Source organism: Paenibacillus sp. R14(2021) (assembly GCF_019431355.1).
GTDB lineage: Bacteria > Bacillota > Bacilli > Paenibacillales > Paenibacillaceae > Paenibacillus_Z.
In genome coordinates this window covers 3144937-3192500 of record NZ_CP080269.1, presented here as the reverse complement: position 1 = coordinate 3192500, position 47564 = coordinate 3144937, and the positions used below count along the sequence as shown (strand labels likewise).

The 47564-nt window shown below is 56.7% G+C and carries 40 protein-coding genes and 1 rRNA gene (2 of these 41 only partly in view); 32 read left to right on the top strand and 9 right to left on the bottom strand.

Annotation, left to right across the window (positions count from 1 at the left end):
- The 9 genes from KXU80_RS14880 to KXU80_RS14840 all read left to right on the top strand — a co-directional run.
- Positions 1–2753: ribosomal RNA gene (locus tag KXU80_RS14880) — 23S ribosomal RNA — on the top strand; it begins 175 nt to the left of the window's first position.
- Positions 2754–3071: 318 nt separating this feature from the next.
- On the top strand, positions 3072–3998 hold the full coding sequence (locus KXU80_RS14875) for an ABC transporter permease (RefSeq protein ID WP_219834054.1): 927 nt from the start codon (positions 3072–3074) through the stop codon (positions 3996–3998).
- 266 nt (positions 3999–4264) lie between these two features.
- Entirely contained in the window at positions 4265–5149 is an 885-nt protein-coding gene (locus KXU80_RS14870; RefSeq protein WP_219834053.1) for a carbohydrate ABC transporter permease, read from the top strand.
- A gap of 57 nt (positions 5150–5206) precedes the next feature.
- Positions 5207–6808, top strand: a complete 1602-nt coding sequence (locus KXU80_RS14865) for an extracellular solute-binding protein (protein ID WP_219834052.1) — start codon at positions 5207–5209, stop codon at positions 6806–6808.
- A 119-nt stretch (positions 6809–6927) separates the two neighbouring features.
- Positions 6928–7383, top strand: a complete 456-nt coding sequence (locus KXU80_RS14860; RefSeq protein ID WP_219834051.1) for a hypothetical protein — start codon at positions 6928–6930, stop codon at positions 7381–7383.
- Positions 7384–7443: 60 nt separating this feature from the next.
- Positions 7444–7584 (top strand): S-layer homology domain-containing protein, encoded by a 141-nt coding sequence (locus KXU80_RS14855; protein ID WP_219834050.1) that lies wholly within the window; start codon positions 7444–7446, stop codon positions 7582–7584.
- 72 nt (positions 7585–7656) lie between these two features.
- Positions 7657–8913, top strand: coding sequence for an enolase C-terminal domain-like protein (locus KXU80_RS14850; RefSeq protein ID WP_258171019.1), 1257 nt, complete (start codon positions 7657–7659; stop codon positions 8911–8913).
- A 34-nt stretch (positions 8914–8947) separates the two neighbouring features.
- Complete coding sequence (locus KXU80_RS14845; protein WP_219834049.1) at positions 8948–9793, top strand: NAD-dependent epimerase/dehydratase family protein; 846 nt, start codon at positions 8948–8950, stop codon at positions 9791–9793.
- 199 nt (positions 9794–9992) lie between these two features.
- Entirely contained in the window at positions 9993–10604 is a 612-nt protein-coding gene (locus KXU80_RS14840; protein ID WP_219834048.1) for a transglutaminase-like domain-containing protein, read from the top strand.
- Between the two features lie 247 nt (positions 10605–10851).
- On the opposite strand, the gene KXU80_RS14835 is transcribed toward KXU80_RS14840, so the two are convergent.
- Positions 10852–11808, bottom strand: a complete 957-nt coding sequence (locus KXU80_RS14835; RefSeq protein ID WP_258171018.1) for an alpha/beta fold hydrolase — start codon at positions 11806–11808, stop codon at positions 10852–10854.
- Between the two features lie 304 nt (positions 11809–12112).
- Here KXU80_RS14835 and trxB point away from each other — a divergent pair, with 304 nt between their 5' ends.
- The 10 genes from trxB to KXU80_RS14785 all read left to right on the top strand — a co-directional run bounded on the left by trxB (position 12113) and on the right by KXU80_RS14785 (position 20667).
- Positions 12113–13039 carry a thioredoxin-disulfide reductase gene (gene trxB / locus KXU80_RS14830; protein WP_219839055.1) on the top strand — a complete coding sequence of 309 codons (927 nt, stop codon included), beginning with the start codon at positions 12113–12115 and terminating at the stop codon, positions 13037–13039.
- A gap of 55 nt (positions 13040–13094) precedes the next feature.
- Positions 13095–13616, top strand: a complete 522-nt coding sequence (gene tpx / locus KXU80_RS14825) for a thiol peroxidase (RefSeq protein WP_219834047.1) — start codon at positions 13095–13097, stop codon at positions 13614–13616.
- Between the two features lie 32 nt (positions 13617–13648).
- On the top strand, positions 13649–13834 hold the full coding sequence (locus KXU80_RS14820; protein WP_219839279.1) for a hypothetical protein: 186 nt from the start codon (positions 13649–13651) through the stop codon (positions 13832–13834).
- Positions 13821–14279: a MarR family winged helix-turn-helix transcriptional regulator gene (locus tag KXU80_RS14815; RefSeq protein ID WP_219834046.1), complete on the top strand. Its 459-nt coding sequence runs from the start codon at positions 13821–13823 to the stop codon at positions 14277–14279. Before KXU80_RS14820 ends, KXU80_RS14815 begins: the two co-directional genes overlap by 14 nt.
- Positions 14280–14523: 244 nt before the next feature.
- The gene (locus tag KXU80_RS14810) at positions 14524–15096 is read left to right on the top strand and encodes a dienelactone hydrolase family protein (RefSeq protein ID WP_219834045.1); all 573 of its coding nucleotides are present in this window, start codon (positions 14524–14526) and stop codon (positions 15094–15096) included.
- A 120-nt stretch (positions 15097–15216) separates the two neighbouring features.
- A complete protein-coding gene (locus tag KXU80_RS14805; protein WP_219834044.1) occupies positions 15217–16155 on the top strand; it encodes a hypothetical protein in 939 nt (312 codons plus the stop codon).
- Between the two features lie 22 nt (positions 16156–16177).
- Positions 16178–19099 carry an excinuclease ABC subunit UvrA gene (gene uvrA / locus KXU80_RS14800; RefSeq protein ID WP_219834043.1) on the top strand — a complete coding sequence of 974 codons (2922 nt, stop codon included), beginning with the start codon at positions 16178–16180 and terminating at the stop codon, positions 19097–19099.
- A gap of 86 nt (positions 19100–19185) precedes the next feature.
- Entirely contained in the window at positions 19186–19890 is a 705-nt protein-coding gene (locus KXU80_RS14795; protein WP_219834042.1) for a hypothetical protein, read from the top strand.
- A 2-nt stretch (positions 19891–19892) separates the two neighbouring features.
- A complete protein-coding gene (locus tag KXU80_RS14790; RefSeq protein ID WP_219834041.1) occupies positions 19893–20438 on the top strand; it encodes an RNA polymerase sigma factor in 546 nt (181 codons plus the stop codon).
- Positions 20431–20667 carry a hypothetical protein gene (locus KXU80_RS14785; protein WP_219834040.1) on the top strand — a complete coding sequence of 79 codons (237 nt, stop codon included), beginning with the start codon at positions 20431–20433 and terminating at the stop codon, positions 20665–20667. Before KXU80_RS14790 ends, KXU80_RS14785 begins: the two co-directional genes overlap by 8 nt.
- 187 nt (positions 20668–20854) lie before the next feature.
- Here KXU80_RS14785 and pepT read toward each other — a convergent pair whose 3' ends face one another.
- Entirely contained in the window at positions 20855–22090 is a 1236-nt protein-coding gene (gene pepT, locus KXU80_RS14780; protein WP_219834039.1) for a peptidase T, read from the bottom strand.
- A 120-nt stretch (positions 22091–22210) separates the two neighbouring features.
- On the opposite strand from pepT, the gene KXU80_RS14775 reads away from it, so the two are divergent.
- The 3 genes from KXU80_RS14775 to pepD all read left to right on the top strand — a co-directional run bounded on the left by KXU80_RS14775 (position 22211) and on the right by pepD (position 27484).
- Positions 22211–23941, top strand: a complete 1731-nt coding sequence (locus KXU80_RS14775) for an ABC transporter ATP-binding protein (RefSeq protein ID WP_219834038.1) — start codon at positions 22211–22213, stop codon at positions 23939–23941.
- A gap of 49 nt (positions 23942–23990) precedes the next feature.
- A complete protein-coding gene (locus KXU80_RS14770; protein WP_258171461.1) occupies positions 23991–25811 on the top strand; it encodes an ABC transporter ATP-binding protein in 1821 nt (606 codons plus the stop codon).
- Between the two features lie 188 nt (positions 25812–25999).
- Complete coding sequence (gene pepD / locus KXU80_RS14765) at positions 26000–27484, top strand: beta-Ala-His dipeptidase (RefSeq protein WP_219834036.1); 1485 nt, start codon at positions 26000–26002, stop codon at positions 27482–27484.
- Positions 27485–27637: 153 nt separating this feature from the next.
- On the opposite strand, the gene KXU80_RS14760 is transcribed toward pepD, so the two are convergent.
- The 3 genes from KXU80_RS14760 to KXU80_RS14750 all read right to left on the bottom strand — a co-directional run bounded on the left by KXU80_RS14760 (position 27638) and on the right by KXU80_RS14750 (position 31427).
- Positions 27638–28552 carry an amidoligase family protein gene (locus KXU80_RS14760; RefSeq protein ID WP_219834035.1) on the bottom strand — a complete coding sequence of 305 codons (915 nt, stop codon included), beginning with the start codon at positions 28550–28552 and terminating at the stop codon, positions 27638–27640.
- A 265-nt stretch (positions 28553–28817) separates the two neighbouring features.
- Positions 28818–30188, bottom strand: a complete 1371-nt coding sequence (locus KXU80_RS14755) for a glycine--tRNA ligase (RefSeq protein ID WP_374987789.1) — start codon at positions 30186–30188, stop codon at positions 28818–28820.
- Between the two features lie 438 nt (positions 30189–30626).
- Positions 30627–31427, bottom strand: a complete 801-nt coding sequence (locus KXU80_RS14750) for an AraC family transcriptional regulator (RefSeq protein WP_219834034.1) — start codon at positions 31425–31427, stop codon at positions 30627–30629.
- Between the two features lie 269 nt (positions 31428–31696).
- On the opposite strand from KXU80_RS14750, the gene KXU80_RS14745 reads away from it, so the two are divergent.
- From KXU80_RS14745 to KXU80_RS14735, 3 genes are read left to right on the top strand one after another with little or no spacing between them, the layout of a single operon-like run.
- Entirely contained in the window at positions 31697–32737 is a 1041-nt protein-coding gene (locus KXU80_RS14745) for an alcohol dehydrogenase catalytic domain-containing protein (protein WP_219834033.1), read from the top strand.
- A gap of 58 nt (positions 32738–32795) precedes the next feature.
- A complete protein-coding gene (locus KXU80_RS14740) occupies positions 32796–33794 on the top strand; it encodes a Gfo/Idh/MocA family protein (protein WP_219834032.1) in 999 nt (332 codons plus the stop codon).
- Positions 33795–33834: 40 nt separating this feature from the next.
- On the top strand, positions 33835–34017 hold the full coding sequence (locus KXU80_RS14735; protein WP_219834031.1) for a hypothetical protein: 183 nt from the start codon (positions 33835–33837) through the stop codon (positions 34015–34017).
- Positions 34018–34218: 201 nt separating this feature from the next.
- On the opposite strand, the gene KXU80_RS14730 is transcribed toward KXU80_RS14735, so the two are convergent.
- The gene (locus KXU80_RS14730; protein WP_219834030.1) at positions 34219–35121 is read right to left on the bottom strand and encodes an ArsR/SmtB family transcription factor; all 903 of its coding nucleotides are present in this window, start codon (positions 35119–35121) and stop codon (positions 34219–34221) included.
- Positions 35122–35288: 167 nt separating this feature from the next.
- Here KXU80_RS14730 and KXU80_RS14725 point away from each other — a divergent pair, with 167 nt between their 5' ends.
- Positions 35289–37052: a glycoside hydrolase family 2 protein gene (locus KXU80_RS14725; protein ID WP_219834029.1), complete on the top strand. Its 1764-nt coding sequence runs from the start codon at positions 35289–35291 to the stop codon at positions 37050–37052.
- A gap of 69 nt (positions 37053–37121) precedes the next feature.
- Here KXU80_RS14725 and KXU80_RS14720 read toward each other — a convergent pair whose 3' ends face one another.
- Complete coding sequence (locus KXU80_RS14720; RefSeq protein ID WP_258171017.1) at positions 37122–37763, bottom strand: peptide-methionine (S)-S-oxide reductase MsrA; 642 nt, start codon at positions 37761–37763, stop codon at positions 37122–37124.
- A 304-nt stretch (positions 37764–38067) separates the two neighbouring features.
- Between KXU80_RS14720 and KXU80_RS14715 the strand changes: the two genes are divergently transcribed.
- The 6 genes from KXU80_RS14715 (at position 38068) to KXU80_RS14690 (ending at position 46065) form a co-directional block, all read left to right on the top strand.
- On the top strand, positions 38068–38688 hold the full coding sequence (locus KXU80_RS14715) for a GNAT family N-acetyltransferase (protein ID WP_258171460.1): 621 nt from the start codon (positions 38068–38070) through the stop codon (positions 38686–38688).
- A 468-nt stretch (positions 38689–39156) separates the two neighbouring features.
- Positions 39157–40506 (top strand): 3-phosphoshikimate 1-carboxyvinyltransferase, encoded by a 1350-nt coding sequence (gene aroA, locus KXU80_RS14710; RefSeq protein ID WP_219834027.1) that lies wholly within the window; start codon positions 39157–39159, stop codon positions 40504–40506.
- Positions 40503–42092, top strand: coding sequence for an AMP-binding protein (locus KXU80_RS14705; protein WP_219834026.1), 1590 nt, complete (start codon positions 40503–40505; stop codon positions 42090–42092). The genes aroA and KXU80_RS14705 overlap by 4 nt, the downstream gene beginning before the upstream one ends.
- A gap of 31 nt (positions 42093–42123) precedes the next feature.
- Positions 42124–43257 carry an acyl-CoA dehydrogenase family protein gene (locus tag KXU80_RS14700; protein ID WP_219834025.1) on the top strand — a complete coding sequence of 378 codons (1134 nt, stop codon included), beginning with the start codon at positions 42124–42126 and terminating at the stop codon, positions 43255–43257.
- An 8-nt stretch (positions 43258–43265) separates the two neighbouring features.
- A complete protein-coding gene (locus KXU80_RS14695) occupies positions 43266–45248 on the top strand; it encodes an oxidoreductase (RefSeq protein WP_219834024.1) in 1983 nt (660 codons plus the stop codon).
- Positions 45249–45282: 34 nt separating this feature from the next.
- Positions 45283–46065 carry an SDR family NAD(P)-dependent oxidoreductase gene (locus KXU80_RS14690; protein WP_219834023.1) on the top strand — a complete coding sequence of 261 codons (783 nt, stop codon included), beginning with the start codon at positions 45283–45285 and terminating at the stop codon, positions 46063–46065.
- Positions 46066–46336: 271 nt separating this feature from the next.
- On the opposite strand, the gene KXU80_RS14685 is transcribed toward KXU80_RS14690, so the two are convergent.
- On the bottom strand, positions 46337–47167 hold the full coding sequence (locus KXU80_RS14685; protein ID WP_219834022.1) for a sugar phosphate isomerase/epimerase family protein: 831 nt from the start codon (positions 47165–47167) through the stop codon (positions 46337–46339).
- A 54-nt stretch (positions 47168–47221) separates the two neighbouring features.
- On the bottom strand, positions 47222–47564 hold the 3' end of the coding sequence (locus KXU80_RS14680) for a ParB/RepB/Spo0J family partition protein (RefSeq protein ID WP_219834021.1). It continues 893 nt past the right edge of the window; the window shows 343 of its 1236 coding nt (coding positions 894–1236); its start codon lies beyond the right edge, outside the window — the gene reads right to left on this strand; its stop codon occupies positions 47222–47224.

The window sequence follows — 47564 nt, the reverse complement described above, 5'->3', positions numbered from 1 at the left end:
TGGAGGCACACCAGGGGAACTGAAACATCTAAGTACCCTGAGGAAGAGAAAACAATAGTGATTCCGTCAGTAGCGGCGAGCGAACGCGGATTAGCCCAAACCAAGGAGCTTGCTCCTTGGGGTTGTAGGACGTCTCACATGGAGTTACAAAGGTGTTGGCTAGACGAAGAGGTCTGGAAAGGCCCGCTATAAGAGGTAAAAGCCCTGTAGTCTAAAGTCAATACTCTCCGAGACGGATCCTGAGTACCGCGAGACACGTGAAACCTCGTGGGAATCCGGCAGGACCATCTGCCAAGGCTAAATACTCCCTAGCGACCGATAGCGAAGCAGTACCGTGAGGGAAAGGTGAAAAGCACCGCGGAAGCGGAGTGAAACAGAACCTGAAACCGTGCGCTTACAAGAAGTCAGAGCCCTCTATATGGGTGATGGCGTGCCTTTTGTAGAATGAACCGGCGAGTTACGTTCCCATGCAAGGTTAAGGTGAAGAGCCGGAGCCGCAGCGAAAGCGAGTCTGAATAGGGCGAATGAGTATGTGGACGTAGACCCGAAACCGTGTGATCTACCCCTGTCCAGGGTGAAGGTGCGGTAACACGCACTGGAGGCCCGAACCCACGCATGTTGAAAAATGCGGGGATGAGGTGGGGGTAGCGGAGAAATTCCAATCGAACTCGGAGATAGCTGGTTCTCCCCGAAATAGCTTTAGGGCTAGCCTCGGAATTTAGAGTCGTGGAGGTAGAGCACTGATTGGGTGCGGGGCCCGCCAAGGGTTACCAAGTCCAGTCAAACTCCGAATGCCATGTACTTATATCCGGGAGTCAGACAGTGAGTGCTAAGATCCATTGTCAAGAGGGAAACAGCCCAGACCATCAGCTAAGGTCCCCAAGTGTGTGTTAAGTGGGAAAGGATGTGGAGTTGCAAAGACAACCAGGATGTTGGCTTAGAAGCAGCCACCATTTAAAGAGTGCGTAATAGCTCACTGGTCGAGTGACTCTGCGCCGAAAATGTAACGGGGCTAAACACACCACCGAAGCTATGGCTTGCAACTTATGTTGCAGGGGTAGGGGAGCGTTGAATGTACGTTGAAGTCAGACCGTAAGGACTGGTGGAGCGCATTCAAGTGAGAATGCCGGTATGAGTAACGAAAAGACAAGTGAGAATCTTGTCCGCCGTAAGACTAAGGTTTCCTGAGGAAGGCTCGTCCGCTCAGGGTAAGTCGGGACCTAAGGCGAGGCCGAAAGGCGTAGTCGAAGGACAACAGGTTGATATTCCTGTACCACCGTAAGCCGTTACGAGCAATGGGGTGACGCAGAAGGATAGTGACGCGGGCTGATGGATGCCCGTCCAAGCAGTGAGGCTGATGTGTAGGCAAATCCGCACATCGATAAGGCTGGGCTGTGATGGGGAGCGAAAATTGCAGTAGCGAAGGTCATGAGTTCAGGCTGCCAAGAAAAGCCTCTAGCCAGGTGAAGGTGCCCGTACCGCAAACCGACACAGGTAGTCGAGCAGAGTATGCTAAGGCGCTCGGAAGAACTCTCGTTAAGGAACTCGGCAAAATGACCCCGTAACTTCGGGAGAAGGGGTGCCTCGGTAGGGTGAATAGCCCGAGGGGGCCGCAGTGAAAAGGCCCAAGCGACTGTTTAGCAAAAACACAGGTCTGTGCGAAGCCGTAAGGCGAAGTATACGGGCTGACGCCTGCCCGGTGCTGGAAGGTTAAGGGGAGTGGTTAGCCGCAAGGCGAAGCTATGAACCGAAGCCCCAGTAAACGGCGGCCGTAACTATAACGGTCCTAAGGTAGCGAAATTCCTTGTCAGGTAAATTCTGACCCGCACGAATGGCGTAACGACTTGGGCGCTGTCTCAACGAGAGATCCGGTGAAATTTTAATACCTGTGAAGATGCAGGTTACCCGCGACAAGACGGAAAGACCCCATGGAGCTTTACTGCAGCTTGATATTGGACTTTGGTACGATCTGTACAGGATAGGTGGGAGCCTAAGAAGCCGGAGCGCCAGCTTCGGTGGAGGCAACGTTGGGATACCACCCTGATCGTATCGGAGTTCTAACCTGGTACCGTAATCCGGTACAGGGACCGTGTCAGGTGGGCAGTTTGACTGGGGCGGTCGCCTCCTAAAATGTAACGGAGGCGCCCAAAGGTTCCCTCAGAATGGTTGGAAATCATTCGCAGCGTGCAAAGGCATAAGGGAGCTTGACTGCGAGACCTACAAGTCGAGCAGGGACGAAAGTCGGGCTTAGTGATCCGGTGGTACCGAATGGAAGGGCCATCGCTCAACGGATAAAAGCTACCCTGGGGATAACAGGCTTATCTCCCCCAAGAGTCCACATCGACGGGGAGGTTTGGCACCTCGATGTCGGCTCATCGCATCCTGGGGCTGAAGTAGGTCCCAAGGGTTGGGCTGTTCGCCCATTAAAGCGGTACGCGAGCTGGGTTCAGAACGTCGTGAGACAGTTCGGTCCCTATCTGTCGTGGGCGTAGGAAATTTGAGAGGAGCTGTCCTTAGTACGAGAGGACCGGGATGGACGCACCGCTGGTGTACCAGTTGTTCCGCCAGGAGCACCGCTGGGTAGCCAAGTGCGGACGGGATAAGCGCTGAAAGCATCTAAGCGTGAAGCCCCCCTCAAGATGAGATTTCCCAATTCGTAAGACCCCTGGTAGACGACCAGGTTGATAGGTTCGAGGTGGAAGTGCAGCAATGCATGCAGCTGACGAATACTAATCGGTCGAGGGCTTATCCTATTGAACCCTGTTAAGGGGTTCACTTCGGAAACCAACGTTAACATCTTCGTTCAGCTAAGTAATGACCTTCGCAAAGGTTCGTATCCAGTTTTCAGGATGCAATTTTATAATACCCAAAAAACACTCACTTTGTGGGTGTTTTTTTGTTTTCCTCGATTTACATACTGCATCGGTTATTTACACCTCGAATTGAAGCCATTTTCCACCTCTCCCCGGAACACGCCAATCGCATACTGCAAAGGATAAGATCCGCTCATAGAATCGCCTAAACTGCTCCCTTATGATTAGAGTATCACGCAAGAGAAGGGAATAAGGCCCATGAAACGAAACGGAGTTATCCACGAGCTCGTGCGCAACCGTCAGCTACTGCTTATGTTTCTTCCCGTTGCCACGCTGCTCTTCCTCTTCAATTACCTGCCATTGTCGGGGTTGATCATTCCGTTCAAGAACTTCGACTTCACCAAAGGCATCTTCGGGAGTGATTGGATGCATCCTCTCCTGAACAATTTTGACTATATTTTGTCGTCGGATGCGGCGTTCCGTGCAGTGCGCAACACAATTTTGCTCAATGCGCTTTTCATTGGCGTCGGACTAATTTTTGAAGTAGGCTTCGCGCTCATGCTCAATGAACTGAGGAACAAATACTTCAAGCGGATTACGCAATCCCTGACCTTTCTGCCTTTCTTCATCTCCTGGATCGTAGTCGGCGTGTTCACGTATAATCTGCTCAACTTCGAGAACGGCGCGTTGAACCGCCTGTTGGAATGGTTCGGGCTGCAGAGCGTCGACTTCTACAGCAAAGCGAGCTGGTGGCCGCTCATCCTGACGATCGCGGTTCGCTGGAAGGTCACGGGTTATGGAACGATCGTTTATCTGGCAGCACTCACCTCTGTCGACAACTCGTACTATGAAGCCGCTTCGATCGACGGCGCCTCCCGCTGGCAGCAGATGAGGTACATCAGCATTCCCATGCTGAAGCCAACGGTCATGATCCTGACGCTGCTTGCGATCGGACGCATCATGAATGCAGATTTCGGGATGTTCTATGCCATGGTTGGCGATGCCTCGCTGCTGTTCCCGACGACGGACGTCATCGACACCTTGGTCTACCGCAGCCTCCGCAAATCCGGCGATATCGGCATGGCCTCCGCAGCGGGCTTTCTGCAATCAATCGTCGCGTTCGTGCTTATCCTCGCGAGCAATTACGCCGCCCGCAAAATCGACAAGGATTCGGCGATTTTTTAAGCTTTGCTAAAAACCGTGGCCTGCGCCGGCATGGGTTTCCAATCGGCGGTGTTGTAGTCGGATTTCTTTATCAAATTGTTAAGTGGTAGAAATCCAACTACAAAGGCGGACGCTTAAGGCGGTTGGTTTGCGTTCACTGTCGTGAGACAGGGAATGCAGCATTCGCTAACTTCGGAAGCATAAGCTTCGCTTATCCGACTCTATACCGCACTCCGGCCACTTGCTTCGCTAACCTTTTGCAATCCCACACAAGGAGGTATCGCCCGATGGTTGCCAAACGATTTTCCATCAGCCAAGCGATTATTATGCTTGTCATCTCGCTCTTCAGCTTGGCCTGTCTGTTCCCGTTCCTAATGGTCATCTCGGGCTCGCTCAGCATCGAGAACGACATCGTGAACTACGGGTACTCGCTTATTCCAAGGCATATTACGTTCGATTCGTACCGCATCCTGTTCCTCGGCTCCAACCGGATCGTCGACGCCTATGGCATCAGTATCCTTGTTACTGTCGTCGGCACGCTGCTTTCCTTGCTCGTTAATAGCATGGGGGCGTACGTCATGGCGCGGCGTTCGTTTAAATACCGCAACATTTTGTCCATCTACGTCATCCTGACGATGCTGTTCAGCGGCGGCCTCGTGCCCTGGTACATCATCTGCGTCCGGTATCTGGAGCTGAAGGATACGATCTGGGCAATGATCCTGCCGCCTCTCGCGAATGCGTTCAATATGTTTCTGATCCGCAACTTCATGCAGTCGATCCCGGAGGACATTTACGAATCCGCCAAAATGGACGGTGCCGGTGAATTCCGCATTTTTTACCGGCTCATAACTCCGCTGTCCGTACCGGTTCTCGCGACCATTGGCTTGTTCGTGGCACTGTCGTACTGGAACGACTGGTTTCTCGGCCTCATGTTCATCGACAAGCAGGATCTGCAACCGCTGCAGCTGCTCTTGCGGACGCTCGTTTCGAACGTCGATTTCCTGCGCAACTCCAGCAACGCCGCGGCGATGCAGCGCATTATGCCACAGATTCCGTCCGAATCGATGAAGATGGCGCTGACTGTCGTTACGATCGGTCCAATCGTCTTCTTGTACCCTTTTCTGCAGCGGTATTTCGTCAAGGGGCTTATGGTAGGCGCGGTCAAAGGCTGACTATACCAGCTTCGGCTGTATAGCGATATAATCAAAATCATTAGGGGAGAGGATTACATGAGGAAGCGCAAAGCAAGGGTTCCATTACTGCTAGCGGTCTTGATGCTGTTCGCGGTGCTGCTTGCGGCATGCGGAGGCAATAACGGCGGTAACGGCAATGGGGAGAACACCGGTAACAAAGGCACGACGGGCAATACTGGCAGCACCGGTAATACCGGCACGTCCGGCGACAACGGCGGCAATGCCGGTAAGCAGGAGGACGAGGTGACGCTGAAGTTCTATTTCGGAGGCGACAAGAAGGCGGCAACCGACGAGGTGTGGACCGCGATCAGCGATTACGTGAAGAGCAAGGGCCTGAACGTCAAATTTAATATCAACTTCATTCCTTTTACCGATTTCAAGGATAAGATGCTCGTCATGGCAGCTTCCGGAGACAGCTGGGACATGAACTTCGACGGCGATTGGCTGTCCTACAAACAAATGGCGGCGAAAGGCTCCTACATGGCGCTAAACGATCTGCTGCCGCAATACGCACCAAACCTGTACAAGAAATACGAGGAACAAGGCACGCTGTCCGCAGCTACGGTGAACGGTCAAATTGTCGGCCTGCCTTGGACGATGAAGATGAACCAGCGGCTGTTCGCTGGCTGGCGCTCCGATCTCGCGGATAAAGCAGGTATCACGATCGCTCCCGATTCCATCAATACGATCGAGGACGTTGACGGCCTGCTCCGTCAATTGAAGAAAGCGTATCCAAACGAGAAGCTGTCCCGTTCCACGCCGCTCGCCATCTACATGATCCGCGATGAATGGGTCGACCTGAACTTCCACGGTCTCGGCTTCTATCTGAACGATCCGAAGGTCACCGTACAGCCGGTCGAGCAGCAGCCGTTCTACCTGGAAGCGGTCAAGAAGGCTAAAGTCTGGTACGACGACAAGCTGATCAACCGCGACGCAATGATTGACAAGGAAGACGGCGCCGCTGAGTGGCGCAACAGCAAGACGCTCCTGACGCTGACGTCGCATGAATGGGCGAACGCGGATCCGGGCTTCTCCGATCCGTCCTTTAAGCAGCAAATGTCCCTGCTCTACCCGGACAAGAAACAGGTGAACCGTACGGCGCTTGCGAACGTTGTTTCGATTAACCGCAACTCCAAGCATGCCGACCGCGTCCTGCGCTTCATGGACATGATCGAGACCGACCAGAAGCTGTACGATCTCGTGCAGTACGGTATCGAAGGGAAAACGTATAAACTCGACGGGGAAACGGCCGTTTATCCGGACGGCATGAACACCACGACGAGCAACTACATGGAGTGGGGCGGGCAATGGGCGTTCTGGAAGCCGCAATTCATGCGTCCGACATCGACGTATCCGAAGGATTTCTGGGTGCATGAAGCCGAGTTTGCCGCGGAGCCTGTGAATGTGAATTCTCCGATCGACGGTCTGTTCATCGCCGAGGACACGATGAAGAACGAGCTCGCCAAGCGTGACCAAGCATCCGACGAGACGAGCAAGCCGATGGAATTCGGCATCGTGAAGGATCCCGACAAGGAAGTAGCCGCGTACACCGAGAAGCAGAAGGGCAATGGCCTGGATAAAATCCTGTCCGAAACGCAAAAACAAATCGATGCGTACTTGGCATCGCAAACGAAGTAAGTAAAATCCGCATAAGCCAGCCAGAGAGTAAGCCGCCCCGCCGACAGCATGTTTCGGAATCCAGCCGGATAGGGGGCGGCTTTGCTGTCTATTTTTCTAAATCGAGGAGGGTTATCCTTTTGAATTCTAATCGAATACGGAATCGGTTTCGTACGTGGGCAGCCTGTACGCTTGCTTTGTCATTGCTGTTTATGGGTGTGCAGTGGGGGCCGGCCCCAGTATCCGCGGATGCTGGAGATCCGGCGAATGTCAGCATCGAACTCGGCGCGGCTCCGGTCGAGAACGGGATTACGGCTTGGGCGGGAGACGGATCGACCGGCCTGCAGACGGGCGAGTTGGACGGACGCGGCTACTGGCGGACGAATAAATCACAGGACGAGACCGCGCGCATCCTCTATTTCTATTTCAACCTAGATGACGGCTTTACCGAGAACATCGCGAACTACGACGTGGATGTCGCGGTCGATTACTATGATGCGGGCGGCGGCAAAATGGTGCTGCAATACGATGCCACAGGAGCGAATACCAGCTTCAAGGACGCCCCGCTCTACACGTACGGAGATACGGGCACTTGAGGCAAGGCACTTTCGTCCGGGCATACCGATGAACTTGCCAGCTTCAAGGATGCTGCAGACGTGGCGGACTATGCCCGTTCCAGTGTCGAAGCGCTGGTTGCGGCTGCATTGCTGCAAGGCAGCAATGGGCAGCTTAACCCGCGGGGCAGCTTGACCCGCGCCGAAAGCGCCGTTCTGCTTTATCGGCTTTATTTGAATTAGCCGGACCGGCAATCCCGCCTCCTCATTACGCAAATCAAGTGCCTCCCGTTCTTCCGGACGGGGGGCCATCCTATGATCAAACGAGAGAAGGAGCGTGCTTCGCGCATGGCGAAAATCACGGGCATTAGGTGCATCCGCACGAGGAAGAACGGGACATGGACGGTCGTGAAGGTGCTGACGGATCAGGACGGCCTATACGGCATCGGCACTGCGAACGACCTATACAATCCCGAGGCGGTCGTGCAGGTGATCGATCAACTGCTTGCTCCGCAGCTGATCGGTCGGGATACCGGCAATATCGAGGACATGTGGCAGACCATGCAGCTCAGCTCGTACTGGCGGAACGGCTCGATTCTCCAGACGGCGATCGGCGGCATCGACGTCGCCCTATGGGACATCAAGGGCAAGGAGGCAGGGCTGCCGATCTACCAGCTGTTCGGCGGGGCGTGTCGGGCGGCCGTGCCTTGTTATGGGCATGCAGGCGGTCATGATATCGCCGAGTTGAAGGAAGACGTGCATCGCTATCGCGAGGAAGGCTATACCGTAATTCGAGCGCAGCTCGGCGGCTACGGGGGCGGGGGGTTCATTCCCCGCGAGCAGGCGAACGTGCCCCAAGGCGCTTGGGCACAAGGCGCGGTGTTCGACGAGCACGCGTATTTGCAGGCGATTCCGGCCATGTTCGAGCAACTGCGGCTGGAGTTCGGGAGCGGGGTGCAGTTTACGCACGACGTCCACGAGCATCTCTCGCCAATGGGCGCGGTCCGGCTCGCCAAGCAGCTCGAGCCATACGACCTTTTCTTCCTCGAGGACGCGCTTCCGCCCGAGCATGTCGGCTGGTACCGCCAGCTGCGGCAGCAGAGTGCAACGCCGCAGGCTGTAGGCGAGCTGTTCACGAATCCACAGGAGTGGACGCCGCTCATCGCGGAGCGGCTTATTGATTTTATCCGTGTCCGGGTATCCAAGGTTGGCGGCATCAGCGCGGCCCGCAAAATCGCGTCGCTCGCGGAGGCATTCGGCGTCCGCACCGCATGGCAGGAGGGCGGGGAGAACGACCCGATTAACCAAGCAGCGGCCGTACATCTGGACATGGCCGTGTGGAATTTCGGCATCCAGGAGATCAATCATTTCAGGCCGGAAGAGCGGGAGGTGTTCCCGGGTCTTGTGGAGAGGAAAGGCGGGTATCTCTATGTCTCCGGCAAGCCAGGACTCGGCATCGATTTCGATGAAGAGAAGGCTTTGCTGCTACCGGGCGAAGACTGGAAACGCACAAGCTACCATCAGCCGTATAAGCTCGACCGCAAAGCGGACGGGACGCTCGTCCGGCCTTAAGCGGCGGGCGAATTACAGGAGGAGGAGAATGATCATGCAAACGATTGCGGTAACCGGGGGCGGCGGCAAGCTTGGTCAGTATGTCGTCAAGGCGCTCGTTCGGCAGCAGTACAACGTCGTCTTGCTTGACCGGAGTCATGCCGCCGGCCTGCCCTGCCGGCAAATCATCGTGGATACGAGCGATCTTGGCCAGTTGGCGAGCGCGCTTCAGGGTGCGGACGCCGTGATCCATCTGGCGGCGGTGCCATCGCCGACCGGATTTCCTGTGCCTGCGATTTTCGCCAACAACGTCATGGGTAGCTACAATGTGCTTGAAGCGGCGTCACTGCTCGGCATCCGGCGGGTCGTGATGGGTTCGAGCACGTCGTGCTACGGGTTTGCTTGGGCGATCAAGCCGTTCGCGCCGCATTACCTGCCGATCGACGAAGATCATCCGCAGCTTACGCAGGAGGGCTATGGGTTTTCGAAGACGGTGGGTGAACTGACGGCGGCGATGTTTCATCGGAGGAACGGAATGTCGGTCGTGAGCCTGCGCTTCTCGCTGATTGCGGCGCCCGCGGAGTACGCGAGGCTGCGGCGCGGCCTCGGCAAGCCGGATGAATTCGCCAAAATCCTGTGGAGCTACGTCGACATCAGGGATGCCGCTGACGCTTGCATAGCCTCGCTGCACGCGGACGTGAACGGCGCTGTGGCGCTGAATATAACCGGAGATGATACGCTGAGCGAACTTCCGACGGTGGAGCTGCTGCGTGCGTGCTATCCCGAGGTGAAGGATTTACGGCAGGATTTTGATGGCCGGGAGCCGCTTTTCAGCAATAGCTTGGCGAAGAAGATGCTGGGTTGGCATCCGCAGCACAGGTGGGCGGATGAGTTAACATAAGAATGAGTTGGATTTAGAAGAGGCGGCCATTCAATAAAGGGGCTGCCTCTTCTGTCTATTTGTAAAAGTATGGTAGAATGAAGGCGTTATATAGGGTCTAACTTACATTTCAGTAGAGCAGCCGAATGCTAGGCGTACTAAAGGTCAAGAGGCCGCCCCGTCACTAGAGTAGAGTACCGCCGGAAGCGAGGATAGTCAAATGAGTGTTATTTGCGAGTCGAAGCATTTAGCTGATTACTTAATTGAGACAGAAGACATCGATTTTAATCATCCCGAAATCCTGGATTTGACTTCGAAACTGATCGCTTCATCATCTGATCAAGTGGACTTTGTTAGAAGGGCCTATGCCTATATTCGTGATGAAATAAACCATTCCTGGGATATCCAGAGCTCAAGAATAACGTGCAGCGCATCCGAAACCTTGATTTATCGAGAGGGTATTTGTTATGCAAAAGCTAATTTACTGTGTGCAGTGCTTAGGAAAGCGGGTATTCCAACTGGTTTTTGTTATCAGCGATTAACGATTGGAGATACGCCCGACACGGGATATTGTATTCATGCACTAAATGCGGTTTATCTATCAAGTCATAAGAAATGGTATCGTTTAGACGCTCGAGGCAACAAAACAGGGATCGATGCTGCATTTTCGTTGGAAGGTGAAAGACTCGCCTTTCAAGTCCGCAAAGAATACGATGAGGTTGATTATCCCACCATTTATAAGGAGCCAAATCCGAAGACAATCGAAGCATTGAAACAAAACACGGATTGCATCAAGATGTATCTGTCCGGTTTGCCTGATGACATCATGTAGCTGCTATTCCGCAAATTTTGTTGGTGGCTGGGAATAGAATAGGAGAGGAAACCAAGGGGTCAATCACTCATCTTTGATAGGGATGGAACACCGCGGGCTAGATATTGAACAAGTAGAATTGCTATTGGCGCAGCTGGCGATGTTTGGGTACGCTCAGAAATAAACAAAAGAAACGACTCCTTTCGAAGAGTCGTTTCTTTTTGTGTTTCCAGATTTATAACAGCCCTTTGCCATAGGCACGTCGATCTTATGGCTCCACAAACTTGACGATTTCATCGTTGAACCGATCTTTTTCTTCATAGAAGAGGCCGTGTCCGCTGTTTTGGAACGGAACGAGCGTCGAGTTCCGAACCCCTTTATGCAGCTCCTCCGCGATGGCGAACGGAACCGCTTTGTCGTGAACGCCGTGCAGAATGAGCGTAGGCACGTTGATGTTTTTCAGGCCGGCGCGCAGATCCGCTGCCGCGACCGATTGAATGCTTTCGATCGTCGCGCGGGGATCCGAGGACTGGCCCATTTGATCGAACCACGCTCGGAATGCCGGGCTCGGCTGCTTGTAGAAGAAGTCGTCGCCGAAGCTTTTCAACATGTTCGGGCGATCCGCTTTCAGGTTGGCCACGATCGCATCGATATCCTTTTGCGTAATGCCGTACGGATAGCCTTCCCGCTGGCTCCAGCTGGGCGAAGCGGCTCCGAACAGCATCAGCTTGGAAACCGCGTGCCCTTTATGTCGGATCATATAGTTCGTCGCCACCGTGCCGCCCATTGAGAATCCAGCGAGCGTCACGTCTTTCAATTCCAGCTTGTCGATGACCTGGCGCACGTCGTCCGCGAAGGTGTCCATATCGTAGCCGTCGTAAGGATGATCGGATTTGCCGAAACCGCGCAGGTCGATCCCGATGAAGCGAATCCCCTTTTTCGGAAGCTCGGTTTGCTGGTATTCGTACATCTCATGATTGGCCGGCCAGCCGTGGATGAAGACGACCGGTTTGCCTTCGCCGACGTCTTCGACATACAGCTTCACGTTGTTCCCGACTGTTACGTAGTGGCCGTTGCTCGTGTTCACGACGCCGGACGAATAATGCTGCGCTTCCGCGATACTCGGTTTCGTAAGGCTCGTTCCGATTCCCGTTCCTGTACCGATAAGCGCGACCGCCAGCGATAGCGTCAATAGTTTTTTGCTTTTCAAGTTTTTCATCATCATGTATTCCTCCTCTGGATTGTGGGTGTTGCGAACCTGATTTCACCATCTTTTTCCGTGGTGAGTTTTGGTTCGCTTGTATCTCTATATTATTTGTACACAAATTGTTTGTCAACAAACTAATTAGGTTATTTTATTTCTTCTATATATGCGTGCAAAAGCGGACTAACGAAAGAAGGTTCGTTAGTCGCATTTAATTTGTTTAAAATTAATTTGTTGACAAACTAAATTAGAGTGGATATGATTGGTTCATAAGGTTTGTGTACAAATTATTAGTGGGCAAACGAAACTGAAGGAGGAAAAAATGATGCATCATCAAACGGTCATTATTGGAACGGGTCCTGCGGGATTAACGGCGGCGATCTACTTGGCTCGGGCGAACCTGTCTCCGCTCATTATTGAAGGATCGCAGCCGGGCGGACAACTGACGACAACGACGGAAGTCGAGAATTTCCCTGGTTTTCCGGAGGGGATCACGGGGCCGGAGCTCATGGAGAATATGCGAAAGCAAGCCGAGCGATTCGGTGCACGCATTCAATCCGGGTACATAACCCGCATGGATTTATCCAAGCGTCCGTTCACATTGTACTTGGAAGGCGGCGACGAAATAACGGCGGACGCGGTGATCCTGTCGACCGGTGCTTCCGCGAAAATGGTCGGCATTCCCGGAGAAGCCGAAAATATCGGACGAGGGGTCAGCACTTGCGCGACCTGCGACGGATTTTTCTTCCGAAACAAGAAGATCATCGTTATCGGCGGCGGCGACACCGCGATGGAGGAGGCGCAGTTCTTGACGAGATTCGCTTCCGAGGTCCGCCTCGTGCATCGCAGAGAGGAGCTTAGAGCTTCTCAAATCATGCAAGACCGTGCGCGCAGAAACGCGAAAATCGAGTGGAGCCTTAACGCTTCTCCGCTGGAAGTGATGTCCGGGGACAAAGGGGTGACCGGTCTCAAAGTTCGCAACAATGCGACGGGGGAGGAAGAAGTGCTGGAAACCGACGGGATCTTCCTTGCAATCGGCCATCGTCCGAACACCGGATTTCTAGGCGGCCAGATCCAAACCGACGCGCTCGGCTACGTGGAAGTCGTTCCAGGTACTTCCCGTACGAACGTTCCCGGCGTATTCGCTTGCGGTGACGTCATGGATTCGATTTACCGTCAGGCGATCACATCGGCTGGCAGCGGCTGCAAAGCGGCTTTGGATTGCGAAAGCTTCTTGTTCGAACATCAGTAACTAGCACGCACAACACCAATCAAACAAACTAAATCATTTTATGGAGGTAATTCTAATGACACAAGAACGTACAGGTAAAGCAACAGTAGGCGGACACCCAATCACGCTGGTAGGCCCGGAACTGAAAGTCGGAGACCAAGCCCCCGCATTCACCATCAACAAGGATCTCATGACCGAAGTGAGTCTTTCCGATTACAAGGGCAAAATCAAGCTCATTTCCGTCGTACCTTCGCTCGATACTGACGTGTGCGACGCGCAAACGCGCCGTTTCAATCAAGAGGCGTCGAAGCTGGGCGATGGCGTGGTCGTATTGACGATTTCGGTCGACTTGCCATTCGCACAGAGCCGGTTTTGCGCGACCGCGGGCATTGAACGCGTCGTCACCTTGTCGGATTATAAACACCGTTCCTTCGGCGAGGCGTATGGCGTGTTGATTAAAGAACTGCAGCTGGATCAACGCGCGATCTTTATCGTCGATGCTGACGATACGATCCGTTACGTCGAATATCTGAGCGAGCTGTCGGATCATCCGAATTACGACGCTGCTCTGGCAGCCTTGAGCGAGCTCGCGAAGTAAGCGATCCTTCGACCTAACCGGAGCAGGAGCGAATGAAGCGTGAAGGTGATGGTAATCCCCTTGATCAGCGCATGATCAAGGGGATTAAATCTTTATTTTGCCATATTTCCGTCTTGCGGCTCCGCGATGCATTGTTTTTTAAGAAAAGGGACTGTAATATGAAGTGCGATGGGTTGTCGAAGAAACGTTTAGGAGGGATGTTCGATGAAAAACGATAACCAGGGACCTCATATACCGTTGGATGCTCATCTGTGTTTTTCGTTATATGCGTGCTCGAGAGCGATTTTCCGAATGTATCGGCCGTTGCTCGACGATTTGGACTTAACCTATCCTCAATACCTGGTGCTGCTTGCGCTATGGGAGCATGAGACGATGTCGGTCAAAGATTTGGGCGACCAGTTGGTCTTGGACTCCGGCACGCTGACTCCGATGCTGAAACGAATGGAAGCCGCGGGACTTGTCCGGCGGGAGCGTTCGAAGGAAGACGAGCGGGTCCTGCATATCCGGATCACCGACAAAGGGATTTCGCTCAAAGATCAATCGACGTGCGTTCCGCTGTCGCTTCTTGAGGCTAGCGGGATGACCGAAGAGGAAATCGGCGTGCTGAACGGGGCGATTAAGAAGCTGCTTCATCAGGTCAACGAAAAATCCATAGGAAAATAACATCCCCTCACGGAAGATCGTGCAAACAGGGTTCATGCTAGCATGAATTCGGCATTGTCGACCGGAGGGGATTTGTTTTGGTGCTTGGGAGAAGCGCGAATCTATTTATCCATTTTGTGCTATTCATGGAAATGATATAGTAGAACAGTCTCCGAGTTCAGACCTGTGCTGCAGCTATATTCCCTGAGAGCGAGCACATTGCAGCAATCCATAAATTCTAGCACTACATAGGAGGCGTACAAAGATGGCCGAAATTCTACTGCTTCACCACGCACTGGGACTGACTGAAGGCATGCACGATTTCGCCGGCAAGCTTAGGGAAGCCGGGCATACGGTCCACCTGCCCGACCTTTTCGAAGGCTGCGTGTTTGACACAGTCGAGGACGGCCTGGCTTACGCCCAATCGGTTGGATTCGAAGCGATCATCGAACGCGGTGTACGCGCGGCGAGCGCGCTTCCGCAAGAGATCGTCTATGCTGGGTTTTCGCTAGGGGTATTGGCGGCACAGAAGCTTGCCCAGACCCGCGAAGACACCCGCGGCGCGCTGTTCTTCTACTCCTGCGTCCCGACGTCGATGTTTGGATCCCCATGGCCGGTAGACCTGCCGGTGCAGATTCATGGCATGGACGCAGATCCCTATTTCGTTGGTGAAGGCGACATTGAGGCGGCGCGCGAGATCGTGGCGTCGGCGAAGCATGCCGAGCTCTTCTTGTACCCGGGCGATCAGCACTACTTCGCCGACAGCAGCTTGTCGTCGTATGACGCCGAGGCGACGGCGCTGCTGCTCAAGCGCGTGCTCGCATTCCTTGCCAAGTAACGTTTCAAGTGAAATTCAGAGTCCTAGTCCGTTCCAGCGGGCAGGACCCTGCAATCATTTAGCGAATACATCTTGATACAGATTGTTCCATTTCTATGCGGCAAATAGGAGTGATAGTTGATGAGCATGGAGAACTCCGCAGTCAACGCCATGTACAGGGAAGCAATGCACGCGTTCGTGGAGAAGGCGCGGAACGATGACCAGATCATCGCCGCCATTTTGCTGGGCAGCCTTTCGTACGACCAGGTGTGGGAGAAATCCGATATCGACATGAAGCTGATTGTACATGATCAGAAGCTGGTCAAGCGCGATATGTGTTTTTCTGAGAACGGTATCACGATTAACACAAGCATCCAAACCCGCGATGAATTCAAGCGTTGGGTAGAGAAATCAGTGTCCACCTCGTTCAGTCATTCCTATCTGCTTCGGGGGACGCTGCTGTTCACGAAGGATAAGTCGCTGGAGGATTATTTCGAAAATATCAGCTACATCGGCGAGCGTGACCGGCAGCTTCAGCTCCTGCAGCTGGGCTGTTTTGCGCTTGCCGGCCTCGCCAAAGCGGAGAAGTGGCTGTACGTCAAGAAAGACGAGCTGTACAGCGCGTTTTGGATGATCAAAATGATCGATACGCTGGCGCAAATTGAAGTGATTCGCAATGGCGAAGTACCGATGCGCGAAGCGGTGCAGCAGGCGATGGCGTTCAATTCGGATTTCTTTCGGAACGTATATACCGGGCTGGTCGGTGGCGCGGCAGACAAAACGAAGGTTGAAGCAGCGCTCGTACGCATCGTTCAGTTCGTGCAGGAGCGGGAGCTGGAGTTGTTCCGTCCGATCATCGATTACTTGAAGCAGGAGCAGGATATCCGCTCGATCTCCGAAATGGCGGAGAAGCTGGGAACGATCATCAGGTTCGATGCGGGGACACTCGAGATGGCGTGCAGCTGGCTTGTTAACCGCGGTTATCTGCTGCTGTTCCCTGCCCAAGCGAAGGCAACGCCAAGAAGCAGGGTGTATTTGGAAGAGCCGGCCTACATGCTTGAGGAAAACGAGTTTACCTAATTCAAAGGAGTGGCTTCCAGCGATGAAAACAAGCATCGAGGTCAGAGGCGCCAGGCAGAACAATCTCAAAAATATCGACGTCAACATTCCGCGGGATAAGCTGACGGTTATTACCGGAGTGAGCGGCTCCGGCAAATCCTCGCTCGCGTTCGAGGTCATTTACGGCGAAGGGCAGCGCCGCTTTCTTGAATCGCTGTCCACGTTCGCCAAGAGCCGCATGAACCAGTTGAAGAAGCCGGACGTCGATTTTGTGTTCGGTCTGTCTCCGGTCATCGCAATCGAGCAGAAGAAGGGGAACGCCAACCCGCGCTCCACGGTCGGGACGATGACAGACTTGTATGATTTTCTCCGGCTCTTGTTTGCTTCCTCCGGTGAAGCGTGCTGCCCGTTCTGCCAGCATCCGATCGCGGCGAAGTCGGTCAATCAAATGATCGACCATGTGCAGACCTTGCCTGCGGGAACGGAGCTCGAGGTGCTTGCTCCCATCTTCAAGCTGTACGACGAGGATTACCAGACGCTGTTCGACGAGATTCGGAGCAAAGGCTTCCGCTCCGTCAAAATCGACGGAACGATTCATAACCTGAGCGATCCGCTTGAGCTGGACGATGAAGCGGATTACCAGATGGAGGTCATTGTCGATAAGGCGGTCGTAACGCCGGCGCTTTTTAAAGCGCTTACCAAAACAATTGAGAACAGCTTGGAGCTGGTGGGCGAAGGCTTTATCCGTTTCGAGGTCACGCATGCAGGCGGAGACAAGCCGATCGACATGGACGCGTTTTACCGGAATTTCGGCTGCCCGAAGCATCATCTTGTGATCGGAGAGCTGCATCCGTCTTATTTCTCCTTCAACGATCCGGGCAGCGCGTGCCGGACATGCGGGGGAATCGGCACCTACATGCGGACAGAGAAGCGGTTTTTGGTCAAGAGCCCGGAGAAAAGCGTCAGCAAGGGCGCGCTCGACCACAATATATACGGCCCCAGTACGAAGAAATCGTACCGGGGCATGCTCTTCCACAGCCTATTCGCGCACTACGGACACAGCCTCGACACCCCGTTTCGCGAATTGCCGGAAGACTTCGTCGATCGATTATTTCACGGCACCCGGGGCGAGCCGTTTCCGATTCTAGTGACGGAAGATCATCCTCGTCACGCCCAGAGTCAAGCCGGCAAGCCGCGAAAGTACGGCGGACTCGTGAGCGAGGTGAACCGGTGGTACAAGTGGCATGTGAAGAAGAGAGGCGGAAACGGCGGCGGGGACAGTGACTTCTTCAAAAGGGTGATGGTCGAGCATACGTGTCCGGACTGCGACGGCAAGAAGCTCAAATCCCAGCGGTTTTGCGTGCGTATCGGCGGCCGGGATATTCATGAGCTGTGCAGCGTGCCGCTGAAGGAGCTGCAAACGTTCTTGGACCGCGCCGCATTTTCGGAAGAGAAGAGGCAGGTGGCCGGGCAAATCGCCGGAGAAATCCAGTCGAGGCTTGCGCTGCTCATCGATATCGGGCTCGAGTATTTGAATTTGGGCCGAAGATCGGACACGATATCGGGCGGAGAGGCGCAGCGTATCCGTTTGTCCACGCAGATCAGCTCCGGTCTAATGGGGATGCTCTATGTGCTTGATGAACCGAGCATCGGACTGCATGCCAGGGACAGCGCCAGGATCGTGCAGACACTTCAAAAGCTGCGCGACATCGGCAACACGATCATCGTCGTCGAGCACGATATTGATACGATGCTCAGCGCGGATCATATCATCGAAATCGGACCTGGGCCTGGCGACCACGGCGGCCGGATCATCGCGCAGGGTACGGCCGCACAGCTGCGGCGGACGAAGGAATCGCTGACCGGCGCCTTCCTCTCCGGCGCAAGGCGCATTGACGTGCCTGCCCAGCGGAGAACGCCTTCTGGCTTGGCGCTGCGTATCAAGGGTGCGAGAGCAAACAATCTTCGTCACGTGAGCGTGAGTATTCCCCTTGGCGTCATGACCTGCGTGACCGGCGTTTCCGGCTCCGGCAAAAGCACGCTGATTAACGAGGTACTGTACAAGCAGCTGTATGCCCATTTTCATGACCAGCGGATTGTGCCGGGCGAGCATGATTCGATCGAAGGCTTCGAACACTTGACGGGCATCATCAACATCGACCAGTCGCCGATCGGCCGGAGCACGCGCTCTAATCCAGCGACGTACGTCGGGTTCTTCGACCGAATCCGCGAGCTGTTCGCGGAAACAGAGGAGGCGGGCGCACGCGGACTCGGCAAGAACGAATTCAGCTTCAATCAGAAAAGCGGCCGCTGCGAGCATTGCCAGGGCGAAGGTATTGTCACAACGCAGCTTCAGTTCATGCCCGACATTGAATCGGTGTGCCCATCCTGTAAAGGAGCCCGGTTCAACAATGACGTGCTGGAAGTGACGTTAAACGGGAAGAACATCGCACAGGTGCTCGATATGAGCATCGAGGAGGCGGTATCGTTTTTCAGCGGGCAGCCGTACGTTGTGCACAAATTGAACGTGCTCCATCAGCTGGGCCTCGGCTACCTCAAGCTCGGCCAATCGTCCACGACGCTCTCCGGCGGCGAAGCGCAGCGAATAAAGCTGGCGACGGAGATCAGCAAGCTGAAGCGAGGCTCGCATAACCTGTATATTCTCGACGAACCGACGACCGGGCTGCACCTGCACGATATTCAGAAGCTGATCGACTGCATGAACCAGCTGGTGGACAACGGACATTCCGTGCTTGTCATCGAGCATCATTTGGACGTCATTAAAGTGTCCGATTATGTAATCGATATGGGGCCGGATGGAGGTAAAGACGGAGGAACCGTCGTCGCACAGGGTACGCCGGAGCAGGTGGCAGCAGTCGCTGCGTCGCATACCGGGCGTTTCTTGAAATCCGTGTTAGTGACGGATAATCGGTATTGGCAGCAGGTGCCGCAAACGAACGCTTAAGCCGTTCTTCATTCACCCCAACACTTCACGAGTTGGTGCGTTTTCTATTATGTACGGCAATTCAATAGGGTATGGGAGGAATTGCAATGGAAGAGGTACAAGAAACGGGAACTGTCATCGAGAACGTAGGTGTGCTTGAATTAATAGAAATAAAGCCCGAAGCTTTGGAAGCCGTGACGCTCATTCAAAACGTCGGCCTTATTCTGGTGACTGAATCGCTGAGCGGCGCATTGCTGAGCATTCCACAGAGGAACGTCGGCATGACGATTACGCTTCCATCGACAGAAGGAAAAGTCAAAATGGTGACCGGCCAGGTTACGGTGAGCGGCGATTTATTTGCGAACCGTCAAGGATCGCCTCAAGACATTCTGGTCATCTCGGGACAAATTGTGCTCACTTCGATGATCGAGCAGGTAGGTTTCAAGGAAGTTATCGTGGTCGGTCAATTGATTGCTCCGAAAAAAGCAGAAAACGACTTGGCCGCCGCCGTCACGCGGTTGGTGGGTCAAATCGCGTACTATTCGGCGGAGACGCCGAGGCTGTTCATTGGGGAGGACACCTTCTCCAAGGCGTTCTTCGACTTCATCGACGACAAGCTGGCGATGGTGCTGATCGGGTCGTTCGAACTCGATGCGGATGTCGATGCGGCGACGCTGAAGCAGAAGGTATCGGAAATCGTCTTGATCGGTGATCTGAAAGCGCCGAAGGAGCTGGTCCCGCTGCTCCAATATCTGGCCGTCACGAAATTAGGTTCGATCAGCGCTAAAGACACGACAGCGATTCAAAGCTAACGATGAAGCAGCAGTTGTTCCATACGATGTATTGCGGCTATGCCAATCAAGTCTATGCGTACCTGCTGGGGCGAACCAGCAGCAAGTCGGAAGCCGAGGATCTGCTGCATGATGTGTTTCTTCGCATATGGAACCGGATAGAAACCGTCGAACGGATTCCCGAGGACCAGCGGCTGTACTGGATATTTTCCATTGCGGCGAACCGGGCGAAGGACTACTACCGCAATTCCGCCAGCCGGAAGAAGATGGAGAGCAGGATCCAGAGCGAGTACCAGGGCATTTCCACTGGAGATTTGTCTTCGCTCTTGGCGGTGCGCGAGCAGGTTGACGAGCTGGAGACGGCCATCCGCGGTTTGCCGGAGGAGCTCAGGTACATGCTCACGATGAAGGCCGTCGGCGGGATGAACAGCAATGAGATCGGTGCTGCGCTCGGCATGCCCGCCGGAACAGTGCGCTATAAGCTGTCTCAAGCCCGCGGGCTCCTCGCCAGACGGCTGGGATTGCTAGAATCCGAGGACACATTAGGAAGGAGGGCGACCCGTGAATAACGAAACGGACTGGCGTTCGCTGCCTATTGCTGCGGAACAGAGACTGGATGAACTGCTGGACGTTTGGGCGGCGCAAGCACGTTTGAAGCCGGAGCGCGGAGAGGCCATCTTCGAACATTTCTTTGTCATTGAGAAGGATTTGGGCTATGAATGGTGGAAGCAGCTGTTTGATGGTATTTCATTCCATCCAGCGAAGATGTTTTCGAAATTCGTGTTTACCCAGGCCTGAGAAAACCGAGCAGCGGCAGGCTGATGGAACAGCGCGCAACAGTTGAATGCATGCAAAAAGCTGCCGGCTTGTGCCGGCAGCTTTTGTTATTAGCGCAGATTGGCTTTCGTTCAAAGCCGGAGCTTTGAATGAAGTATTCTGCGGCGCAGATTGGCTTTCGTTCAAAGACGTTGAAAGCAGATAAGGCTTAGCGCCCGCGCTGCTCGAACAGCTTTGCGATCTCGACGATGACTTCCGTCGCCTTGACCATCGTATCGAGCGACACGTACTCGAACTTGCCATGGAAGTTCTCGCCGCCGGCGAAGATATTCGGGGTCGGCAGTCCCATGTACGACAGCTGGGAGCCGTCCGTTCCGCCGCGAATGGGCTTGACGATCGGCGCGATGCCGAGATTCGTCATCGCTTCGTGCGCGACGTTGACGATGAATTTCACCGGCTCGATTTTCTCGCCCATGTTGTAGTACTGATCCTTCATTTCGAACACGATGCGCTCATCCCCGTACGTTTGGCGGAATTCGGCCACAATCGCGGACAATACAGCTTTGCGGTTCGCGAAGCTCGCTTTATCGTGGTCGCGGATGATATACACGAGCTTTGTCTGCTCCGCGCTGCCTTGAATCGTGATCAAATGATAGAAGCCCTCGTACCCTTCGGTAAACTCTGGCGCTTCTTCCGCCGGCAGCCGGCCATGCAGCGCCATCGCGATTTTGGAGGAATGAACCATTTTGCCTTTGGCGGTGCCGGGGTGAACGTTCACGCCTTTGACCGTAATGACGGCCTGCGCGGCGTTGAAGCTCTCGAATTCCAGCTCGCCGAGCGGGCCGCCGTCCATCGTATAAGCGAAGTCCGCGCCGAAGGCTGGGACGTCGAATTTGTGCGCGCCGCGGCCGATTTCTTCATCCGGCGTGAAGGCAACGCGAATGCGGCCGTGCTTGATTTCGGGATGCTTAACGAGGTAGGCCATGGCGGTCACGATCTCGGTAATGCCCGCTTTGTCGTCGGCGCCGAGCAGCGTCGTTCCGTCCGTCGTGATCAGCGTCTGGCCCTTGTATCCCGTCAGCTCGGGGAATTCGCGCGGCGAAAGCACGATACCGAGCTCTCGGTTCAGCATGATGTCACCGCCGTCATAGCTCTCGACGACCTGACGCTTCACGCCGTCGCCGGTGAAGTCCGTCGCGGTATCCATATGGGAGATGAAGCCGATCGTCGGCACGTCGCGGTCCGTATTCGCAGGCAGCGTCCCCATGACGTAGCCGTTCTCGTCGAGCGTCACGTCCTCAAGCCCGATCTGCTTCAGCTCCGCCTCAAGAAGCCGCGCGAGTGTCCATTGTCCTGCCGTGGATGGGCAGGTGTCGCTCTCTTCATCGGACTGTGTGTTGATCTCTATGTAAGAGGTGAAACGCTTCAAAATTTCGTCTTTCATACGGGCACACTCCTTGCGTTTAGATTCCATTCCCATAGTACCACAAGTTATAATGAACGTATAAGAGCGGAATCGGTTACCATCTCTTCTATCATTCTATCAGGCAAGGGAGTGCTAGGTTTGAGCTATCTTCAGCCTTATTTTCGCCGCTTCGGCAAGCCGTTCGCGGCGGCGATTCTGTTCCTGACGCTGGAAGCGCTATGCGATCTTCTCCAGCCGACGCTGATGTCGCGCATCATCGATGTCGGGGTTGCAAACAAGCAGTTGAGCGAGGTCGTCCGTTACGGCGGTTTCATGCTGCTTATTACCGCTTTCGGAGCGGTGGCAGCATCGATCCGCAATGTCATTTCCAGCCACGTATCGCTCAACTTCGGCACCCGGCTGCGCTCAGATCTATTTCGACGTATCCAGACGCTGAGCACGGGCAGTATCGACAAGTTCGACCGCGCGTCTCTGGTCACTCGCCTGACCAATGACGTGACTCAGATGCAGAACTTCACGAACGGACTCATGCGTATTTTCGTCAAATCGCCGCTTATTTGCCTGGGCAGCTTAATTATGGCTGTGCGGCTCAATCCGCCGCTGTCCTTAGTGCTGGCCGTCGTCGTTCCCATGGTGGCGGTGCTGATCGTCGTCAATATGCGCATCGGTTTTCCGTTGTTCTCGCGCGTACAAGGGTCGCTTGACCGGCTGAACGGCGTATCGCGGGAATATCTCTCCGGCGTGCGCGTTGTCAAAGCATTCAACCGATTCGATTACGAGACGGAGAAGTTCGCTGGCGTCAATGACGACTACCAGGAGGCGTCTTCCCGTGCCATGCGGATGATGTCGGTCTTCAGCCCGGCCATTATGCTGACGGTCAATTTCGGCATCGCCGCCGTCATATGGATCGGGGGGCTGCGGGTCGATCAAGGCCATATGCAGGTCGGGCATATTATTGCATTCATCAATTATATGACCCAGATTCTGTTCTCCCTGCTCATGATCTCCAACGTGTTCAACTTGTTCGTCCGGGCCAAAGCTTCTTCGGAGCGGATCGGCGAGGTGTTCGCCGAGCAGGATGCGATGACTTGGGGCGTCAAGGAGCCGAGCGAGCCGCATGCGGCAGGAAGCATTGCGTTCAAGGGAGTCTCCTTCGCTTACGGCGGGACGGATTCGGTGCTTCGCGACATTACATTGAACTGCAGGCCTGGCGAGACGGTCGGGATCATCGGCTCCACGGGAGCGGGGAAAAGCACGCTTGTCAATCTCATTCCGAGGCTTTACGACGCGGCTTCGGGCACGGTGGAAGTGGACGGCATCGATGTCCGCGAAGTCGATCCGAAGCGGCTGCGGGAGCGAATCGCGATCGTCCCGCAGAAGACGGTGCTGTTCACCGGCACGATTCGGGACAACCTGCTCTGGGGCAAGGAAGACGCGACGGAAGAAGAGATGGTTCATGCGGCGAAGATGGCGCAGGCCCACGATTTCATCGAGGCGTGCCCGGAAGGCTACGACACGAAGCTCGGACAGGGCGGCGTTAACCTGTCGGGCGGCCAGAAGCAGCGGCTGTCCATTGCCAGAGCGCTCGTGCGGCGGCCGTCGATCCTGATTCTCGACGACTGCACGAGCGCCGTCGATGCCGCGACCGAATCGCATATTAAAAGGGCACTGAGGGAGTATGCCGAAGGGCTGACCTGCCTGCTGATCGCCCAGCGCATGACGTCCGTCATGGATGCGGACCGGATCGTCGTGCTCGACAACGGCGAAATCGTGGGCCATGGCAAGCATGACGAGCTGATGCGGGAGTGCCGGGCCTATCAGGAAATCTATCGGTCGCAGACCGGCAAGGAGGCATCGGCCAATGTCTGAGGATAACGCGAAGAAAGAGCGGCCCTCCGGCTCCGCTTCGGAGACGCCGATGCCTGCTTTGAACGTGCCGGGCCGAGGTATAAATCCGGGACGCGGAGGTCCTGTCGTCAAACCGAAGAACATCAAGGCGACTCTGGGACGGCTTTGGACGTATTTCGGCAACGAGCGAAAATTGCTTACCGTCATCTTCTCCGTTGTGCTGGTGGATTCGTTCATCATGCTCGCCGCGCCTTATCTGATCGGCGCCTCGATTGATGCGATGTCGGCGACGAGCGCGGGAACCGTCGATTTCGGCGCGCTTGAGCTAGCGCTGCTTGCGCTGGTCGTCTCCTATATCGCCGACGGCGGATTGACGCTGCTGCAGGGCTGGCTCATGGCGGGCGTCTCGCAGCGAATCGTCGGCCGGCTGCGAACCTCGCTTTTCGATAAGCTGCACAAGCTGCCGATCCGTTTTTTCGACACGAGGACGCATGGCGAACTGATGAGCCGGATGTCCAATGATATCGACAACGTCAGCAGCACGGTCGCACAGTCGGCCGCGCAGGTGATGACGGGCTCGATCTCCATCGTCGGCGCGCTCGTTATGATGCTTATCCTCAGCCCATGGCTGACGCTTGCAAGCCTGATCACGGTACCGGCCGTGTTCTGGCTCACCCGTTCAATCGCCCGATCCACGGCGCCGCTGTTCAAAGAACAGCAGCGAAAGCTCGGCATGCTGAACGGTCACGTCGAAGAGACGATTTCCGCCATCGGCATTGTCAAAGCGTTCAATCGCGAGGAGAAAACGATCGCCCAGTTCGACGCGGTGAACGACGAGCTGTGCAGCATCGGCACGAAGGCGCAGATTCGCTCGGGCTTTCTCATGCCGATCATGAACGTCATCAACAACCTTGGATTCGCGGCCGTGGCCATCGTCGGCGGCTTGCTGGCGGTGAACGGCCATATTACCGTCGGCGTGATCGCGAGCTTCCTCAGCTATTCCCGTCAATTTGTCCGGCCGCTCATTGAGCTTGCGAACTTGTTCAACGTATTGCAGTCCGGCATCGCGGGAGCGGAGCGGGTATTCGAAGTGCTGGACGAGGAAGAGGAGTCGGCCGACCCGCCTGGAGCCGTGCCGCTCGTCAATCCGCGCGGCCGGGTCGTCTTCGACAACGTATCGTTCGGCTACCGGACGGATACGCCGATCCTGCGCGGCGTGAGCTTCGATTCGGCGGAAGGCACAAGCACGGCGCTCATCGGGCCGACAGGAGCGGGGAAGACGACAATCGTCAGCTTGCTTACGCGGTTCTATGATGTGACGGGCGGCTCCATCACCATTGACGGACGGGATATTCGCGGCTACACGAAAGACAGTCTGCGGCGGGCGTTCGGCATCGTGCTGCAGGACACGTATCTGTTCGCCGGCACGATTCGGGACAATATTAAGTATGGTCGGCCGGAGGCTTCGGACGAAGAGGTGGAGCGGGCGGCAACGCTTGCGAACGCGGCGTCGTTCATACGAAGGCTGCCGCTTCGGTACGAGACCCTATTGGCCGAGAACGGCGGCAACTTGAGCCAAGGCCAGCGTCAGCTGCTTGCGATCGCTCGGGTTATCTTGGCGGATCCCGCTATTCTCATTCTGGATGAGGCGACCAGCAGCATCGATACGCGAACGGAGCTTCATATCCAGGATGCGCTTCGAGGCGTGCTGCAAGGACGGACGAGCTTCGTTATCGCTCATCGGCTGAATACGATCCGCGATGCCGACAGGATTATGGTCATTGCCAGCGGCAGCATCGTGGAGAGCGGCTCGCACGACGAGCTTATGACCCGGCGGGGCGTCTATTACGACATGTTTACGAACCAGTTCGGCGCGGTTCTAGGAGGATAGCGGGCAGCTGGACTTGGCATTCTCCGAGCTTTTGCGCTACACTTATTCTATGACGTGACAACGATTGGGCGGACGGCGCTGACAAGCGTTTTGCGCCGAGGACCGACATCACGAAACAACTGCCTGATTGTACCCAGCCAAGGGGAAGTCAGGCTTACTTTTTGCATAGCAAAGAAGGAGGATTACATATGAGCAATGCGGTGGAAAACATCTACACAGGCGACTCCAAGGTGCTGCGGTTCTTCGAGGAGCTGTCTCGCATTCCACGGGGGTCGAGCAACGAGAAGGCGATCAGCGATTTTGTCGCGGATTTCGCGCGGGCACGCGGCTGCACGGTCATCCAGGACGATCGGTTCAATCTCATCATCCGGAAGCCGGCTTCGGCTGGCTATGAGGCGGCGCCGACCGTTATTTTCCAAGGCCATCTGGATATGGTCTGCGAGAAAAACAAATCGACGGTTCATGATTTCACCAAGGACCCCATCCGGTTCCGCATCGACGGTGACATGATTTACGCGGAGGGCACGACCCTGGGCGCGGATAACGGCATCGCGGTCGCGGCGGCAATGGCGATCATCGATTCGCCGGATATGGCGCATCCGGAGCTTGAACTGCTGCTGACGACCGAAGAAGAGACGAGCATGGGCGGCGCGTTCCATCTCGATGCCTCGTCCCTCAAGGGCCGAATGATGATCAATTTCGACTCCGACCGGGAGGGCACTCTGTTCGTGAGCAGCGCGGGAGGCGTGAATGCCTACCACATCGTGCAGGCGGCATGGCAGGAAAAAGACGGTTCGCCATACACGATCATCGTTCAAGGCTTGATGGGCGGACATTCCGGCGACGATATCATTCATGAGCGGGGCAACGCGAACAAGGTACTGGGCCGCGTACTGGATGACCTTCGACGCCATACGGCGTTCGGACTTGCAGGCGTAAGCGGCGGCATGAAGGTCAATGCCATTCCGCGCGAAGCCGAGGCAGCGGTTTACTTGAGCGACGAGGGAAAAACAATCGCCGAAGCGCGGATTGCGGAGCTTAACCGGATTCTGAAGGATGAGTATCAGGCCAGCGACAAAGGGGTTGCCGTCGTGCTGCAAGCCGGCTTCGAAGCAAGCGGCGGTCCGTCGGCCGCGGCAGCGGGCCGTGTCTTGACGGAAGCAGCGAAAATGTCCGTCATCCGACTGCTGGCGCTCATCCCGAGCGGCGTGCTGGGCATGGACAAGGCAATTGCGAACCTGGTGCGCACGTCGTCCAATCTGGGCGTCGTGACGACAAGCGAGAAGGAAATCGTCTTCCAAAGCTTGGCGCGCAGCTCCCTGCGCTCGCAAGCCGAGGACGTACTGCGGATCATGGAGACGCTGGCCGAGACAGCGGGCTGCGCCTTCCGTAACGATGCGTATTTCCCAGGCTGGCCGTACCGTGCGGAGTCGAAGCTTCGTCCGGTCTTCCAAGAGGTGTACGCGCGCAAATTCGGCAAGCCGCTTGAGATCAAAGCGATCCATGCAGGCCTCGAATGCGGCATTCTCATCGAGAAACTGCCTGACCTCGACGCGATCTCTTTCGGGCCGGATCTGTTCGACATCCATACGCCGGAGGAGCATCTGTCGATCTCATCCGTGGAACGGACATGGTCCTATCTGCAGGATGTACTGCGAGAGTTGAAGGGGTAAATGGGAGTAAGAGCCGATCAGGCGCGGGTGGATGACAACCGGCGTCAGGGTCGGCTTTTTTGGGTCCTATATTAAGAAATAACTACCGATTGCTCCTGTAAGCGAAGCAAAAAAACCCTTTCGCCAATTGGCGAAAGGGCTTTTCGTACATAATTAAGAGGGCTTCGTCTCCACCCGCAGAATCTGCCAGTCGGTCGATGGCGGCCGGCACACAACGTTGATCTGCTTGCCATCCCAGTCGATAATCTCAATGGCGATGCCGTCGGAGACAGGCAGAATGTGATGAATTTCCCCGCCTGGCAGAAGCTCATTCGCAAGTCCGCTCACGATGGGGATCAGCGCTTCCTCCAGCCAGACCCGTTCCTGATACCAGCGCGGAGTCGGAATAGCGGGCGGATATCCGCTGAGAGGCGCGCCAAGCGCAATTGCCAGCGCTTCTGAAGCATGCGGAAGCTCGCGCCCTTCGCCGATGGCAGCGACAAATCGCAGATACAGCTCGATCGTGCGAATGATCTTCTCATAATCGAGGCTGCCGTTGGCGTACCGAATCTCCACGGTGCCGATGTCATACCAGGCGGCGGCATTGATCCCGCAGCGATGCGACTGCGGGCGGCCTTTGCGGCGAAGCGCACGCTGTCCTGGGTTTCGCACATACGCGGTACGCATCTCTTCCGTCACCGGCAGGCAATAGATCAATCGGTCGCTGCTCATGCCGACAAGGTCGCGAAGCGCATCCTGATGCGCAAGCGCCGCATCGACAATCGGCAGCACCATCGCTTCGCCCCAAGGCTCGATGCCGATGTGCACATGCAGCCCGCAGCTCCAGTTCATCTGCGCGCCCTGCTCGGTCAGCCGGGTCAGCATGATGCGGATTTGCTCACGCTCTTCCCACAGGATCGGCGGCGTCTTCAGCTCGCTGCCGGATTCGGCTCCCGTTTCGTCGATTTGCAGCTCGTCCAGCGACATCTCCCAGTCCGGCAGCAGCGGCAGCTCTGCCGGTTTCCCGCCTATAAATTCAATCTCCACGCCAAATCGAAGTGTTTTCCAGTCTATTTGTTTCGGCCACATGGGCGCACACCCTCTCATTTAAGTTGGTTAACGTAAACGATAACCGGCAGAGAGGGCGGAGCACGGGCTTAGCGGGGGATTTTGATCCGCGGCATCGGGATTCCTCCTATGCGGAAAGTCATTGTGGTCTATTCTATTCGCCTCGTACGCCTAATTTTCCTTGCGGGCATGCCAGTTTTCCGGGAGAACCGCCGAACTTGGCGGTGCTGTAAACGATAAAGCCGGCGACGATAACGAAATACGCGATTAAAGTGTTGTAATGGGTCTAGAACGCCGTCCGTTCCGCGATATACCGATGCAGCTCGGCGATTGGCATCCGCACCTGCGACATCGTATCACGGTTACGCACGGTCACGCAGCCGTCGGTCTCGGAGTCGAAATCATAGGTGATACAGAACGGCGTGCCGATCTCGTCGTGACGGCGGTATCGTTTGCCGATGGAGCCGGCATCGTCGTAATCGACCATGAAGTCGGCTGCCAGCTCGGCGTAGATACGCTGCGCGCCCTCCGCCAGCTTCTTCGACAGCGGGAACACCGCCGCCTTGATCGGCGCAAGCGCCGGATGCAGCCGAAGCACGATACGGCTGTCGCCCTCTTCCAGCTGTTGCTCCTCGTAAGCGTCAATTAGAAAAGCGAGCGTTACACGGTCGGCGCCGAGCGAAGGCTCGATGCAGTACGGAATGTACCGCTCGTTCGTCTCGGGATCGAGCACGCTGAAGTCTTCGCCGGCATGGGCCATATGCTGCTTCAGATCGTAATCCGTCCGGTCCGCGATCCCCCATAGCTCGCCCCAGCCGAACGGGAAACGGTATTCGATATCGGTCGTCGCGTTGCTGTAATGGGACAATTCGTCAGCTTCATGATCGCGCAGGCGGATGCTGTCCGCATGGATGCCAAGGCCGAGCAGCCAGTCTCGGCAGAAGCCGCGCCAGAAGGTGAACCACTGCAGGTCTTCGCCCGGCCTGCAGAAGAACTCCAGCTCCATCTGCTCGAACTCGCGCGTCCGGAACGTAAAGTTGCCGGGCGTGATTTCGTTGCGGAAGCTTTTGCCGATTTGGCCGATGCCGAAGGGCAGCTTCTTGCGCATCGTGCGCTGTACGTTTTTGAAATTAACGAAGATGCCTTGTGCCGTCTCGGGGCGCAAATAAATCTGGTTTGCGCTCGATTCCGTTACGCCCTGGAAGGTTTTGAACATGAGATTGAACTGCCGAATATCGGTGAAATCGCTGCTGCCGCAATCGGGGCAGACGATCGCGTGCTCGTCGATCAGCCCCTTCATCTGCGCGAACGTCATCCCGTCGACAATGACCTCGATTCCCTTGGCGTTCAGGGCGTTCTCGACGATTTTATCCGCGCGGTGGCGGGCTTTACACGATTTGCAGTCGATCATGGGATCGTTGAAATTGCCGACGTGGCCCGATGCGGTCCATACCTGCGGATTCATCAGAATCGCGGCGTCGAGGCCGACGTTGTACGGCGACTGTTGAATGAATTTCTTCCACCATGCGCGCTTGACGTTGTTCTTCAGCTCGACGCCGAGCGGACCATAATCCCACGTGTTTGCGAGCCCGCCGTAAATATCCGACCCCGGGAAAATAAAGCCGCGGTGCTTGGCTAGCGAAACGACCGCCTCCATCGATTTGGGCAGGTTTGCTGCTCCTTCATACGCCTGTTCTCCTTCAAGTTCATGCTCCATCATCAGCCGCTCCTTCGCATCGTTTACTGTCACTCCCGTCAAAAAAAGCCCCCATCTCCAGACATCGCATGACGATGTCCAGGGACGAGAGCTTGCGCACCCGCGGTTCCACCCTAGTTGACGATCTGCAGCAGACCGTCCGCTTTTTGGCTTATGCTCCTTGGCTCCGGACTGCCGTTTCTCTGATGCCTCTCCCGGGCTTGCACGCTCCCCGGATCGCTGTTTAGAAGACCTCTCAGGTACTATTGTCCATCATTGCCTAAAATCCATGTTTTGGATATTTTAGCGCGAAGCTTGGGAAAAAGCAATCGGGAATGTCTTGCGATTGGGAATCACCGCTCCAGCCTGGTTAAGGGATAAGCGTTAGACGCAAATTTGCTAGTCGCTGTCTCCTGCGAGAGAGTGCGAGTACGTACCCGTACGGAACGCGCGGGGCGTAACGCCGACACGCTGCTTGAACGACTTGGACAAATGCGATTCATTGGCGAATCCGCAATAATCCGCGATTTGCGCCAGCTTCAGCGTCGTGGCGGTGAGCAGCTCCTTGGCTTTCTGCAGCCGAAGGTGAAGCAGATGCTGATGCGGCGTCGTGCCGAAATGCTGCGCGAACAACGTGGTGAAATGCGATTCCGAATAGCCGGCATGCTTTGCCATCTCCTCCACCGAGAGCGGCGCGGACAAGCTGTACGAGAGAAACGCGTTCATTTTGCGGGCGAATTGCTGGCCTTCGAAATCAAACGAGCCTGCGCTCCCGCCGTCGTCAAGCAGCAGCAGAAGTAGGTTGGCAGCCAGCGTCTGCACGGTCAGCGCATGGTAGATGTCGTTATGTTTAAAATGCTCGATCATCTGCAGCAGTGTTTCCTTGCAGGCATGCGGCAGCTTGGGCTGCAGAATGACGGGAAGGCGGACGCCGGGAAATGCGTTCAGCTGCGGCTGGAGCAGGCTGCGGTAAGGGTCCAAGTTGGTCTGACCGGGCGTCGTTACGAAGCTTTGCTCCCGCTCCGGATTGTAGAAGAAGTCCAGATGCGCATTCGGCACGACGCAGTCGCCGAAGCCTCGGGTCGTAAACAGCTGCCCGGGCTGAATGAGCGCAAGGCCGCCTTCGTTCAGCTCATAATCCGTGCCTTCAACGGTCAGCACGTAGCGGCCCTTCTCCATGTATAGAAACAAATAGTCCAATAGGAGGCGCTCGCCTTGAAAGAACGGTGGGCTGGTGAAGCGGTAGCAGAGGCGTACGTAAGGTAAAATCGGATAATCGTTCCAGCTGAGCTCCTACATGCGCGGGCAGCTCCTTTCATGCGGTTTGGTATTAGTATAGACCGTTGTTTTTGACAAGTAAATCGAAGCTTTGCATAAAGAATTTATAGGCGAATACGGTAGAATGAAAGCGTGAAACAACGAGCAATAGAGCTGTTTTTTGACAAGAAACGAGCAAAGGGGTAATGGAAATGTTGAATCAACTGGGCGTACCAAAGCATATGAAATCGACGCTCTTTACGGGTGGGGGAAAGGTTGCTATTGTGCAAAAGGAAGTGCCGCAGCCAGGACAGGGGCAGCTGCTCATTCGGACCAAAGCGAACGCGCTTTGCGGTTCCGATAAAGGGTTTTACGTAAACGGATCAGGCGAGCATACGCCAGGTCATGAGATTGCAGGCGTCGTTGCGGCAGCGGGTCCGGAGACAGCGGCCAAGCCGGGAACGCCGGGCGTTGTGTTTCTAATGGATTTCTGCGGCGAATGCCGGAGCTGCAAGCAGGGGCGCACGAATCTGTGCACGGCCAAACGTGCCGACATCGGCTTCTCGCATGATGGCGGATACGGTGAATATGTGCTCATTAGCGAAAATATCTTTTTCCCGATCGATGCGGACCTGTCCTTCTCGGATGCGACGCTGCTGCTGGATATTATGGGCACAGGCGGTCATGCGATCCGCAGAGCTTCGCTTGTTCGCGAGGATATCGAATCTGTGCTGATCGCGGGTGCAGGGCCGATCGGGCTGGGCATTCTGGCCATGGTCAAAATCATACTCGGCGATCAGTGTCCTGTCTATGTGACGGATATGAACGAGTATCGACTGGAGCTGGCAAGTAAGCTCGGCGGCATTCCGGTGCATGCGGGAACGGAGAATTTGGCCGTGCAGCTGAGCGCGGACGGCTTGTCCAGCGTCGATGCGGCGTTCGATTCCAGCGGACAGACGTCCGCCCGGCAGGCTTGCATTCGCCACCTCGGCAAAAGCGGCGTGCTTGTCTGCGTCGGCCATGGCGGCGAAGTCGCGCTGCAAGTATCGCCCGATTTGATCGCACCGGAGCGGACGGTGACGGGGAGCGAATATTTTACGTTCCAGGAGCTGAAGACCAACGCGGTTTACCTGCGCAAGCATCGTGAGTACCTGTCGCAGATCATTACGCACCGGTTCCCTCTCTCGCAGATGCAGGAAGCGTGCGATTTGTTCTTCGGCGGGCAATGCGGCAAAGTAGTCGTGGAGCTGTAACGGTGAAGAGCGGCAACGTTCAATCAACTAAACAGGGACGAAAAACGGAGGCGAAGAAATGGCGGGACGATCTGGAAAAACGAAAGTGGCGTTAATCGGCACGGGAGGGTGGGGCGGGCAGCATGCACGCGTATTGGCGGCGCATCCGGACGTGGAGTTGTGCGCGATTGTCGGGCGGAATCCCGCACGGACGATCGCGAGAGCGGAGCAGTATTCGGCCAATGCTTATACGAATATTAGGGAAATGCTTGACCGGGAGCAGCCGGATCTGGTCAGCTTATGCCTGCCGAACGAAGGGCATTACGCGGCGACGCTTGAGGTGATCGAGGCGGGCTGTCCGCTGCTGGTGGAGAAGCCGCTCGTGTTCGATCTGCGGGAGGCGGACCGGCTGCTGGAGGAAGCGGCGAAGAGGGGACTGTTCTTCGCGATTAATTTCAATCATCGCTATGCTAAGCCGATGCAGCTCGCGAAGGAGCGAATTGACGGGGGAAAGCTGGGCGAACTCGTCTTTGGCTCTTGGCGCTTCGGCGGCGAGGGCGGCAGCCCGGATGCTTCGCCGCACAGCAACCTGATCGAAACCCAGTGTCACGGCTTCGACTCGATGGAGTTTCTAATGGGACGCATCGAATCCGTCACGGCGGAGATGACGGACATCACCGGCAAAGGCTACACCACGATGTCGATCGGGCTCCGGCTCGAGAGCGGCGCCATCGGCAATTTGCTGGGGACGTACGATTCCTCTTACGCCTATTCGGATACGCAGCGGCTTGAGGTTAATGGAACCAAAGGCCGCGTGCTGATCGAGGACACGGTGCGCCGTTTTCAATTCCAAGCGGCCGGCAGCGAGACGGCGGACGTATGGCAGGCCGGTTATTTCAACGACCGCGACCGCGAATTCCACCGGACCTTCGACGCGCATCTCGGCGCGATCCTCGCGGCGTTCCGGGCTGGCGGCCAGCCCCCGGTCCACGCCGAAGCAGGCATGCGCGCGCTGAAGCTTGCACACGCGGCGATCGCGTCCTACGAGAGCGGGAAGCGAGTGCGGGTGCTGGGGTAGGGGAGCCGGATCGGCGCAAGAAGGCTACCTAGTAGCCTACATGGCCGAAAAATCGGCCGAATCGGCGCAAGAAGGCTACCCAGCAGCCTACATGGCCGAAAAATCGGCCGAATCGGCGCAAGAGGGCTACCCAGCAGCCTACATGAGCGGAAAATCGGCCGAATCGGTGCAAAAGGGCTACCCAGTAGCCTACATGGCCGGAAAATCGGTCGAATCGGCGTAAGAAGGCTACCCAGCAGCCTACATGGCCGGAAAATCGGGCGAATCGGCCGAAAAATCGGCCGAATCGGCGCAAAAGGGCTGCCCAGCAGCCTACATGGCCGGAAAATCGGCCGAATCGGCGCAAGAGGGCTGCCTGCGCCCACCCGCCCCGAAACGCAACAAGCCGGACGAGGCAGCACCCGCTGCCCCTTCCGGCTTGTTCTCATTCATAGGTCACGGTAACCTCGATCTCCTGATCGTAGTTGCCGAACTGCCTGCCGAACAGGCTGATGCCGCCGCAATGGACGGCGGTGTCGGGACAGGCGATGCGAAAGCGGATATCGTCGCCCAGCTTGATGTTCAGGTCGGCTGGGGTCAAACGCGACAGCTGCACGCCGTCGATGAAGGTGCCGTCTTTGCGGATGGTTACGGTTTTGAGCAGCCCGTGCTGGGTCCCGTGCATCCACCAATCCGGCGTATAGACGCCCCGATTAGCACCGAAATCGCCGGGGCATGTCCAGGTGCCAAGCTCCGTGCCGTTGAGAAAGAACGAAATATCGGACGGCCAGTTCTCGTTGTAGCCTGGCGATTCGGAACAAATTTCGAAGGAGAGCGTCAGGCTCTTCACCGTTTGCTCGCCGACCAAATAGTTCGGGATGCGGTATTCCACATAGCCGCTGCCAAACCAGATATGCTTCGCCTTCACATGGTCCGGGTCCCAGAAATAGCGAGGATCGTCAACGATGCCGATGACGGATTCGTCCGAGGCGAGGCCGCAAGTCGGCCTGACCTTAAAGTCGTTGTATTGGCCGACGGGTATCGAGACGGTATAAACGTTGGCGCTGCGAATGGAGGGCGTCCGCAGCTGAAGGGTGACGAATTCCGGCAGGAGGCGGCAGACCTTCAGGCGGCCGCGTGCACCCGAGATACTCTCTGTCCCTACGAACCCCGCCTGCTCCAGCTTCTGAATATGCTTGGTCACGATGGCGGAGGACAAGCCAAGCTCGGCGGCGAGCTCCTTGATGCTCATCGGCGACTGATCGAGCAGCTCGATGATCCGCACCCTCGTTTCGGAAGAAAAGCATTCAAGTAAACCCATATTCGACGTAGTGACTTGTATGTGCATTGACAGGCGTCCTTTGCATGAGCGGATTTTCACTGATTATATAACTTGAAAGTTAACTAATCAACTTTTTATTGACGCAAAGCGCTATTTCAGAGCATAATAAGGCTATGTTAACATAATATGTTATTTAATTAACTTTTAAATTAACTAATGGAGGAAACAAAACGATGGCTAAACAGCTTCGCGCAGAACATCCGCGTCCGCAATTTATGAGAGACAACTGGGTCAACCTGAACGGCGAATGGGAATTCGCGTTCGACGACGATAACAAAGGGATCGCCTTGAACTGGCAAGCCGGCGAAACCGAGCTGCCGAAACGGATCCAGGTGCCTTTCGCCTACCAAAGCAAGCTGAGCGGCATTCATGAGTCGACGTTCCACGATATCGTCTGGTACCGTACGGCGCTTGAGATCCCGGCTGCTTTCGAGAACAAACAGGTGCTGCTGCATTTCGGCGCCGTTGATTACGAAGCATCGGTCTGGGTAAACGGCGTGCTGGTCGCAACCCATGAAGGCGGACATACGCCGTTCCAGGCGAACATTACGCACGCGCTGCAAGGGCAGGGCAACACGCTCGTCGTCCAAGCGGTCGATTACAACACGGATCGCACCATTCCGCGCGGCAAGCAGTTCTGGAAAGAGAAGTCCGAGTCGATCTTCTATACCGGTACGACAGGGATCTGGCAGACCGTCTGGATGGAGGCCGTATCCGAAGCGTATGTGGACAGCGTGAAGCTGACGCCGGACATCGACCGCAAGGAAATCAGCGTAACGGCTTACGTCAAGGGTGCTGCTGCATCGAAAACACAGCTGCGGGTTAAAGCCGAAATCACATATAAAGGCGAGAAAATTTCCGAGGATATCTTCTCGATTTCAAAAGGCGCAGCATCGGCAACCCGTTCGATCCGCATCGATGATTTCGACGACAGACGGCGCGGCGGCTTATGGAGCCCGGAGCATCCGCATCTATATGATATCGCGCTTACGCTGCTGGACGGCGGCACGGTGCTGGACGAGGTGGACAGCTACTTCGGCATGCGCAAAGTATCGATCGAGAACGGCAAGCTCTGCCTGAACAATCATCCGTATTACCTGCGCATGGTGCTGGACCAAGGGTACTTCCCGGAAGGCAACCTGACGCCGCCAAGCGACGACGCCATCCGGCAGGACGTGGAGCTGACTAAAGCGATGGGCTTCAACGGCGCCCGTAAGCATCAGAAGCTGGAGGATCCGCGCTTCCTGTACTGGTGCGATCAGCTAGGCCTTGTCGTCTGGAGCGAAGCGGCCAACGCGTACGATTATTCGGACGCTTACGTGCGCCGGTTTACGAAGGAATGGATGGCATCCGTTGAGCGCGATTACAACCATCCGTCCATTATCGCCTGGGTGCCGATTAACGAAAGCTGGGGCGTAACGAACATTCCGATGGATAAGGAGCAGCAGAACCACGCGGTATCGCTCTATCATCTGACCAAAGCGTTCGACGGCATGCGTCCGGTCATTTCCAACGACGGCTGGGAGCTTGCGATCACGGACCTGTTTACCATCCACGATTACGAGTGGAGACGCGAAGTGCTCCTTGAGCGCTACAGCTCGGCGCAGAAAGCCGTTACGGCGATGCCGGCGAACAAAGTCTTGTCCGTCAAGGATTATCCGTACGAGGGCCAGCCGATCATCGTTTCCGAATTCGGCGGCATTTCGTACAAGAAAAGCGACTGGGAAGGCTGGGGTTATATCGGCGTAACGAACGACGAGGACTATATCGCGCGTCTGCGCGACGTCATTCAGCCGATGTTCCTGTCCGGAGTCGTGCAGGGCTTCTGCTATACGCAGCTGACGGATGTAGAGCAGGAGATCAACGGCCTGCTGACCTATGACCGAGTGCCGAAGCTGCCGATCGAGACGATCAGAGCCATCGTGGAAAATAAATAAGGATGATTGTGAAAAACCGCGGACGCTGCATGCGTTCGCGGTTTTTTTGGCGTTGGCTGGACGCCGCCGTCACCATTTGATCCCTTTGATGAGCTGAATGACCGCTTCCTGTTCCTCGGAGCTTATTGGCCACGTTCGAATCTCATCGATAATTTTCTCCAAATTGGTATGACCCTTGGCAAGTCCGTTTAATCGTGCAGCCAAAGTCGAACCCATCAGTTCATTTTCGGTGGCAAAGAGGGCTTTCAGCTTGTCCATCGCATCAGGGAATCGTCTCAAATAAAATTTCTGATTTCGATCCTCAGCGGGATAAAAACCGGCGTAAGGCGCCACCTCGGTGTCCGGTCTGCCGTTTCCTTGTTCTTCACGGCTCTTCATAACCTCTTGGATGACATGCTGCTGTGCCGGGTCACGGAACAAGATCAAGGATTGGTATAACCGGTCCCGATAGTTATTGATATTCACTGGATTATGGCTGCTCCAGAATACATTCAGGATGCTCTCCAAACTTATAATCTCCGGATCAAATTCGATTTCGACCATTTCGGTATGGTCTCCGGTTTGCCGGGTATTCGGGTTATCTGTCGTTCCTCCGGCGAACCCTACGCGCGTGCTCGTAATGCCGGGCAGTTGTCCGAATAAAGCGTCGGGGCTCCAGTAGCAGCCCATGCCGAGTGTTATCGATTGGGTATGGCTATTGTTCATCATCATCACCTCCATTCGATGATAGCATGCGGGTGCAGGGCGAGCCAAATGGCTGTGGTGGGACGATGGATTGGAGCGGACATGACCTTTAGCATACGGCGTATAGCGTATTCATGCTTCAGCGGCCATACGGCTGCCGGGCCGACTGAAAATGCATGACTTCTAACAGTTTTCCGCGGCCCTTGCGCCCAAATTGGGGATCCGATGCAACATTGACGGCTTCTTGCGCTGCCGTTTTGCGTTCTTGGTAACCGCGGCGAAACAGCTCATTTTTAGAAAAAAATTAAGCTGGGCTTAAGCATTGTCCGATATGATAGACGTACGGATCTTGAATATGAATGAAGAGCGAGTGGTCGACGTGAGTATCGAAGCTTTATTCTCCACCTTTCCTAAAATCGAAACCGAGCGGCTGATGCTGCGGCAGATGGAAGCGATGGATGCGATGGATCTGCACGCGTTCTATGCAAATAAGAAGGTCACGAAGCATCTGGATTGGCATGGGCCGGCTTCGGCGGCGGATTCCGGAACGCTGATCGAATCCTGGAATCAAGCCTTCCGGGAGCGAAGACTGATTCCGTGGGGAATCTCGCTGCGGGAGCAGCCGCAACTCATGGGCACGGTCATTTTAATGCCGACCCGGGGAGCTTTTGACGATGAACACCGGTTTCCGCTTACGCTCGGCTACGACCTAAGGCCGGATCAATGGAACAAAGGCATTATGACGGAGGCGCTTCGCGGTGTGATCGACTTTACGAAACATTACATCCATCCGAACCGGATCCAAGCGGAAGTGGTACCGGATAATCAAGCCTCCATCAAGCTGCTAAGCAAGCTCGGGTTTCAGCAGGAAGGCTTGCTCCGGCAGTATTTGATGCATGAGGTGACGCATAAACTGCTTGACGTGGCGATTATGGCGCTGCTGATGAATTGACGTTTAGCCAACAAGAAGGATCGTGTTCCGAAGAGGAACCGGTCCTTTTTTTGTGCCCTTGTCCGTGCGCGGAGCAGCCGTTCCCGCTCGGAAGAGGCAAGTCTCCTTACTTGCATGCGCGGCCAAAGCTAGGCATGAATTTGAACAGCCCGTCATATGGGTATCGTAGGAGCCGTTAAGAGGAGGGGGAGGCTGGATACCGCAGCTCTCAGGGCATGTCTGGCGCGGCAAGAGAAGTTTATTCTGCTTGCTGCCCGGTCATAATGAGTAGTGGCGGGCGGTCCGTCTATGCGAAGACCGTCATGCTTTGATAGAAAAGTAGGCTGAGATCGTTCTTTTGTCGAGTCATCTGGAAATCGGAGGCTTATCGAGGAGACGGTTTTTTCTTTATTGGCGCGTGATCCGAGCCATGTACATGACCAGCGAAATGCAAGGGCCAATGAACAAGTACAGAAGAGGTGAAGGCAGATGAAGCGATTAAAGATTTTTCCGCATGAGGGCAGCATCGAAGGAACCGTTCGGATTCCGCCGTCCAAGTACCATTTGCATCGGGCTTTGATCTTCGGCTCACTTGCCGAGGGAGATACGCGAATTCACGGTAAATCAGGGGCGCTGCATATCAAGGATACGCTTCATGCCTTGCAAGATTTCGGAATCGCAATTCAGGAAATCGACAACGGATACCGGGTAAAAGGCGGCGCTTACCGTCCGACGAACGGACGCATCGGTGTCGGGAGCTCAGGCTCGACGCTGCAGTTCATGCTTGGGCTTGGAAGTCTATCGAGCGGACTCGCGCCGACGTTTAACGGGCATAAAGCGCTTCGAGACCGGCCGATCGGTCCGCTCTTGGAGGCGCTCGGCAGCATGGGCGTCCAGTGGCAGGCCGAGGCGCACAAGCTGCCGGTCACGATTGGACCGGGCAAGGTGCAGGGCGGGCATATTCGCATTCAAGGGACGCTCAGCCAGTGGATTTCCGGCTTGCTCATTCTTGCGCCGTTCGCGGAGCAGGATACGATCGTTGAAGCGCTGCCGCCACACAATGAGCTGACCTACGTTAATTTAACAATCAGCATGCTGCGCAAATTCGGTATCCGCGTCGAGGAAATGGCGGAAGGCACGCAGTGGCGAGTGCCGGCAAAGCAAACGTACCATCCGGCTGTCGTTCATATCGAGCCGGATCTGTCTTCAGCCGCGTTCCTGCTCGTGCTGGCCGCGCTGTTTCCGGCTGACATCATACTGAAAGGGCTTGAGCATGCAGGAACGCATCCGGAAGGCCAAATCATGGACATTATCCGCCAATATGGCGTAACGCTGGACTTTGACGAGCAGCTAGGAGGCACGAGAGTCCGCCGTTCCGAGCAGCACAAGCCGGCCGAACGCATCTGCATCGACATGCGTCACATTCCGGATCTCATCCCTGCGCTGTCTGTGGCGGCTGCGTTATCGGAGGGCACGACCACCGTGCTGCAAAATATCGGACCTGGCCGGATGAAGGAATCGAATCGCGTCAAAGCGATGCTGCAGCTTGCCAAAATGGGCGCCAACATCAAGGAGGTCGAGGATGACCTGATTATCGAAGGGGTCGGCAGGCTGACCGGCGGCGCCAACATCTCCACCTATAATGACCACCGCGTTCAAATGGCGTTTACGCTCGCTTCGCTGCGGGGGGAAGGCAAGCCGACCGAGCTCACCTTTCCGAATGCCTACCGGATTTCGTACCCGGAATTTTTCGAGCATTTGGCACAGCTTGGCATAGACACCGGCTCGCAGGCCAAGTGGGATGAAGAGCAGCCAAATGAGGAGGCCGTGAACGAATGATCTCAACCAAGACCTTCAAACAGGAACGGCTCTTCCTGCACCGGCTGTCCCAAGCGAAGCCGGGAAGCGGCGCGATTGTGGACCTGGCAGATGCCGCGTCGCCGGTCAGCATCAGTTACGGCGAGCTGGATGCGCTCTCGGACCGTGCCGCGCAAGGGCTGATCGAGCTCGGGGTGGAGGAAGGCGAGAACGTAGCCTATCTGCTGCCGAACCGCTGGGAATTCGTCGTCTTTACATTGGCCGTCTGGAAGATCGGCGCCGTTGCCTGCCCGCTGCTGCCGGTGCTGAGGGAGCGGGAAATTCCGTTTATCGTCGGCCGCGCGCAGAGCAAGGTGCTGCTCATTCCGGATGAATATCGGAATTTCCAATACGGCCCGCTGATCCGCAAGATCCGCTCCGAAATGCCGGGTTTGCGCCATGTGATTATGATCGATACCAACGATCCATCGGATCTTAGGCGCTGCCTGGGGGGGCTCGCAAGCCGCGAGCCCGACAGGGAGCTGATCGCGCGCCGTCGTCCGGGGCCGGATTCGCCGGCCCAGCTGCTGTTCACGTCGGGGACGACAGGCGAGCCGAAGGGCGTCATCCATACGCACCGGACGCTCAGCGAAGGGCTGGCCGCCCACGTGAAGGAGCTTGGCTTGACGGCGAAGGACACGTTATGGATTCCGTCGCCGATGGCACATCAGACCGGGTTTCTGTACGGCATGATGCTTGCGATGTATTTGGGCGCCAAGCAAGTGTGCCAAGGCGTCTGGGAAATGGAAACGGCTCGTGCCGCGATCGAGCGGCACGGAGCGACGTTCGTGCAGGCTGCGATGCCGTTTCTGGCGGATTTGACCCGCGAAGAGCGGCCGCCTCAGGGGCTGAAGATTTTCGTTGCGACTGGTGCGCCCGTGCCGCGCAAGCTGGCTGAAGAAGCGCGCCACCGGCTGAACTGCAAAGTCGTGGGGGGCTGGGGCTCCACTGAGTCGTGCATGATCAGCGTCGGATCGGTCAAGCAGTACGCGGACAGCTCCTGGAATACGGACGGGCTGGCGATTTCGGGCAGACGAATGAAGGTCATCGATTCGGACGGACGGCCGCTGCCGCCGGGGCAGGAAGGCATCTTCATGGTGAAGACGCCGGCAATGTTTACCGCGTATTTAAATCGTCCGGATTGGTACGATTCGGTGATCGATGCCGATGGTTTCTTCAATACCGGGGATCTGGCGATCATCGATGAGCAGGGCAATCTGCATCTGACCGGCCGCGTGAAGGACATCATCAACCGGGGTGGGATGAAGATTCCGGTCTCCGAGATCGAGAATCTGCTGTACCGCATGAACGCGATCCGGGACGCGGCCGTTGTCGGGATGCCCGATCAGCGGCTGAATGAGCGGATTTGCGCGTACGTAACGCTTATCGATCCGGAGCAGGAAATAACGCTGACCGAAGTGACCGCCTATATGCAGGAACTAGGCGTGACGAAGGCGTATTGGCCGGAACGGCTGGAGATTTTGAAGGACATGCCCCGCACGCCGACGGGCAAGATTCAGAAGTATTTGCTTCGGCAAATGATAGCGGACAAGCTCCAGAACGAATGACGGCTCATTTTCAGAGGGAGAGGGTTGAGTAATGAACGATACGCAATTTCAACGGTTAAAAGCGGAGGTCAGAGGCTACGTGGACGGACGTCTGCGGGAGCTCTCGGTGCGCATCGAGGAGACCGGGCAGTGCGGGCCGGACGTCTGGCAGGAGCTGCGGGAGCGGGGCTATCTTCGTCTTGCCGCACCGGAAGCCTACGGCGGCCACGGTCTCAGCTTCACGCAATATTTGCAGCTGCTCGAGCTGTTCTCGGAATCGCACGGCTCGATCCGCATGGTCGTGCACGTCATCAACGGGATTTGGAGGCCTGTCGACTTCCTGGCAAACGAGGCGCAGCGCGAACGCTTCGTGAAGCCGCTCGTGCGCGGCGAAATTACGGCGGCCTTCGCGCTCACGGAGCCGAACGCGGGCTCCGGTGCCGACATTGAAACATCTGCCCGCAAGGAAGGCGATTCCTATGTGCTGTCGGGCGAGAAATGGCTGATTACCTTCGGGGATACGGTCGATTACTTGCTTATCTACGCGCGCTTGGAAGGGACTAAGGGCTACGAGGGCACAATGGCCTTGCTCGTGCCACGGACCGCCGCGGGCGTGGAGATCCGTGAAATGTCTTCGACGCTCGGACTCACGGGAACCGGACATGCCCACATCGTCTTGAAGGATGCACGCGTTCCCGCGGACCATCTGCTTGGCGAGGTCGGACAAGGACTCGCTGGCGCGCTGAACGGCTTCCTCGATCCAAGCCGGATCTGCGTCGGTATGACCTGCGTCGGGCTTGCGCAGCGCGCGTTCGACATCGCCGTGGCGCGCAGCCGCGAGCGCGTCACCTTCGGCAAATCCCTCAGCCAGCGGCAGGTCGTCCAGACGTGGATTGCCGAAATGGCGACGGATATCGAGGCTGCGCGCCAGCTGGTTATGTATGCGGGCCGCTTGAAGGACGACGGCACGCTGACGCCGCCCCCGGCTTCGATGGCGAAGCTGTACGCGCTCGAGATGCTGCAGCGCGTTACGGACAAGGCGCAGCAAATCTGGGGCGGCATCGGTTATTTCAAGGGCTACGAGATCGAGCGGATCTACCGCGACGCGCGGGCGCAGAAGTTCGAGGAAGGCACGGCGGAGATTCAAAAAGCGGTCATCGCCAAGCATGTGCTGGCGGGAGGGTGAGCGCGGGCATGGAACGATCACTGCTGCTGCAGCCGGGGCGCATCGGCTCCCTTACAACGAAGCATCGCATCTTGATGGGCGCGATGCATCTGGGTATTGAAGGAAGCCGGGAATCGCTGCCCCAGCTGATCGCCTTCTACCGGGAACGGGTGCGGGGCGGAGCCGAGCTCATCATGACCGGCAACGTCGCCGTGCTGCCCGAAGGCGGGGGAACCGGCATGTTCGACCTGACGGAGCCCGATCATCGCGCGCAGCTGGCGGAGCTGGCCGACGCGATCCGGCGCGACGGGGGGCGGCTGGCGCTTCAGCTGGCCCATCGGGGCAGGTACGCGAGCAGTAAGGAGACGGGCCTCATGCCGTGGGCGCCAAGTCCGATCCCTTCGCGGCTGACGAAGGAGACGCCAGCGGAGATGACGCGCGAGGACATCGCCCGGTTGAAGGAAGCTTTCGCCGAAGGCGCGGCATTCGCAGCGCACACAGGCTTCGCAGCGATCGAAATCATGGGTTCCGAAGGCTATCTGCTGAACGAGTTCGTCTCGCCTCTAACGAACCAGCGGGACGACGAATACGGGCAGGGCCACGAGGGACGGATGAAGCTCTGCCTTGAAATCCTCGAAGGCATCCGCGCGCGTGTCGGCGGTGGTTTTCCTCTCATCTATCGGATGTCCGGCGACGACTGCATGGAAGGAAGCACAACGCGGGAGGAGACACTGGAGCTGGCCCGGCGCCTTGCGAAGAGCGGCGCCGACGCGCTCAATATCGGCATCGGTTGGCATGAATCCGCGATTCCAACGGTCGGTGCGATCGTGCCGCCGGGCGCTTTCGCCTCCATCGCTGGCACAATCCGTGCCGAAGTCGATATTCCGGTTATCGGCGCGAACCGCATCCATACGGCGGAGGTCGCGGAGCGGCTGCTGCTGCGGGGCGACCTGGATTTCATCGCCCCGGCACGGCCGTGGCTCGCGGACGCCTCGTTCGCTGGTAAGATCGCCGCAGGCGACTTCGACGGGCTGAACCTGTGCATCTCCTGCAACCAGGTTTGCCTGGATCATACGATGGGCCATCCGCCGAAGCCGGTCGGCTGCCTGGTTAATCCGCGCGCGGGGCGCGAAGCGGAAGAGGTGTCACCTGCTGGCGTGCCGTTGAGCGTTGCCGTCGTAGGCGGCGGCGTCGCAGGGCTGCAAGCGGCCAAAACCGCCGCCGAGCGCGGTCACAGGGTGACGCTGTACGAGGAGACGGCACGGCTCGGCGGTCAGTTTCTACTCGCGTCGCACATTCCCGGCAAAGGGGCGTTTCGCGAGACGATCCGCTACTTCCGCGTGGCCTTGCATCGGCTTGGCGTGGACATCCGCATGTCGAGCGTGCCGGATGCCCAGGAGCTGGCCGGGTTCGACCGAATGATAATGGCAACCGGCGTGCAGCCGTATGTGCCTGAATTGCTGGAGGGCGCGGATTTGCCCCATGTGTGCACCTATGCCGAGCTGCTCGCGGGAACGCGGCCGTTCGGCAGGAAAATCGCGGTCATAGGCGGAGGCGGCATCGGCAGCGACGTGGCGCATTATTTGGCCGAACGGATGAGTCTGCAGCCGGAAGAAGCCGCCTTCTTCGCCGAGCGCGGACAGGAAGCACAGCCTGCGGTACCGGCCGCAATTACGCTCGTCTCCCGTTCGGAGAAGGTGGCGAAGGGCGTCGGTCCGACCTCCCGCTGGGTACTGCTCGGTGAGCTGAAGCGCCGCGGCGTCCGCGTGCTGAAGGGCTATCGCTGCACCGGCATCACAGCGGAGGGCATCTGGGTCGAGAGCGATGCGGAGAGGCTGTTCGTGGAAGCCGACCAGGTCGTGCTTTGCACGGGCCAGCGGTCACGCATGGAGCCGGGCCTGCTTAAGATGGAACAAGCGGCGGCGGACGTGGTCGGCGGAGCAGCCGATCCGTCGGAGCTCAATGCCGCAAGGGCGATTAGGCAGGCGTACGAAGCGGCACTTGGGCTGTAATCGAAAATAAGCAATCGAAAGGGATGTGAACGCTTTGTCTGCTGCATTTCATGGGAAAAAGGTACTGATTACCGGGAGCTCTCGCGGCATCGGACGCGCGACGGCGCTTGCTTTCGCGAAGGCAGGCGCGGATGTGGCGATTCATTATCGCCGGGACGTGGAGGCTGCTCAGGCGACGGCGGACGAGGTTCGCGCGTTCGGCGTGCAGGCGCTCGTCTGCAAAGCCGAGCTGGAGTCGCCGGCGGAGATCGATGCGATGTTCGATCAGCTGACGCAGGAATGGGGCGCGCTGGACGTCTTCATGGCGAACGCCGCGGCTACCGCGTTCAAGCCGGTGCTCGATACGAAGGACTACCATCTCGACCGCACGTATCAGGTCGTGATCAAGAGCGTCCTGCAGGCCGTGCAGCGGGCGGTCCCGCTGATGGAAGGAAGGGCCGGGCGTATCTTGACGGTGTCGAGTCTCGGCAGCCAGTTCGCGCTGCCGAACTATTCGAACATCGGCTCCGCCAAGGCGGCGCTGGAATCGATGTCGCGCTATTTGGCGGCGGAGCTCGGCCCGAAGGGCATTACGTGCAACGTCATTTCGCCCGGCGTGGTCGAAACGGACTCCGTGCGCTTCTACGCCAAAGATACGTTCGATACCTTCAAGGCGAACATAATCAGCCGCACGCCGCTCGGTCGTCTTACGCAGCCGGAGGACGTGGCGCACGCAGCGCTGTTCCTGGCCGGCGAAGGGGCCGGCTTCATCACGGGGCAGGTGCTCGGCGTGGACGGCGGGCTGACGCTGATTGCGTACGGTCCTGACGGGCGGTAAGCGAAGCCAGCCTCGCGGGTGCATTCGTAAGCGAGCATACAAAAAAGGGTTTTCGATCGGCAGCGTGCCGAACGAAAACCCTTTTTTTGTGCGGCTTTGCCGCGCGCCAGGCGAGCCGGATGTGCTGCGGTGTTTCATCGCTGGCTTGCACGGCACAGTTTTTTGCGCGCATTCCGCCTTGCTGCGGCAACTTTCCTGCACCGCGCCTTGCAGCACCGCGCCTTAGCACCTTGCAGCACCGCGCCCGGCGGCGCTACGGCTCGCAGCGCTGCTATTGCAGGTACGGCTCCACGATGCGGCGCACTCTGTTGATGCCTTCCCACATATCGCCGGGTCCGTCGTAAATGAGTGATACCGCGCCTGCGTAATTGCCTTGCTTCAGCAGGTCGAGGCAGCGCGTGTATTCCTCTAAGTCCGGCATGCCATTCTCGTCATAGTGGGCCTTGGCGTGAATCGATACGGCGTAAGGCATAATGGCGGCGAGTTCCTCGTATTTGGATTCGCCCTTGAAATTGCCGAAATCGTCGATCAGGTTCAGCTTGCCATCGAATGCGTTCACGATGGCCAGGCAGTTGACGGCCTTCGAGGTCAGCGGCTTGAAGTTCTCCGTAATCACGCGGACGTTGGTGCTTTGTCCGTATTCGTGCAGCTCCAGAAGCGCATCGATGGCCCGGGCGAGCGCCGCTTCGTCCGAAGGCTCGCTTTCGCCGGCGACGACGCGGATGTTCTTCGCTCCGGCTTTGGCCGCGACGTCAATCCATTCTCGGATATAAGCGAGGTCGGCTTGCCTGCGCGTCTCGTCGGAGCTTGAGATATCGCCGTAATCGAGCAGTATCGTATCGAACGAAATGCCTGCGCGCTTGAAGGCGTCCTTGAGCTCAGCCAAATAGGCGTCGTCCGTGGAAGGGAAATGGAAGTGGCCGATTTCCAGCGCGCCGAAGCCTTCCTTGGCCAGAAAGACCGGCAGATCGACGAGCTTCATCAGCTCCGGCTGCGGTGTTTCGACGAACACATGCTTGCGGGCCTCCGCATCCCACTGCGTCCAGCGCAGCGGTCCGAGATTGCGGTGCAGACTCCATGTACTTAGCGATAGATAACTCATTTCAGCGATCACGCTCCAATGATTAGATGGGTTAACGAGCTTAATTCCGGTGTGCTATTGGGCAGCGACCGTCTTGGCCTTGGCCATCAATTGAACGCCGCGCCACTGGGCGAGCTGCTGCTCAAGCCCATGGATGAGCGCTTCCACGCCGGCAGCGAAGACCGCGTGGTCGGCTTCTTGCGGCTGCGCTGCGGCATAGGCGTCCAGCGCTTCCTGCGGGAGCGGCTGCGCTGCGGACAGCGAAGCCAGCAGCTGCTGCAGGCTTGCCGCGAGCGAAGCTTCGCCGGCTGGCGCCGCCGCTCCGGCGAGCACCGACGCGGCAACCTCCGCGAGCGCGCCGCCCGCTGCGCCTAGCAGCCCGCCGCCGGCAGCCAAGCCGGCCGGCTTCGCCGCGCCG

What these genes read in the sequence shown, in the direction of transcription:
- KXU80_RS14820 (WP_219839279.1), top strand. Translation starts at nt 13,649, where the DNA reads ATGAAGCGTGAAGGTGATGGTAATCCCCTTGATCAGCGCATGATCAAG.
- trxB (WP_219839055.1), top strand. Translation starts at nt 12,113, where the DNA reads ATGCATCATCAAACGGTCATTATTGGAACGGGTCCTGCGGGATTAACG.
- KXU80_RS14865 (WP_219834052.1), top strand. Translation starts at nt 5,207, where the DNA reads ATGAGGAAGCGCAAAGCAAGGGTTCCATTACTGCTAGCGGTCTTGATG.
- KXU80_RS14845 (WP_219834049.1), top strand. Translation starts at nt 8,948, where the DNA reads ATGCAAACGATTGCGGTAACCGGGGGCGGCGGCAAGCTTGGTCAGTAT.
- KXU80_RS14735 (WP_219834031.1), top strand. Translation starts at nt 33,835, where the DNA reads ATGGCCGAAAAATCGGCCGAATCGGCGCAAGAAGGCTACCCAGCAGCC.
- KXU80_RS14840 (WP_219834048.1), top strand. Translation starts at nt 9,993, where the DNA reads ATGAGTGTTATTTGCGAGTCGAAGCATTTAGCTGATTACTTAATTGAG.
- KXU80_RS14705 (WP_219834026.1), top strand. Translation starts at nt 40,503, where the DNA reads ATGATCTCAACCAAGACCTTCAAACAGGAACGGCTCTTCCTGCACCGG.
- KXU80_RS14770 (WP_258171461.1), top strand. Translation starts at nt 23,991, where the DNA reads ATGCCTGCTTTGAACGTGCCGGGCCGAGGTATAAATCCGGGACGCGGA.
- KXU80_RS14685 (WP_219834022.1), bottom strand. Translation starts at nt 47,167, where the DNA reads ATGAGTTATCTATCGCTAAGTACATGGAGTCTGCACCGCAATCTCGGA.
- KXU80_RS14755 (WP_374987789.1), bottom strand. Translation starts at nt 30,188, where the DNA reads ATGGAGGCGGTCGTTTCGCTAGCCAAGCACCGCGGCTTTATTTTCCCG.
- KXU80_RS14760 (WP_219834035.1), bottom strand. Translation starts at nt 28,552, where the DNA reads ATGTGGCCGAAACAAATAGACTGGAAAACACTTCGATTTGGCGTGGAG.
- KXU80_RS14790 (WP_219834041.1), top strand. Translation starts at nt 19,893, where the DNA reads ATGAAGCAGCAGTTGTTCCATACGATGTATTGCGGCTATGCCAATCAA.
- KXU80_RS14725 (WP_219834029.1), top strand. Translation starts at nt 35,289, where the DNA reads ATGGCTAAACAGCTTCGCGCAGAACATCCGCGTCCGCAATTTATGAGA.
- KXU80_RS14810 (WP_219834045.1), top strand. Translation starts at nt 14,524, where the DNA reads ATGGCCGAAATTCTACTGCTTCACCACGCACTGGGACTGACTGAAGGC.
- KXU80_RS14875 (WP_219834054.1), top strand. Translation starts at nt 3,072, where the DNA reads ATGAAACGAAACGGAGTTATCCACGAGCTCGTGCGCAACCGTCAGCTA.
- pepD (WP_219834036.1), top strand. Translation starts at nt 26,000, where the DNA reads ATGAGCAATGCGGTGGAAAACATCTACACAGGCGACTCCAAGGTGCTG.
- KXU80_RS14720 (WP_258171017.1), bottom strand. Translation starts at nt 37,763, where the DNA reads ATGATGATGAACAATAGCCATACCCAATCGATAACACTCGGCATGGGC.
- KXU80_RS14850 (WP_258171019.1), top strand. Translation starts at nt 7,657, where the DNA reads ATGATCAAACGAGAGAAGGAGCGTGCTTCGCGCATGGCGAAAATCACG.
- KXU80_RS14740 (WP_219834032.1), top strand. Translation starts at nt 32,796, where the DNA reads ATGGCGGGACGATCTGGAAAAACGAAAGTGGCGTTAATCGGCACGGGA.
- KXU80_RS14870 (WP_219834053.1), top strand. Translation starts at nt 4,265, where the DNA reads ATGGTTGCCAAACGATTTTCCATCAGCCAAGCGATTATTATGCTTGTC.
- KXU80_RS14805 (WP_219834044.1), top strand. Translation starts at nt 15,217, where the DNA reads ATGAGCATGGAGAACTCCGCAGTCAACGCCATGTACAGGGAAGCAATG.
- tpx (WP_219834047.1), top strand. Translation starts at nt 13,095, where the DNA reads ATGACACAAGAACGTACAGGTAAAGCAACAGTAGGCGGACACCCAATC.
- pepT (WP_219834039.1), bottom strand. Translation starts at nt 22,090, where the DNA reads ATGAAAGACGAAATTTTGAAGCGTTTCACCTCTTACATAGAGATCAAC.
- KXU80_RS14730 (WP_219834030.1), bottom strand. Translation starts at nt 35,121, where the DNA reads ATGCACATACAAGTCACTACGTCGAATATGGGTTTACTTGAATGCTTT.
- KXU80_RS14815 (WP_219834046.1), top strand. Translation starts at nt 13,821, where the DNA reads ATGAAAAACGATAACCAGGGACCTCATATACCGTTGGATGCTCATCTG.
- KXU80_RS14745 (WP_219834033.1), top strand. Translation starts at nt 31,697, where the DNA reads ATGTTGAATCAACTGGGCGTACCAAAGCATATGAAATCGACGCTCTTT.
- KXU80_RS14715 (WP_258171460.1), top strand. Translation starts at nt 38,068, where the DNA reads ATGATAGACGTACGGATCTTGAATATGAATGAAGAGCGAGTGGTCGAC.
- KXU80_RS14695 (WP_219834024.1), top strand. Translation starts at nt 43,266, where the DNA reads ATGGAACGATCACTGCTGCTGCAGCCGGGGCGCATCGGCTCCCTTACA.
- uvrA (WP_219834043.1), top strand. Translation starts at nt 16,178, where the DNA reads ATGAAAACAAGCATCGAGGTCAGAGGCGCCAGGCAGAACAATCTCAAA.
- KXU80_RS14700 (WP_219834025.1), top strand. Translation starts at nt 42,124, where the DNA reads ATGAACGATACGCAATTTCAACGGTTAAAAGCGGAGGTCAGAGGCTAC.
- aroA (WP_219834027.1), top strand. Translation starts at nt 39,157, where the DNA reads ATGAAGCGATTAAAGATTTTTCCGCATGAGGGCAGCATCGAAGGAACC.
- KXU80_RS14795 (WP_219834042.1), top strand. Translation starts at nt 19,186, where the DNA reads ATGGAAGAGGTACAAGAAACGGGAACTGTCATCGAGAACGTAGGTGTG.
- KXU80_RS14835 (WP_258171018.1), bottom strand. Translation starts at nt 11,808, where the DNA reads ATGATGATGAAAAACTTGAAAAGCAAAAAACTATTGACGCTATCGCTG.